The 56,577-nt window shown below is 66.2% G+C and carries 50 protein-coding genes (1 of these 50 cut by a window edge); 28 read left to right on the forward strand and 22 right to left on the reverse strand.

Annotated elements, in window-relative coordinates; genetic code table 11:
• Both QX128_RS19315 and moaB read left to right on the forward strand, forming a co-directional pair.
• On the forward strand, positions 1-226 hold the 3' portion of the coding sequence (locus tag QX128_RS19315; protein ID WP_315802817.1) for a neutral zinc metallopeptidase. Its footprint begins 695 nt before the window's first position; only the last 226 of its 921 coding nucleotides appear in the window; its start codon lies off the left edge, out of view; its stop codon occupies positions 224-226.
• Positions 227-237: 11 nt separating this feature from the next.
• The gene (moaB, locus tag QX128_RS19320; RefSeq protein ID WP_315757051.1) at positions 238-798 is read left to right on the forward strand and encodes a molybdenum cofactor biosynthesis protein B; all 561 of its coding nucleotides are present in this window, start codon (positions 238-240) and stop codon (positions 796-798) included.
• A gap of 29 nt (positions 799-827) precedes the next feature.
• Here moaB and QX128_RS19325 read toward each other — a convergent pair whose 3' ends face one another.
• From QX128_RS19325 to QX128_RS19350, 6 genes are all read right to left on the reverse strand, one after another.
• The gene (locus QX128_RS19325; protein ID WP_316238237.1) at positions 828-1,241 is read right to left on the reverse strand and encodes a hypothetical protein; all 414 of its coding nucleotides are present in this window, start codon (positions 1,239-1,241) and stop codon (positions 828-830) included.
• Between the two features lie 134 nt (positions 1,242-1,375).
• Positions 1,376-2,305 (reverse strand): helix-turn-helix domain-containing GNAT family N-acetyltransferase, encoded by a 930-nt coding sequence (locus tag QX128_RS19330; RefSeq protein WP_316217310.1) that lies wholly within the window; start codon positions 2,303-2,305, stop codon positions 1,376-1,378.
• A 65-nt stretch (positions 2,306-2,370) separates the two neighbouring features.
• Positions 2,371-2,943, reverse strand: coding sequence for a glycosyl transferase (locus tag QX128_RS19335; RefSeq protein ID WP_315802821.1), 573 nt, complete (start codon positions 2,941-2,943; stop codon positions 2,371-2,373).
• A 128-nt stretch (positions 2,944-3,071) separates the two neighbouring features.
• Entirely contained in the window at positions 3,072-4,676 is a 1,605-nt protein-coding gene (locus QX128_RS19340; protein ID WP_316238238.1) for a PEP/pyruvate-binding domain-containing protein, read from the reverse strand.
• Between the two features lie 8 nt (positions 4,677-4,684).
• Positions 4,685-6,610 (reverse strand): hypothetical protein, encoded by a 1,926-nt coding sequence (locus QX128_RS19345; RefSeq protein WP_316238346.1) that lies wholly within the window; start codon positions 6,608-6,610, stop codon positions 4,685-4,687.
• Between the two features lie 106 nt (positions 6,611-6,716).
• Positions 6,717-9,134 (reverse strand): phosphoketolase family protein, encoded by a 2,418-nt coding sequence (locus QX128_RS19350; protein ID WP_316238239.1) that lies wholly within the window; start codon positions 9,132-9,134, stop codon positions 6,717-6,719.
• 191 nt (positions 9,135-9,325) lie between these two features.
• Here QX128_RS19350 and QX128_RS19355 point away from each other — a divergent pair, with 191 nt between their 5' ends.
• From QX128_RS19355 to QX128_RS19370, 4 genes are all read left to right on the forward strand, one after another.
• Entirely contained in the window at positions 9,326-10,504 is a 1,179-nt protein-coding gene (locus QX128_RS19355; RefSeq protein ID WP_316238240.1) for a PA0069 family radical SAM protein, read from the forward strand.
• 18 nt (positions 10,505-10,522) lie between these two features.
• Complete coding sequence (locus QX128_RS19360) at positions 10,523-10,972, forward strand: VOC family protein (protein WP_316178193.1); 450 nt, start codon at positions 10,523-10,525, stop codon at positions 10,970-10,972.
• A gap of 76 nt (positions 10,973-11,048) precedes the next feature.
• Positions 11,049-11,903, forward strand: a complete 855-nt coding sequence (locus tag QX128_RS19365; RefSeq protein WP_315802825.1) for a ribonuclease HII — start codon at positions 11,049-11,051, stop codon at positions 11,901-11,903.
• 208 nt (positions 11,904-12,111) lie between these two features.
• Positions 12,112-13,620: a glycosyltransferase family 39 protein gene (locus QX128_RS19370; RefSeq protein ID WP_316238241.1), complete on the forward strand. Its 1,509-nt coding sequence runs from the start codon at positions 12,112-12,114 to the stop codon at positions 13,618-13,620.
• A 49-nt stretch (positions 13,621-13,669) separates the two neighbouring features.
• Here the strand turns inward: QX128_RS19370 and QX128_RS19375 are convergent, their stop codons facing one another.
• Positions 13,670-14,488 carry a uracil-DNA glycosylase gene (locus QX128_RS19375; RefSeq protein WP_316238347.1) on the reverse strand — a complete coding sequence of 273 codons (819 nt, stop codon included), beginning with the start codon at positions 14,486-14,488 and terminating at the stop codon, positions 13,670-13,672.
• A 304-nt stretch (positions 14,489-14,792) separates the two neighbouring features.
• Between QX128_RS19375 and QX128_RS19380 the strand changes: the two genes are divergently transcribed.
• The 3 genes from QX128_RS19380 to QX128_RS19390 all read left to right on the forward strand — a co-directional run bounded on the left by QX128_RS19380 (position 14,793) and on the right by QX128_RS19390 (position 19,558).
• Positions 14,793-16,451, forward strand: coding sequence for an electron transfer flavoprotein-ubiquinone oxidoreductase (locus QX128_RS19380; protein ID WP_315802827.1), 1,659 nt, complete (start codon positions 14,793-14,795; stop codon positions 16,449-16,451).
• A 240-nt stretch (positions 16,452-16,691) separates the two neighbouring features.
• Positions 16,692-18,488 (forward strand): tetratricopeptide repeat protein, encoded by a 1,797-nt coding sequence (locus tag QX128_RS19385; RefSeq protein ID WP_315802828.1) that lies wholly within the window; start codon positions 16,692-16,694, stop codon positions 18,486-18,488.
• 167 nt (positions 18,489-18,655) lie between these two features.
• A complete protein-coding gene (locus tag QX128_RS19390) occupies positions 18,656-19,558 on the forward strand; it encodes a 4-(cytidine 5'-diphospho)-2-C-methyl-D-erythritol kinase (protein WP_315802829.1) in 903 nt (300 codons plus the stop codon).
• A 127-nt stretch (positions 19,559-19,685) separates the two neighbouring features.
• On the opposite strand, the gene QX128_RS19395 is transcribed toward QX128_RS19390, so the two are convergent.
• On the reverse strand, positions 19,686-20,696 hold the full coding sequence (locus tag QX128_RS19395) for a polyprenyl synthetase family protein (protein ID WP_315717243.1): 1,011 nt from the start codon (positions 20,694-20,696) through the stop codon (positions 19,686-19,688).
• A gap of 155 nt (positions 20,697-20,851) precedes the next feature.
• Here QX128_RS19395 and QX128_RS19400 point away from each other — a divergent pair, with 155 nt between their 5' ends.
• The 7 genes from QX128_RS19400 (at position 20,852) to QX128_RS19430 (ending at position 27,284) form a co-directional block, all read left to right on the forward strand.
• Complete coding sequence (locus QX128_RS19400; protein ID WP_315802830.1) at positions 20,852-21,079, forward strand: DUF2007 domain-containing protein; 228 nt, start codon at positions 20,852-20,854, stop codon at positions 21,077-21,079.
• Positions 21,072-21,836 carry a tRNA1(Val) (adenine(37)-N6)-methyltransferase gene (locus QX128_RS19405; protein ID WP_315802831.1) on the forward strand — a complete coding sequence of 255 codons (765 nt, stop codon included), beginning with the start codon at positions 21,072-21,074 and terminating at the stop codon, positions 21,834-21,836. The genes QX128_RS19400 and QX128_RS19405 overlap by 8 nt, the downstream gene beginning before the upstream one ends.
• 243 nt (positions 21,837-22,079) lie before the next feature.
• The gene (locus QX128_RS19410; RefSeq protein WP_315802832.1) at positions 22,080-22,982 is read left to right on the forward strand and encodes a S49 family peptidase; all 903 of its coding nucleotides are present in this window, start codon (positions 22,080-22,082) and stop codon (positions 22,980-22,982) included.
• Between the two features lie 107 nt (positions 22,983-23,089).
• Positions 23,090-23,281, forward strand: a complete 192-nt coding sequence (locus QX128_RS19415; protein ID WP_315802833.1) for a hypothetical protein — start codon at positions 23,090-23,092, stop codon at positions 23,279-23,281.
• Positions 23,282-23,410: 129 nt separating this feature from the next.
• Complete coding sequence (locus QX128_RS19420; protein WP_315802834.1) at positions 23,411-24,349, forward strand: glycine--tRNA ligase subunit alpha; 939 nt, start codon at positions 23,411-23,413, stop codon at positions 24,347-24,349.
• A gap of 233 nt (positions 24,350-24,582) precedes the next feature.
• The gene (gene glyS / locus QX128_RS19425; RefSeq protein WP_316238242.1) at positions 24,583-26,688 is read left to right on the forward strand and encodes a glycine--tRNA ligase subunit beta; all 2,106 of its coding nucleotides are present in this window, start codon (positions 24,583-24,585) and stop codon (positions 26,686-26,688) included.
• 2 nt (positions 26,689-26,690) lie between these two features.
• The gene (locus QX128_RS19430) at positions 26,691-27,284 is read left to right on the forward strand and encodes a class I SAM-dependent methyltransferase (protein WP_316238243.1); all 594 of its coding nucleotides are present in this window, start codon (positions 26,691-26,693) and stop codon (positions 27,282-27,284) included.
• A 240-nt stretch (positions 27,285-27,524) separates the two neighbouring features.
• On the opposite strand, the gene QX128_RS19435 is transcribed toward QX128_RS19430, so the two are convergent.
• Entirely contained in the window at positions 27,525-27,878 is a 354-nt protein-coding gene (locus QX128_RS19435) for a DUF1236 domain-containing protein (protein WP_316238244.1), read from the reverse strand.
• Positions 27,879-28,127: 249 nt separating this feature from the next.
• Between QX128_RS19435 and QX128_RS19440 the strand changes: the two genes are divergently transcribed.
• The 3 genes from QX128_RS19440 to QX128_RS19450 all read left to right on the forward strand — a co-directional run bounded on the left by QX128_RS19440 (position 28,128) and on the right by QX128_RS19450 (position 33,264).
• Positions 28,128-28,283: a DUF3096 domain-containing protein gene (locus tag QX128_RS19440; protein WP_012042558.1), complete on the forward strand. Its 156-nt coding sequence runs from the start codon at positions 28,128-28,130 to the stop codon at positions 28,281-28,283.
• 93 nt (positions 28,284-28,376) lie between these two features.
• The gene (ppdK, locus tag QX128_RS19445) at positions 28,377-31,340 is read left to right on the forward strand and encodes a pyruvate, phosphate dikinase (RefSeq protein WP_316238245.1); all 2,964 of its coding nucleotides are present in this window, start codon (positions 28,377-28,379) and stop codon (positions 31,338-31,340) included.
• Positions 31,341-31,782: 442 nt separating this feature from the next.
• Positions 31,783-33,264, forward strand: coding sequence for a cell wall hydrolase (locus QX128_RS19450; RefSeq protein WP_316238246.1), 1,482 nt, complete (start codon positions 31,783-31,785; stop codon positions 33,262-33,264).
• Here QX128_RS19450 and QX128_RS19455 read toward each other — a convergent pair.
• Positions 33,261-34,859, reverse strand: coding sequence for an L-aspartate oxidase (locus QX128_RS19455; RefSeq protein ID WP_316238247.1), 1,599 nt, complete (start codon positions 34,857-34,859; stop codon positions 33,261-33,263). The two genes, QX128_RS19450 and QX128_RS19455, sit on opposite strands and share 4 nt — an antisense overlap.
• A 357-nt stretch (positions 34,860-35,216) precedes the next feature.
• Here QX128_RS19455 and QX128_RS19460 point away from each other — a divergent pair, with 357 nt between their 5' ends.
• The 4 genes from QX128_RS19460 to QX128_RS19475 all read left to right on the forward strand — a co-directional run bounded on the left by QX128_RS19460 (position 35,217) and on the right by QX128_RS19475 (position 38,705).
• Positions 35,217-36,464, forward strand: a complete 1,248-nt coding sequence (locus QX128_RS19460; protein WP_316238248.1) for an MFS transporter — start codon at positions 35,217-35,219, stop codon at positions 36,462-36,464.
• A 64-nt stretch (positions 36,465-36,528) separates the two neighbouring features.
• Positions 36,529-37,515, forward strand: coding sequence for an MDR family oxidoreductase (locus tag QX128_RS19465; protein ID WP_316238249.1), 987 nt, complete (start codon positions 36,529-36,531; stop codon positions 37,513-37,515).
• Between the two features lie 114 nt (positions 37,516-37,629).
• Positions 37,630-38,295 (forward strand): hypothetical protein, encoded by a 666-nt coding sequence (locus tag QX128_RS19470; protein WP_315802843.1) that lies wholly within the window; start codon positions 37,630-37,632, stop codon positions 38,293-38,295.
• Positions 38,296-38,471: 176 nt separating this feature from the next.
• On the forward strand, positions 38,472-38,705 hold the full coding sequence (locus QX128_RS19475) for a DUF6894 family protein (RefSeq protein WP_015668557.1): 234 nt from the start codon (positions 38,472-38,474) through the stop codon (positions 38,703-38,705).
• A 170-nt stretch (positions 38,706-38,875) separates the two neighbouring features.
• Here the strand turns inward: QX128_RS19475 and QX128_RS19480 are convergent, their stop codons facing one another.
• A complete protein-coding gene (locus QX128_RS19480) occupies positions 38,876-39,073 on the reverse strand; it encodes a hypothetical protein (RefSeq protein WP_315802844.1) in 198 nt (65 codons plus the stop codon).
• 221 nt (positions 39,074-39,294) lie between these two features.
• Between QX128_RS19480 and QX128_RS19485 the strand changes: the two genes are divergently transcribed.
• Together QX128_RS19485 and QX128_RS19490 are read left to right on the forward strand one after the other, a co-directional pair.
• Complete coding sequence (locus QX128_RS19485; RefSeq protein ID WP_316238250.1) at positions 39,295-40,983, forward strand: methyl-accepting chemotaxis protein; 1,689 nt, start codon at positions 39,295-39,297, stop codon at positions 40,981-40,983.
• Between the two features lie 200 nt (positions 40,984-41,183).
• The gene (locus QX128_RS19490) at positions 41,184-42,869 is read left to right on the forward strand and encodes a methyl-accepting chemotaxis protein (RefSeq protein WP_315802846.1); all 1,686 of its coding nucleotides are present in this window, start codon (positions 41,184-41,186) and stop codon (positions 42,867-42,869) included.
• 3 nt (positions 42,870-42,872) lie between these two features.
• On the opposite strand, the gene QX128_RS19495 is transcribed toward QX128_RS19490, so the two are convergent.
• The 7 genes from QX128_RS19495 to QX128_RS19525 all read right to left on the reverse strand — a co-directional run bounded on the left by QX128_RS19495 (position 42,873) and on the right by QX128_RS19525 (position 48,989).
• Complete coding sequence (locus tag QX128_RS19495) at positions 42,873-45,554, reverse strand: DUF2339 domain-containing protein (RefSeq protein WP_316238251.1); 2,682 nt, start codon at positions 45,552-45,554, stop codon at positions 42,873-42,875.
• Between the two features lie 188 nt (positions 45,555-45,742).
• Positions 45,743-46,249, reverse strand: coding sequence for a protein tyrosine phosphatase (locus tag QX128_RS19500; RefSeq protein WP_316238252.1), 507 nt, complete (start codon positions 46,247-46,249; stop codon positions 45,743-45,745).
• 116 nt (positions 46,250-46,365) lie between these two features.
• On the reverse strand, positions 46,366-46,614 hold the full coding sequence (locus QX128_RS19505) for a hypothetical protein (protein ID WP_315802849.1): 249 nt from the start codon (positions 46,612-46,614) through the stop codon (positions 46,366-46,368).
• Positions 46,611-46,850: a hypothetical protein gene (locus QX128_RS19510; protein WP_315802850.1), complete on the reverse strand. Its 240-nt coding sequence runs from the start codon at positions 46,848-46,850 to the stop codon at positions 46,611-46,613. Before QX128_RS19510 ends, QX128_RS19505 begins: the two co-directional genes overlap by 4 nt.
• A 1-nt stretch (position 46,851) precedes the next feature.
• Complete coding sequence (locus tag QX128_RS19515) at positions 46,852-47,469, reverse strand: HD family hydrolase (protein WP_316178222.1); 618 nt, start codon at positions 47,467-47,469, stop codon at positions 46,852-46,854.
• On the reverse strand, positions 47,466-48,095 hold the full coding sequence (locus tag QX128_RS19520; protein ID WP_316238253.1) for a DNA-3-methyladenine glycosylase I: 630 nt from the start codon (positions 48,093-48,095) through the stop codon (positions 47,466-47,468). Before QX128_RS19520 ends, QX128_RS19515 begins: the two co-directional genes overlap by 4 nt.
• A gap of 9 nt (positions 48,096-48,104) precedes the next feature.
• Positions 48,105-48,989 (reverse strand): folate-binding protein, encoded by an 885-nt coding sequence (locus QX128_RS19525; protein WP_316238254.1) that lies wholly within the window; start codon positions 48,987-48,989, stop codon positions 48,105-48,107.
• 198 nt (positions 48,990-49,187) lie between these two features.
• On the opposite strand from QX128_RS19525, the gene QX128_RS19530 reads away from it, so the two are divergent.
• Entirely contained in the window at positions 49,188-50,522 is a 1,335-nt protein-coding gene (locus QX128_RS19530) for a dihydroorotase (protein ID WP_316238348.1), read from the forward strand.
• A gap of 173 nt (positions 50,523-50,695) precedes the next feature.
• On the opposite strand, the gene QX128_RS19535 is transcribed toward QX128_RS19530, so the two are convergent.
• Positions 50,696-51,217: a protein phosphatase CheZ gene (locus QX128_RS19535; RefSeq protein WP_315802854.1), complete on the reverse strand. Its 522-nt coding sequence runs from the start codon at positions 51,215-51,217 to the stop codon at positions 50,696-50,698.
• 682 nt (positions 51,218-51,899) lie between these two features.
• On the opposite strand from QX128_RS19535, the gene QX128_RS19540 reads away from it, so the two are divergent.
• Together QX128_RS19540 and QX128_RS19545 are read left to right on the forward strand one after the other, a co-directional pair.
• Positions 51,900-52,343 carry a CBS domain-containing protein gene (locus QX128_RS19540; RefSeq protein ID WP_316238255.1) on the forward strand — a complete coding sequence of 148 codons (444 nt, stop codon included), beginning with the start codon at positions 51,900-51,902 and terminating at the stop codon, positions 52,341-52,343.
• A 361-nt stretch (positions 52,344-52,704) separates the two neighbouring features.
• Positions 52,705-54,291, forward strand: coding sequence for an MAC/perforin domain-containing protein (locus QX128_RS19545; RefSeq protein ID WP_316238256.1), 1,587 nt, complete (start codon positions 52,705-52,707; stop codon positions 54,289-54,291).
• Between the two features lie 986 nt (positions 54,292-55,277).
• Here QX128_RS19545 and QX128_RS19550 read toward each other — a convergent pair.
• From QX128_RS19550 to QX128_RS19560, 3 genes are all read right to left on the reverse strand, one after another.
• Complete coding sequence (locus tag QX128_RS19550) at positions 55,278-55,544, reverse strand: hypothetical protein (protein WP_315717207.1); 267 nt, start codon at positions 55,542-55,544, stop codon at positions 55,278-55,280.
• Between the two features lie 149 nt (positions 55,545-55,693).
• Complete coding sequence (locus tag QX128_RS19555) at positions 55,694-56,092, reverse strand: TIGR02301 family protein (RefSeq protein ID WP_315802179.1); 399 nt, start codon at positions 56,090-56,092, stop codon at positions 55,694-55,696.
• Between the two features lie 31 nt (positions 56,093-56,123).
• Positions 56,124-56,543: an NUDIX hydrolase gene (locus QX128_RS19560; RefSeq protein WP_316238257.1), complete on the reverse strand. Its 420-nt coding sequence runs from the start codon at positions 56,541-56,543 to the stop codon at positions 56,124-56,126.
• Positions 56,544-56,577: the final 34 nt, after the last annotated feature.

The raw sequence follows: 56,577 nt of genomic DNA on the forward strand, positions 1-56,577 counted from the left end.
TGAGGCCAAGAAGCGTCCGGGCTTCCTCGAGGATGGCGACATCGACGCCGCGCTGACGACGGCCTCGGCGATCGGCGACGACACCCTGCAGCGGAAGGCGACCGGACGCGTGGTGCCGGATTCGTTCACCCATGGCTCTGCCGCGCAGCGCAAGCGCTGGTTCATGGTCGGCTATCAGCAGGGCACGGTGCAGGCCTGCAATACGTTCAGCGCCGGTTCGCTGTAGGAGACGCGCTCATGGCGATCGACGAGAGCAAGAGCTTCATTCCCCTCAACATCGCCGTGCTGACGGTGTCGGACACGCGTTCGCTCGCCGACGACAAGTCGGGCACCACCTTGAGCGACCGCCTGACCGCCGCCGGCCACAGGCTCGCGGCGCGCGAGATCGTCACCGACGATGTCGAGAAGATTCGCGCGGTGGTGAAGTCGTGGATCGCCGACCCCGGCGTCGACGTCGTCATCACCACCGGCGGCACCGGCTTCACCGGCCGTGACGTCACGCCGGAAGCGATCGAGCCCCTGTTCGAGAAGCGCATGGACGGCTTCTCGATCGCCTTCCACATGCTGAGCCACGCCAAGATCGGGACGTCGACGATCCAGAGCCGGGCCACGGCCGGCGTCGCCGGGGCGACCTACATCTTCTGCCTGCCGGGATCACCGGGCGCCTGCCGTGACGGCTGGGACGGCATCCTCGCCGCCCAGCTCGACTATCGCACGCGACCCTGCAACTTCGTCGAGATCATGCCGCGGCTCGACGAGCATCTGCGCCGGCCCAAGGCGCAGGGCGCGACGGCGTAGGGCCACGGCGCGATGCCGTATCGCGCGTCTCACTTCGTTGGTACGATCTCGAAAGCACCGCCGCCTTCGATCGCCGCGCCGATGAGGCCGCCCATCATGCTGGCCGCGAAATTCTGGCCGCGCGGCCCCACGACCATCCGATAGGTCTTGCCGGGCACGGCGGTGAAACGAATGTTCGACGAGCCCGGCGAGGACCATGTCGATACGGTGATCGTGGTGGCGCCCGGCGCAATCGGGCCGCTATAGCTCTCGCCGCGGCCAAGGCTCGCCACCTTGGCGCCATTGATCTCGATCGCCGCCGGCGCCGCCAGATAGAGGAAGTCCGTCGTGCGCGTAATCGCGACCGTTGCGCGCCCTTTGGGCGCGGCGTGAGCCGCCGTCCCAGTCTCGACCCCAAACGCGCCTGCCAGCGCGACAAGCGCCGCAAGCTTCGAACGCATCATCGATTGCATCACTGCCGATACCCGCCCCAGTTTGGCGCGATACTACCGGCGCGCCGGAACTTCGCAATCGGCATGCGCAGCCTGTTGTGGAGGTGATCCTCGGCCCACCGGCGGTTGTTGTGCTAGCCGCGCGGCTACAGCTCCAGCCGCCATGTCTCGCCGGTCAGCGGGACGCCGAACATGGCGTGCGGCTCCTCGGCGATCTTGCGAAACCCGGCGCGGGCATAGATGTCGCGCGCGGCGGTGAGAATGCTCTGCGTCCACAGCTCGATCGTCCTGTAGTTCTTCTCGCGCGCGAAGCGGATGCATTGTTCGGTCAGAGCCCGGCCGACGCCGAGCCCGCGTGCCTTCTTCTCGACCAGCAGCAGCCGCAGCTTGGCGACCTCGCCGCTGCCCTTGACCAGGAAGATCGAGCCGACCGGCTCGCCCGCGAGCTCGGCGATCCAGCAGTGCTCGCGCGCCGGATCGTAGCTCCTGATGAACTGTGCGCCGATCTCGGCGACCAGCGCCTCGAACGAGACGTCCCAGCCATATTCCTCGGCGTAGACGGCGCCATGCCGTGAAACCACCCAGCCGATGTCGCCCGGACGATGGCTGCGCAGCAGGACCGGGGAGCGGCCTGGCTGCTGCGGCTCCAGGGCGGTCGCGATCGTCGTCATTGCACCGACCAGCCGGTCGCGCACGGAGGGCGCCAGCGGCGCCAGCATGGCCGCGATCTCCTTCTGCGAGCTGCGGTCGAGCTTGGCATAGGCCTGCCGTCCCTTCGCGGTCAGGCCGAGCTGCTGCTGCCTGCGGTCGGTTGGCAAAGGCGTGCGGGTGATCAGCCCCTGCTCGTCGAAGCTCTGGACGATGCGGCTGAGATAGCCGGCATCGAGGCCGAGCGAGAGACCGATCTCCTTGGCCGAGATGGCCTCGTACTGTGCGAGCTCATAGAGCACACGCGCCTCGGCCAGCGAAAACGGACTGTCGAGCAGATGCTGGTCCAGTGCGCCGAGCTTCCTGGTGTAGAAGCGGTTGAACGCGCGGATGGCGGCGACCTGGCCGTCGGCTGGGGTGGAATTCATGGGGGCACCTCCAATATTTGCCATTGTCAATCAATTGGTTGACGTTGGCAAGTATGGTCGTGCCGCTACACCATCACGATCCGGCTGCGCAGCATCGTCCGCGAGGACCGGCCGAGCTGACGCAGCAGCCGCGTCTCGGCGCGCTTGTGGTCGGGCTTGTATCCACCGAGCTGCCGGTAGTGATCCCTGGCGATCAGCAGGCCCTGATCGCCGAGCGGTCCGACCAGGACCCGCGCAACCGCGCGCAGCCGGTCGCGCAGGCTGATGGCGGCATAGGGAGACCGGGCATAGCGGAAGACGCCGGCGCGCGGCCGGCCAGCGGCGGCGACGCTCTGGACGAACTGCATGGTTTCGTCGATCCAGCCGGGATCGAGCATCGCGCCGGCCGGCAGAAACATCAGCCAGGGCGCACGCGCTTTCGCCGCCCCTGCCGCGAGGGCAGCGGCCTGGGAGCCCTCGAACTTCATGAAGTGGCAGCCGGCAACGTCGGCGACACGTTCGATCACGCTGGAATCGGGCGAGCGATCGACCAACAGCACCTCGGTGACGACACCGGCCGCAGCGCCGGGCACCAGCGCCGACAGGGTGGCCACGGCGGTCTGCTCGACACCTTCGGTCGGGATGATCACGCTCAGCATGAACCTGGCATCGTTATCTGTCGCGCCTCCGGCATGATTGTTATCATCTTGTCATAGCCAAATCAGCCCGCTGCGCTGCGGAATTTTGCAGCATGCCGGTTTGGCGGCACGGGGAGGAAAAGGGAGGGTCAGGCGGACAGCCGTTTGTCGGGCTGGGTCGCACCGCTGCGCCAGGCCGCGACCTCGGCCAGCTCGGCGTCGGGTCGAGTCGCCACGATCTCCAGCCGTCCGAGATAGAGGCAGCCTCGATCGCCGTCGATGGTCACCCACTCGCCGCTTCCGACCGGCGTTCCGGCGAGTGTCGCGCAGCCGGCTTCGACACGCACCTCGAGCGCACGACAGCCGACGATGCAGGGCCGCCCGAGTTGGCGCGCGACCAGAGCGGCGTGGGCGGTGCGTGCGCCGACCGACGTCACGATGCCGGCCGCGACAGCGAAGCCCGCGACATCAGCGGTCGAGGTATCCGGGCGCATTAGGATGACCGGCTCGCCGCTGGCGGCCAGCCGCTTGGCGCCGTCCGCGTCGAAGGCGGCGCGCCCTGTGGCGATGCCGCCGGAGGCACCGATGCCTGTTGCGACCGGGGCGCCGGCCGCGACCAGCGACGTCTCGACCAGCCGCTCCAGATCGATGTCGGCCAGCCGCTCCAGGGCCTCATGAGGCGCGATGACCCGCTCGCGAACCAAATCCACCGCAAACCTCAACGCGGCGCGCGGCGTGCGCTTGGCGGCCCGGGTCTGAAGAATCCACAAATGGCCATCTTCAACGGTGAACTCGACGTCCTGAACGTCGCCGAATGCCTGTTCGAGCTGCCGCAGCACCGCACCGAGCTCATCCCGCAGAGCGGGAAGTGCGCGCGTGATCGCATCCTCGCTGTCCGGCATGCGGCGACCGGAGACGACGTCCTCGCCCTGCGCATCGAGCACGAGGTCGATCATGGGCTGCCGCGCCCCGGTGGAGGGATCGCGCGAGAACGCGACACCCGCGCCCGAGCTGAGACCGCCATTGCCGAACACCATCGTCTGCACGGTCACGGCTGTGCCGCGCAGGTGTTCCAGGTTCTGCAGCTTGCGATAGGTCTGCGCACGCTCGCTGCTCCACGAACCATAGACGGCACGCGCCGCGGCCATGAGCTGCGCTGCGGCATCCTCCAGCCAGCCATCGCTGCCGGTCTCGACCAGCGCCTGTTCGTCGGCCGCGAGCCGCGCAATGGCTTCGCTGTCCAGATCCCGGTCGTTGGCAACACCTTCGTGCGCAACCAGCTCGTCGCGCCGCGCCGCGAGCGTCCCGGCATCGAAGCCGAGCACGGTTTCGGAGAAGCTCTCGATGAAGCGCCGGCGACAGTCGAAGGCGAGGCGCGGCCGTCCGGTGCTGCGGATCAGGCCGCGCATGGCAGCCGAGGTGCAGCCGACATTGAGCACGGTGTCGAGCATGCCCGGCATGGATCGCGCAGCGCCGGAGCGGACGGATACAAGCAAGGGCCGGCGATGATCGCCGAAGACCCGGCCGGTCGTCTGTTCGAGAAACCGGATGCCCGCCCGCAGGCCGTCGCGCAGGCGCCGTTCGGCATCGGCCTGGTTCGCAATGATGTCGGCGCAGAGCTCGACGGGAAGCACGAAGGCCGGCGGCACGGGCAGTCCGAGCGTCGCCATGCGCGCCAGATTGGCGGCCTTGGCGCCGACGGTCTCGGCCGAGCATGGCTCGGTGTTCGTGCCGAAAATGCAAATGATGGACATGGCAGTTCCTAACCCGCGAGATCGATCATGATGTACTGGCGCAGCAGATGTCCGAAGCTCGCCAGGCGGTCGGTCGCACGCTCGATGGCGCGCGCCAGCTCCAGCCCGGACAGCGATGTCGCGACGTCGAAGCCCGCTGTGAACACGAGGGCGGTGATCGCGCGTTCCTGCGCATCGGCCGCGTGTTCGCTGTCCATGAGGCGCAGCACGGCGGCGAGCGCATCATCGGAATCCGCCCGCCGTCCTTCGGGCACCTCGGCAGCGGCGGCGAGGCCGCTCGCGGCCGCCTCGATCCCGCCAATGGCGACCTTGCAGAGCTCGGCCAAGGCCGCCGACAGCGTTGGCGGCATCGCAGCCGGCGCGAGCGAGGCGATGAACGCCGCCTGTTCGAGTTCGTCGACGGCCTCTTCGACCCGGTCGACCAGTTGCGCGATCAGCGGCTCGGCCTTGAGCCGCGTGATCTCCTCGCGGGCCTCGATCGCGATCCGGTCGGCCTTCTGTTCGATCCTGCTGGCGCGTGCGGCCAGCAGCTTGCGGTCGCCGGAAACACCGGACTGCAGCGCACTGAGATCGCGGTTCAGCGCGGCGGCGAGGTCGTGGGCCAGGCCGAGCTGGCGCATCACGATCGCGAGCAGCGCACCGTCGGCACGATCGAGATGCCGCACCAGATCGGCTTCGATCTGGTCGCGGACCAGCCGCACCGAGCGGCCGGCCTGCAGGCCCTCGGTCGCAGCACGCAACGCGGCCTTGAGAAATTCGACTGCAGCGGTGCGGCCCAGGGCGCGATCCAGACGTTCGCCGAAGCCGATACGATGGGGCGCAGCGTTTCGGACGGCCGCACCCAACAGTTCGTTGCCGCCGAGCTCGAGGAAGGCGCGGTGGCCGATCCGGTTGCGCGCCGCCCAGTCGAGAAGTCTGATCGCATCATCCTTGGACAGCCAGGTCCGCAGCAGTTTCCGGGCCTTGTTCCAGTCGATCAGGAACACCAGCGCGGCGCCGAGTGCCGTGAGGAAATCGTCGCGCGCTTGCGCGGTGTTGCCCTGGAATTGGCCGGTCACCAGGTAGAACGCGTTCTCGTCCGCGAGGTTCGTCCCGGTGTGACGGTCGAGACCGCTCCAGGTCGCCGCGAAACCATCGAACAGGCGAACGAAGAACTTCGCGCGGGCGAGGTGAACGTCGGTGTAGGTGACCGTGACCGTCAGACCTTGGACCGCGATCACCATGACATGCGCATCGGTGGTGCCGATGTCGTTCTGGATTAGGAGGCGTTCGCTGGCGCGGGTCGCCATCGTGTCCAGGCCGGGATGGTCGAACTTGAGTGCGCGCGTCGCGTTGAGCCCACGCATGAAGGCGACGACAGCGGGCTTGTCGTCAGCGGCGAGCCCGTACACATGAGCTCCGTCGAGCGTGTCCTCGGCGCAGTCGGCGGCGATGCGGTTGAGCGCCTTGTGGAGATCCATCACCAGCCGGTGCAGGCTGTCCGCTTCTTCCTGGGCGCCAGTCAGACGCGCGACGCGCGTGAAATCGATTTCGTCGCCTATCGTCAGCAGGCCCGCGCGTTGCATCGTGCCGAGCCGGCGTTCGGCAGACTGGCCCTCGGAGCTTCGTCCGGCGTTGACCGCGCGGATCATCGCGCGCGTATCGTTTTCGATATCACCGATCAGCGCGGCGAGACCGGGAGCGGCAAGGCGTCCGGTCGCGGTGCGATGCGCGCCGCCGATCAGGCTCGCGAGATCAGCCGGTGCGATGCGCGCGGCGCGGCACTCGGTCGAGAGATCGGTCGGCCGCTGTTCCGGCGCCTGAGCGTGCTGGGCGGCGGCCTGCAGCGCGCTCATGCGCACCTTGACACGGTCGTTGGCAGCGAGACCGTCGGCAATCAGTGACGGCAGCAGGATGTCGGCTTCGCCGAGCTCCTTGATGATCTGGGATTTCATGACGGCGTCGATCAGGTTTCCGATGCCGTCACCGTGCCTCAGCACCGCACGCAAGTCCTTGCGTTGGATCATTCATCGAACCGTCACACAAGGTGTGCGGGCGACGTCAGTCGCCTGCCTGTGTCGGCGTGGTGCCGCCGGTGCTGTTCGGCCAGACCCAGTCGCGGATCTCGGGCATGTCCTCGCCATGCGCCCGGATGTAGCGGGCATGCTCGATCAGTGCGTCGCGGAATTTCTGCTTCACATGGGCCGCCGACACACTGAGGCCGGGCACGCGCTCGATCGCCTCGATGGCGAGGTGGAAACGGTCGAGCTCGTTGAGCACGACCATGTCGAACGGAGTCGTCGTGGTGCCTTCCTCGATGAAGCCGCGCACGTGCATGCCGGCATGGTTGGTGCGGCTGTAGGTGAGACGATGGATGAGATACGGATAGCCGTGATAGGCGAAGATCACCGGCTTGTCGGTCGTGAACAGGCTGTCGAAGTCGCGGTCGCTGAGGCCGTGCGGATGGTCCTGCTTCGGCTGCAGGGTCATGAGGTCAACGACGTTGACGACGCGGATCTTGAGGTCGGGCAATTCCTTGCGCAGCAGATCGACGGCAGCGAGCGTTTCCAAAGTCGGGACGTCTCCGGCGCAGGCCATCACCACGTCGGGCTCCTCGTCGGCGGGCTCGGTGCCGGCCCACGACCAGATGCCGATGCCGGCGTCGCAATGGATGGCCGCATCTTGCATCGACAGCCATTGCGGCGCAGGCTGCTTGCCGGCGACGATGACGTTGATGCGGTCATAGGTGCGCAGGCAGTGGTCGGCGATCCACAGCAGCGTGTTGGCGTCCGGCGGGAAGTAGATGCGGACGATGTCCGCCTTCTTGTTGGCGACGAGGTCGACGAAGCCCGGATCCTGGTGGCTGAAGCCGTTATGGTCCTGCCGCCAGACATGCGAGGTCAGGAGATAGTTCAGCGACGCGACCGGGCGCCGCCACGGCAGCTCGCGTGACACTTTCAGCCATTTGGCGTGCTGGTTGAACATCGAATCGACGATGTGGATGAACGCCTCGTAGCAGGAGAACAGGCCGTGGCGGCCGGTGAGCAGATAGCCTTCCAGCCAGCCCTGGCAGAGGTGCTCGCTCAGCACCTCCATGACGCGGCCGTCATGGGCGAGGTGGACGTCGTAGGGCTCGATGCCCTCCATCCACACCCGCTCGGTGACCTCGAACACGGCATCGAGCCGGTTCGAGGCGGTTTCGTCCGGGCCCATGATGCGGAAGTTGCGTGTCTCTGCATTCAGCGTGATCACGTCGCGCAGGAACTTGCCGAGTTCGCGCGTGGCTTCAGCGATGGTCTGGCCCGGAGAGGACACGTCGACCGCAAAATGCTGGTAGTTTGGGAGCTTGAGCTCACGCTTGAGTAAGCCGCCATTGGCGTGCGGGTTGGCGCCCATGCGCCGCGCGCCCTTCGGCGCCAGCGCCTGCAGCTCCGGCATCAGCCGGCCCTGCGCGTCGAACAATGTGTCCGGCTCGTAGCTCTTCAGCCAGGCTTCGAGCAGCGCGAGATGCTCCGGCTTGCCGCGCGGATTGGCGATCGGCACCTGGTGGGCACGCCAGAAACCTTCGACCTTGAGTCCGTCGACCTCCTTCGGGCCCGTCCAGCCCTTCGGGCTGCGCAGCACGATCATCGGCCAGCGCGGCCGTTGGATCGTTGCATCCGGCTGACGCGCATTCTGCTGGATCGAGCGGATGCTTGCGAGCGCGACATCGAGCGCGTCCGCCATCTGCCGATGCATCGCCCTGGGCTCGGCGCCTTCGACGAACAGCGGCTCATAACCGTAACCTTCGAACAGGCATTTGAGCTCGGCGTCGCCCATGCGGCCGAGCACGGTGGGATTGGCGATCTTGTAGCCGTTGAGATGCAGGATCGGCAGCACCGCGCCGTCATGGGCCGGGTTCAGGAACTTGTTCGAATGCCAGGACGCGGCGAGCGGGCCGGTCTCGGCCTCGCCGTCACCGACCACGCAGGCCACGATCAGATCGGGATTATCGAACGCCGCGCCATAGGCGTGCACCAGCGCGTAGCCGAGCTCGCCGCCTTCATGGATCGAGCCCGGCGTTTCCGGCGCCGCATGGCTCGGAATGCCGCCAGGGAAGGAGAACTGCCGGAACAGCTTGCGCAGGCCATCGGCATCGCCCGTGATATCCGGATAGATCTCGCTGTATGTGCCTTCGAGATAGGTGTTTGCGACCATGCCCGGACCGCCATGGCCGGGACCGCAGATATAGATGACGCTGAGATCCTGGGCCTGGATGGCGCGATTGAGATGGGCGTAGATGAAATTCAGTCCGGGCGTCGTCCCCCAGTGGCCGAGCAGGCGCGGCTTGACGTGCTCCGCTTTCAGCGGCTCGCGCAGCAGCGGGTTGTCGAGCAGATAGATCTGCCCGACCGAGAGATAATTGGCCGCACGCCAGTAGCGGTCGAGCAGGTCGAGATCATCGGCCGGGATGGTCTGGTGGGAAGACGTGATGTTCATGTAACCTCGCTTGCCGTCCGCTTCGCGCCCGCGGGAGAGTGCATTAGAGTAACGCCGCACCGTCCCGTTCCAGTGCGCTGCGAGGATAGAACGGGAATGTGATGGTTGGCCTTGCGCCGCCGGCTCAGAACCACCGCGCAAATGTTCTCTTTTGTTCTTGTAATGTTCGCTTTGTGTGCTATGTCTTGGCCATGAGCCGAGCATTTTCACATGCCCTCAAGCGCCCGCCGGTCCCGGTGCCCTCCGAGCCGGCGGGCGCGCCTTCTTTCGGTCCTGACAAGGACTTCCCGGAACTCGCGGTCGCCATCGAACGGGGCCGGCGCCGCGGCCGGGGTGCACAATCCAATGCGAGCGGCCGCTACGAGGCGGAGGCGCGCGTTGTCTTCGACGACGGCTGGCAGAGCCTCGAAGATCTGCCGCCGTTCAAGACCACGGTCGCGACCGATACCTCGCGCAAGGTCATCACCCGCAACGACTCGCCAGACATCGGTTTCGATCGCTCGATCAATCCGTATCGCGGCTGCGAGCACGGCTGTGTCTACTGCTTCGCGCGGCCGACCCATGCGTTTCTCGGGCTGTCGCCTGGCCTCGACTTCGAATCCAAGCTGTTCGTGAAGCCGGATGCGCCCGCGCTCCTGGAGAAGGAGCTCGCGGCCAGCGGCTACGAGCCGCGGATGATCGCGATCGGGACCAACACCGATCCTTACCAGCCGATCGAGCGCGAGCGGAAGATCATGCGCGGCATCCTCGAGGTGCTGGAAAAGGTTGGCCATCCCGTCGGGATCGTCACGAAGTCGGCGCTGGTGATGCGTGATGCCGACATCCTGGCGCGGATGGCCAAGAAGAACCTGGCGAAGGTCGCGATATCAGTGACCACGCTGGATCCGAAGCTGGCGCGCACTATGGAGCCGCGGGCCTCGACGCCATCGAAGCGGCTGGAGGCGTTGCAGGCGCTGTCCAAGGCCGGCATCCCGACGACGGTGATGGTGGCGCCGGTGATCCCCGCGCTCAATGACAGCGAGATCGAGCGCATCCTCGATGCCGCCGCCCATGCCGGGGTCAAGGAAGCCTCCTATGTGTTGCTGCGGCTGCCGCTGGAGGTGCGCGACCTGTTCCGCGAATGGCTGCTCGAGCATTATCCCGACCGCTACCGCCACGTCTTCACCCTGATCCGCGACATGCGCGGCGGCCGCGATTACGACTCGCAATGGGGCACGCGGATGAAGGGCACGGGTCCGATGGCCTGGATGATCGGCCGCCGCTTCGAGATCGCCTGCGAAAAGCTTGGGCTGAACAAGCGCCGGACCAAGCTGACGACCGATCATTTCGTCCGGCCGAAGGGCGGCGGGCAGCAGCTCAGCCTGTTCTGACTGTGTGGAGGTGGCGCGATGAGTGCAGGTGCGGTTATCCCGCGGTTCACCGTCATCACACTCGGTGTATCCGAGATGCGGCGGAGCATCGCCTTCTATGCATCGCTCGGCTTCGTCAGAAAATTCCGCGCGACCGGCGAGGAAGTGGCATTCTTCGACACTGGCGGGACGGTGCTGGCGCTGTACCCGTGGAGCGCGCTCGCCCACGACGCGGGTGTGCCGGACACGCCGCGGCCGCAGGCATTCCGCGGCGTGACACTGGCATGGAACTGCCGTTCGGAGGCTGAGGTCGATGCGGCGCTCGCGTCGGCAGTGGAGAAGGGCGCGCTGCTGCTGAAGCTCGCGCAACGGACCGACTATGGCGGTTACAGCGGCTATTTTGCCGATCCGGACGGTCATGTCTGGGAAGTGGTGGTGGCGCCGGGAATCGATGTCGGCGACGATGATCGGGTGCATCTGCCGGCGTAGCCGGTTGCTGGAGAGGGTGCGAATAGCGGGGAATTGAGGTCCGTTCGGGTTGCACCGCCGCGGGCCGTTCCGCACCATGCCGGCCATGATTCGCGATCAGTCAAAGAAACCGGGCAGGGCGAAGGCCGCCAGCGGTGCCGTGGCGAAGAGCGCCGCTGCAAAGGCCGGGACCAAGCCTGCGCCGCAGAGCGCCAAGGGCAAGACCGCCGCCAAGCTCGGCAAGGGCGTCATCGCGGTGGCGCCGCCGAGCTTCCGGCGGGAGCGTGCGCTGCTGAAGCAGGGGATCTGGCCGGTCGCGGGCTGCGACGAGGCGGGACGGGGGCCGCTGGCTGGTCCGGTGGTCGCTGCTGCCGTGATTCTCGATCCCGCGCGCATTCCGAAGGGGCTCGATGATTCCAAGCGGCTGAGCGCGGAGCAGCGCGAGGCGCTGTTCGACAAGATCTGCAAGACGTCTGCGTTTGCGGTGGCCGTCGCCTCGCCGGCCCGAATCGACCGCGACAACATCCTGCGTGCCTCGCTGTGGGCGCTGTCTCGCGCCGTGAGGGCGCTGCCCGAGGCGCCGAAGCACGTGTTCGTCGACGGTCGCGACCGCATCGACGTCGATTGCGCGTGCGAGGCGGTGATCGGCGGCGATGGTCTGGTGATGTCGATCGCGGCCGCCTCGATCGTCGCCAAGGTCACGCGCGACCGGCTGATGTGCGCACTGGCGCAGGACTGCCCTGGTTACGGATTCGAGCAGCACAAGGGCTATGCTGTGCCCGAACACCTCGCCGCATTGGACCGGCTCGGCCCCTCGGTACATCATCGCAGCCTGTTTGCGCCGGTCGTCGCCGCCCGGCGCAAGCATCAGCCCTGGACCGAGGTGCCGGAGCCCGACCTTTTCGCAGAGGTGACCGTGGTCACGTCCACCGAAATCTCGCTCGGGGCCTGATGCTGGTTGCCTCGATCGCGCCGCGGTCTTAAAGCTTGAGATAGCGAACCGGCACGAAGTGTCACTCCTCGCAGCGGGGGCGGTCTTGTGCGCCCCGATCATGCGGTATCGATTGCGGGCGTCGGACAGCGAGGCTGCTGCGGATGAGCGACGGTCCTGCCGGCCTCCTCGACGTCGTCAGCGATTCAGCCAAGCGATCCAGCCGTTCATGCGTTTCACGTCCCTGGTTGTCGAACTGATCCGCGCAAGGCCGCGGCTGGTCGTCGTCATCGTGGTGCTGTGCCAGGCCCTGATGTGGCTCGGCGTGGCCATGCTGTTCTATCGCAGCCCGCCCGGCCAGCTTGCCACCACCATTGCATTCGGACGCGAGTACCAGGTTGGCACCGATCTCGGCCCGCCGCTGTCGTTCTGGCTGTCGGACATCGCCTATCGCGTCGCCGGCGATCATCTGCTCGGCGTCTATGTGCTGGCCGTGCTGTGCTCGGCGCTCAGCCTGTGGGTGATGTATCTCCTGGCGGCGGCGATCGTCGGCGGCCAGCAGGCGGTGCTCGCCGTGCTGCTGACCATGACCATCACCGCGTTCGGTGCGCCCACGCTGGAATTCGGTCCGGAGGTGCTGGCGCGTCCGCTCTGGGCGCTGCTGCTGCTCCATAGCTGGCGGATTCTCGGCGAGGGCCGGCGCAACGCCTGGTTTGCCTGGTCGATCGAGGCTGGCCTGCTGCTGCTGACCACGCCGGCCGCCGCCGGCCTGCTGCTGCTGATCGCGGGCTTCGTGGTCTCGACCGCGCAGGGCCGCCGCGTGCTGCGCTCGTTCGATCCGCTGTTCGCGCTGCTTGTGGTGGTGGCGCTGGCACTGCCTTATCTCATTTTCGTGCTGCGTTCCGACAGCGTCGGGCTGCCGGCGCTGCCCGTTCTCGCCGAGCTCTCGGTGCGCGCCTGGCATTGGCTCGCGCTGGCGGGGGCACTGCTACTGGCGATCTCGGCCGCGCTGCTGCTGGTGCTGCTCGACGCCGGCTGGATCGATCGCGGCGAGACCGATGCGCCGATCATCTATCGGCGCTCGGTGCCGCCGCTCGCGCGCGACTTCGTCTATTGCTTTGCGATTGCACCGGCGCTGGCGGGCAGTCTGATCTCCGCTCTGTTCGGCCTCTCGGTCGTGTTCGGCGGCACTGCCGTGACCCTGACCATGGTCGGCCTTGCCCTGGTGGTCGCGTCGGGCGATCTGATCCATCTGCGGCGGCAGCGGCTGCTGCGCCTGGTCTGGGCGGTCGCGGTCGCCGCGCCTGCCATCCTCGTGGCGGGCAGCGCCGTGGTGCTGCCGTTGCTCGGCGACCGCGAGGTCGCGACGGCGATGCCGGCCCGCGACATCTCCCGTTTCTTCGTCGAGAGTTTTGAGCGCCGTACCAACCAGCCGCTGCAGGTGGTCGCGGGCGATCCGCAGCTCGCCAGCCTGGTCGCGCTCGGCCGCCGCCGCGCGCATCTGTTCCTCGATGCCACCCCGCAGCGGACGCCCTGGGTCACGTCGGCCAAATTCGCCGAGAGCGGCGGCGTCGTCGTGTGGCGCGCCTCCGACACGGTCGGCACCCCGCCGCCGGAGATCGCCCAGCGCTTTCCCGGGCTGGTGCCGGAGGTGCCGCGCAGCTTCGACTGGCTGATCAACGGCCGCCAGCCGGTGCTGCGCATCGGCTGGGCGATCGTGCGGCCAAAAGGACCGTAACGTCCCGCCGCGCTTCGCTTCGCTCGCAATGACGCCGAGAGACTGGCGCTCAGACCGCCAGCATCGTCGCGATCGCGCGCAGGTCCTGCCAGGACAGCCGCTTGTAGGACGGCGAGCGCAACAGATAGGCCGGGTGGAAGGTGGCGATCGCGCGGATGGTGCGCTTGCCGGTGTCGTAGTCGCGCCATTTGCCGCGGGTGCGCATGATGCCCTCGGTGGTGCCGAGCAGCGCCTGGGTCGAGGGGTTGCCGAGCGTCACCAGAAGATCGGGATCGACCAGCTCGATCTGGCGGCGGATGAACGGCAGGCAGATCTGCGTCTCCTGCGGCGTCGGCGTACGGTTGCCGGGCGGCCGCCATGGAATGACGTTGGCGATGTAGACCTTGCTGCGGTCGAGCCCGATCGCGCCGATCATGCGGTCGAGCAGCTTGCCGGAGCGGCCGACGAATGGCAGGCCCTCGATGTCCTCGTCACGGCCCGGCGCCTCGCCGACCAGCATGATGCGCGCCTGCGGATTGCCGTCGGCGAACACCAGCCGCGATGCCGTCTGCTTCAGCGCGCAGCCGTCGAAACTCTCCAGCAGCGCGCGCAGCGCCTCCAGGGTCGGTGCTGTCCGCGCCGCTTCGCGGGCCGAGGCGACGGCCGCTTCCGGCGGAGGCGGCGGTTCGCCGCGCGGCGGAATGATCGCCGGCGCCGACAGCCGGCCGGCCTGCGGCGCCGCCGCCTGACGGGCGGCAGGTCCGGCAGCAGGCGCGGCCTCGGGCTCCACCAGCCGGTTGATCGGCTCGTCGGCGAGCGCGCAATCGACCCCGGCCTCCAGATAGAAGGCGAGCAGTTGCCGGACGTCGGGGAGGGGCTCGGGGGTCATCATGATCGATCGCGGCGACAGTGTACGCCGCCTCGGCGCATGGCGGAATGCATTTCGGTGGTTGTCCTGCCCCGAAAAATCGGAAACAAGAGCTTGGAATAACCCAAAAAAGGGACGGAACGCCCTAGTGTTCCGGCGCCAGCCTTCGCTCCCCTCGGGACCAGCCCATCAGCGAACCGCCGGCGCCTCCAGGAACCCTAGTTAAGTCATTGTTGCTGTTGTAGCTCCGGGTTTGACCTTTGCACGCGCCAGGGGGATGCAAAGGCCAGATCCACTGCACCGGCCGGGCCTGAGATTGAGAGACATGAGCACCGAAGAGTTACCTCCGCGCGAATCCATGGAGTTCGACGTCGTCATCGTCGGCGCCGGCCCGTCGGGCCTGACTGCCGCGATCCGGCTGAAGCAGCTCAATGCCGACCTCAACATCGTCGTGGTCGAGAAGGGCTCCGAGGTCGGCGCGCACATCCTGTCCGGTGCGGTGATCGATCCGGCTGCGCTCGACAAGCTCATTCCCGATTGGCGCTCGGACGATGATTGCCCGCTGAAGACCCAGGTCAAGGTCGACAAGTTCTTCTGGATGACCGAAAGCAGCGCGATCCCGCTGCCGGGCTTCGCGATGCCGCCCTTGATGGACAACCATCATTGCTACGTCGGCTCGCTCGGCAATGTCTGCCGCTGGCTGTCGCGCAAGGCCGAGGCGCTCGGCGTCGAGATCTATCCGGGCTTCGCGGCCACCGAGGTGCTGTATGACGAGCAGGGCGCGGTGCGCGGCATCGCCACCGGCGACATGGGCATCGGCAAGGACGGCAAGCCGAAAGCCTCGTTCACCCGCGGCATGGAGCTGCTCGGCAAGTACACGCTGTTCGCCGAGGGCGCGCGCGGCAGCCTGTCCAAGCAGCTGATCGCCAAGTTCGCGCTGGACGCCAAGAGCGAGCCGGCGAAATTCGGCATCGGTCTCAAGGAAGTCTGGCAGATCGATCCGGCCAAGCATCAGAAGGGCCTGATCCAGCATTCGTTCGGCTGGCCGCTCGACATGAAGACCGGCGGCGGCTCGTTCCTGTATCACTATGACGACAACCTCGTCGCGGTCGGCTTCGTCGTCCACCTGAACTACGACGATCCCTATCTGTCGCCGTTCGAGGAATTCCAGCGCTTCAAGACCCACCCCTCGATCCGCGGCGTGTTCGAGGGCGGCAAGCGGCTTGCCTACGGGGCGCGCGCGATCACCGAGGGCGGCTATCAGTCGGTGCCGCGGCTGTCGTTCGCCGGCGGCGCGCTGATCGGCTGCGCGGCGGGCTTCGTCAACGTGCCGCGCATCAAGGGCGTGCACAATGCGATGGGCAGCGCGATGCTCGCGGCCGAGCACGTCAATGCCGCGCTCGCATCCGGCCGCGCCAATGACGAGCTGGTGAGTTACGAGAACGCCTGGCGCGGCTCGCCGGTGGGCGAGGACCTGTTCAAGGTGCGCAACGTCAAGCCGCTGTGGTCGAAGTTCGGGACCGTGCTCGGCGTCGTCCTCGGCGGCTTCGACATGTGGTGCAACACCCTTGGCTTCTCGCTGTTCGGCACCCAGTCGCACGCCAAGCCCGATCGCGCCACGCTCGATCCCGCCAAGGCGCATCAGCCGAAGCCTGCGATGAAGCCGGACGGCAAGCTGACCTTCGACCGGCTGTCCTCGGTGTTCCTGTCGAACACCAATCACGAGGAAGACCAGCCGGTGCATCTGAAGGTCGCCGACATGGCGCTGCAGAAGAGCTCCGAGCACGACGTCTATGCCGGGCCGTCCAACCGCTATTGCCCGGCGGGCGTGTACGAATGGGTCGAGGAGGGCACGAGCCCGCGCTTCGTGATCAACGCGCAGAACTGCGTCCACTGCAAGACCTGCGACGTCAAGGATCCCAACGGCAACATCACCTGGGTTCCTCCGGAAGGCGGCGGCGGGCCGAACTACGAGGCGATGTAGCCTCGCATACGCACGATTGCGTGAGTCGGCTGCCCCGGGGAGGGCAGCCGGCCACGATACGGCCATACTGGCGCGGTTTGACGCAGGTCACCTTCGCCAAAGGGGCTCCCGGCTGACCCGAATATCCTGCAAATCCTTGCGGTTGGCCGCCAAACGCGGCATTGTCGGCGCCTTGAAGAGCTGCCGATCGGGTTCGTGTCCGTACCGATCCGTCATTTCCAACAACCAGAGCGCACCGTGATGTTGTCAATTCGCAATCGCTGGACCGCAATTGCCGTTTCTGCCTTGCTGCTCCCCGGTGCCGTCCTGGCCCAGACGCCGGATCATCCTGCGGATAACGCCGCAAAATTTCCAACCAGCGTCGATCTGAAGTCGCTCACCACATCGGGCAGCTATCTGGCGGCCCGCCACGCCAGCGTCGAGCGCGACGCAGCCTCGGCGGCGGCGTTCTACCGCTCGGCGCTACGCAGCGACCCGAAGAACAACGAGCTGCTCGACCGCGCCTTCATCTCCTCGGTTGCCGATGGCGACATCGACGAGGCCGTGAAGCTCGCCGAGCGCGTGCTCACGATCGACAAGTCGAACCGCATCGCGCGGCTCGTGGTCGGCGTGCAGGACATCAAGCAGAAGAAATACGCGGCTGCCCAGACCAACATCAACCAGTCGGTGCGCGGGCCGATCACCGATCTCGTCGCCACCTTGCTGTCGGCGTGGGCCGCGGCGGGCGCGGGCGATTCGAAGACCGCCGTCGCCAATATCGACAAGCTGACCGGTCCCGAATGGTATCCGCTGTTCAAGGACCTTCATGCCGGCATGATCCTGGAGCTGGCCGGCAAGGAGAAGGACGCCGGCACCCGGTTCGAGCGCGCCTACAAGCTCGACGATTCGATGCTGCGCATCACCGAGGCCTATGCGCATTGGCTGTCGCGCAACAAGGATGCGGCGGCGGCGACCGCGATCTATGAAGCCTTCGACAAGAAGCTCGCGCGCCATCCGCTGGTGCAGGAGGGCCTGCGCGAGACCAAGGCCGGCAAGAAGCTGCCGCCGCTGGTCGACTCGCCGCAGGCCGGCGCCGCCGAGGCGCTGTACGGCATCGGCGCCACCTTGAGCCGCCGCGGCGGCGAGGATCTGGCGCTGGTCTATCTGCAGCTCGCGCTGCACCTGCAGCCGAATCATCCGCTGGCGCTGCTGTCGCTCGCCGATCTCTACGAGACGGTGAAGAAGCCGCAGATGGCGATCAAGGTCTATGAGCGCGTGCCGGCGAGCTCGCCACTGAAGCGCAACGCCCAGATCCAGCTCGCCACCGATCTCGACAGCGCCGACCGCAGCGACGAGGCGATCAAGATCCTCAAGGACGTGATTGCCCAGGATCCGAAGGATCTCGAGGCGATCATGGCGCTCGGCAACATCGAGCGCGGCCGCAAGAAGTTCGCCGATTGCGCCAAGACCTATTCGCTCGGCGTCGATTCGCTGCCCGCCAACAACGACAAGGCCAACAGCGTCTATTACTACTATCGCGGCATCTGCCTGGAGCGCTCCAAGCAGTGGCCGAAGGCCGAGGCCGACATGCGCAAGGCGCTCGAGCTGCAGCCCGACCAGCCGCACGTGCTGAACTATCTCGGCTATTCCTGGATCGACCAGGGCATCAATCTCGACGAAGGCATGAAGATGATCAAGCGCGCCGTCGAGCAGCGGCCCGACGACGGCTACATCGTCGACTCGCTCGGCTGGGCCTATTACCGCATCGGCAATTACGAGGAGGCGGTCAAGAACCTCGAGCGCGCGATCGACCTCAAGCCCGAGGATCCGACCATCAACGACCATCTCGGCGACGCCTATTGGCGCGTCGGCCGCAAGCTGGAAGCCAAGTTCCAGTGGGCCCATGCCCGCGACCTGAAGCCGGAGGCCGAGGAGCTGCCGAAGATCGAGGCCAAGATCCAGAATGGCCTGCCGGATGATCCGGCGCCCGCTGCGGCCAGCAACGACACCAAGGACACGCCGTCCGACGCCAAGAAGGACGATGGCAAGGGCGGCTAGTTCGTCCTGATCGCGATATGAGAGCCATCACGGGCTCCTCGGCTTGCCGGGGAGCCCGGATGATTTTGATGAAGGGGTGGCGGTTGTCGGCCACGTCCGTTTCGGCCTGGGCCGCAGCGCGTTGGCAACCGACCTCCACCACCGAACATGCTGGGGGCATTGCGCCGATGTTGGCGTCCACGGTCACCGGCGCGCTGCAGGAGCAGGGGCGCGCCAAGGTCAATCTGACCCTGCGGGTCGTCGGCCGCAGGGTCGACGGCTATCATGATCTCGAAAGCGTCGTTGCTTTTGCCGACTGCGCGGACCAGCTGACGCTGGTGCCGGGCCCGGAGCTGACGCTGACGACGACCGGTCCTCTGGCGGACGCCTGCGGCGAGACCACGGACAATCTGGTGCTGAAGGCGGCGCGGCTGCTGGCGGAGGCCGTTCCCGGCCTGAAGCTCGGCGCCTTCACCCTCGAGAAGGTGCTGCCGGTCGCGGCGGGCATTGGGGGCGGCTCCGCCGATGCGGCGGCGGCGCTGCGGTTGCTGGCGAAACTGAATGGCCTGTCCCTGGACGACCCGCGCCTCGCGGCGGTGGCCTTGAAGACCGGCGCCGACGTGCCGGTTTGCGTGCCCTCGCGCGCCTGCACCATGACGGGCGTCGGCGAGAACCTGCAGCCGCTCGCGCTTCCCGTCCTGCCCTGCGTGATGATCAATCCGCGCGTGCCGGTGGCGACCAAGGACGTGTTCCAGGCGCTTGGTCTCAAGCCGGGCGATCTGCTGATCGGGGTGACGGATGTTCTCACCGCGCCGTCCTGGCCGAAGGCCGGAGCCTCGGTCGGCGGCTGGGTCGATGCACTCGATCAGGTGCGCAACGACCTCGAGCCGCCGGCGCTGAAGGTGCAGCCGATCATCGGCACCGTGCTCGAGGCGCTGCGCACGAGCGCGGGCGTGCTGCTGGCGCGGATGTCGGGCTCCGGCGCGACGTGCTTTGCGATCTATGGCAGCAAGGCCGACGCGAAGGCCGCCGGCGCCGCGATCGCCGCCGCGCATCCCGAATGGTGGGTGCATGCGGGGACGCTGAGCTAACTCATCAGCATCTGCGAAACGACTGCCCAATACTGCGCCCTCGCCCCCAAGGCGAAGCTTCGCTTCGCCTTGGGGGCGAGGGCCCTTTCACGAGCGCCGTAGTCGCAGCGACAGTCGCTTGAAGCAACTAATGCGACCGCGCCAGACAGAACGCCACCACCTGCTCCAGCGCGGTCTTCATCGGTGAGGCCGGGAACAGCGCCAGCGCATCGACGGCCATCGCGCCATAGTGATGCGCGCGGCTGATCGTGTCCTCCAGGGCGCGGTGCTTGTTCATCAGCCCGATCGCATGGTCGAGATCGTGATCGCTGATCTCGCCGCGCTCCAGCGCCTTGATCCAGAAGGCACGCTCGCTGTCGCTACCGCGGCGGAACGCGAGCACCACCGGCAGCGTGATCTTGCCCTCGCGGAAATCGTCGCCGACATTCTTTCCGAGCTTGGCGGCCTTGCCGCCATAGTCGAGCACGTCGTCGACGAGCTGGAAGGCGATGCCGAGATTCATGCCGAAGGACCGCGAGGCGGTCTGCTCGGCCTTGGGCCGATCGGCGAGCACCGGCCCGACCTCGCAGGCGGCGGCGAACAGCTCGGCGGTCTTGCCGCGGATCACGGCGAGATATTCGTCCTCGGTGGTGGCGGTGTTCTTGGCGGCGGCGAGCTGCATCACCTCGCCCTCGGCGATGGTGGCGGCAGCGGCGGAGAGAATGTCGAGCGCGCGCAGCGAGCCGACCTCGACCATCATGCGGAACGCCTGGCCGAGCAGGAAGTCGCCGACCAGCACGCTGGCCTCGTTGCCCCACAGCATGCGCGCGGACAATTTGCCGCGGCGCATTTCGCTCTCGTCAACCACGTCGTCATGCAGCAGCGTCGCCGTGTGCATGAACTCGACGGCCGCGGCGAGCTTGACGTGACCGTCGCCGGTGTAGTCGGTGAGATGAGCCATCGCCAGCGTCAGCATCGGCCGCAGCCGCTTGCCGCCGGAGGAGATCAGGTGGTTTGCGACCTCCGGGATCATCGTGACGTCCGACCCGGTGCGCGACAAAATCGTAGCGTTGACCCGTTCCATGTCGGCTGCGACCAGCGCGACCAGCCCATCGATGGAGGCTCCCGATGGACTCTCGAAAGGTACGATAACCGCCACTCTGGTCTCCGATTTTGCTATGCTCGAAACGACAATAGAAACTGCGGCCGCAGGCGGCAAGGGCAGACACGGAACCTTGACCCAGGCCTTGTTGACCCAAGCCTTCTTCTTGACCCAAGCCCTTCTTGACCCAGGCCCGCATGGAGACATAACGATTGAAGGAATTGGTTCGGACCAATGATATCGTGCTGGTTTCGGCGATAGGGGCGCTGCTCGACGGCGCCGACATCCATCACCTCGTGCTCGATCAGAACATGAGCATCATCGAGGGCTCGCTCGGCATCCTGCCGCGGCGGATCCTCGTGCATGAGGACGACATTCTCCAGGCCCGGCGTCTTCTCACCGACGCCGGTCTGGCGCATGAACTGCGCCCTGATGAGTGACGCTGTCGACATTTCGGAGGACGCCGTGCTCGGCGGCCAATTGCGCCTGCGGCAGCCCACGACGGGCCATCGCGCCGGCCACGACGCAATCCTGCTGGCGGCGGCGACGGCCGCGCGTTCGGGCGATCGCGTGGTCGATCTCGGTGCCGGCGTGGGGACGGCCGGGCTGGCCTTGGCCCGGCGCGTGGGCGGTCTCAGCTTGACGCTGGTCGAGCGCGAGCCGGATCTGGCGCGGCTCGCGCGCGACAACGCACGCGCCAATGCGTTGCCGGCGGAGGTCGTGGCGCTGGACGTCGCCGCGGACGCGGCTGCTTTCGCTGCCGCAGGGCTCGGGCCCGATAGTGTCGACGTCGTGCTGATGAATCCGCCGTTCCACGATGTTGCCCGTCACCGTGCCTCGCCCGACGCCGCGCGCGCGACCGCGCACATGGCAACGGCGACGACGTTGGAGATCTGGACGCATGCCGCGCGGCGGATGCTGAAATCCGGCGGCGTGCTGACCTTGATCTGGCGGGCCGATGGTTTGAGCGAGGTGGTCGCGGCGCTGGCGCGCGGCTTCGGCAGTCTTGCCGTTCAACCGGTTCATGGCCAGGCGGGCAAGCCGGCGATCCGTATCCTGGTCCGGGCCGTTAAGGGAGGGCGGGCGCCGACCCAGATTCTCGCCGGAGTGGTGCTGAATGAGGTGGCAGGTGTGCCGAATGACGAGGCCGTGCGCGTGCTGTCGGGGCAGGGGGCGCTGGCCTTGAGCACCCCCTGAACGGTTGATCGTGGTCGGGCGTTATTGCGTCTGAGCTTCCGACTGGCGTTCGGTTACCGTCGTGAAACGGATCGCAGTCAATAGAGTACCGATCAGCAGCATCAACAGGTAGACCTTCATGTATTCCTCCGCCGCACTCTGCACCTTGTGCTCGCCGTGCAATTGCCCAGGGCATTGCAAGGCTCGTTCCAGCCCTTTGGATGGCAGCGGCGCGATAAAAAATGGTAAATCCGAGGTAACTGAATGGTGGACAATTTGACACAACCCAGCGATGCAGCCGGGCTATTCGATCGGCTGAAGGCGCTGCTTCCGGCGCGGCTGCGCGGCGTCCCGGTGGTGCCGGTCGTCCGTCTGTCCGGCGTGATCGGCGCGGTGACGCCGTTGCGGCCGGGGCTGACGCTCGCGGGCGTCGCCAAGGTGCTGGAGCGGGCGTTCTCGATGCGCAACGCCAAGGCCGTGGCGCTGGTGATCAATTCGCCGGGCGGCTCGCCGGTGCAGTCGCGCCAGATCTACTTGCGCATCCGCCAGCTCGCGGCGGAGAAGAAGCTGCCGGTGCTGGTGTTCGTCGAGGACGTCGCGGCGTCCGGCGGCTACATGATTGCGTGCGCCGGCGACGAGATCTTCTGCGATCCGTCCTCGATCCTCGGCTCGATCGGCGTGGTCGGCGGCTCGTTCGGGCTGCAGGACCTGATCAAGAAGATCGGCATCGAGCGCAGGCTCTATACCGCCGGCGAGCACAAGGCGATGCTCGATCCGTTCCTGCCGGAGAATCCCGACGACGTGGCGCGGCTGAAGAAGATCCAGCGCGAGATCCACGCGCTGTTCATCTCGCTGGTCAAGGAGAGCCGCACCACCCGGCTGAAGGGCGCCGACGATGTGCTGTTCACCGGCGAGTACTGGGCCGGCGACAGCGCCGTCACGCTGGGGCTGGCGGACGCCATCGGCGACCTCCGCGCGGTGCTGCGCGCCCGCTTCGGCGACAAGGTCGCTATGCCCGTGGTGGCGCCCGCCGGCGGCCTGCTGTCCGGGCTGCTCGGACGGCGGGCGGCAGGCGCCGGGAGCCTGGGGATCGGTTGGACCGGGCTAGCGGAGGAGCTGATCTCCGCGGTCGAAACCCGGGCGATCTGGGCTCGTTTCGGGTTCTAGAACCCGGGGGGCGCGCCATTTCGCTCCTCGCAATCCGATTGCGGGGGGAACCGGGATCGGCGACAATGGGAATCGGGGTGGCTCTGTTCATGAACGAGGATCGACCAATGCCGCCGTTCGTTGCTTTCGCGGGTATGCTGGGCGGGCTAGCCGTGGTTCGCTGGGCCTACAAGGCCGCGCAGAAGATCAACCGCGAGCTCGAAGAGGCGCGGCTGTCACGCGTCGCCGAGGCCGCGCGGGCCGCCGAGATCAAGACTCTGCGCCGCGATCCCGTCACCGGCGCCTACCGGCCGGGCTGACACGCTCCGCCGACCTTCGAACGACGGGACGTCGCCGTCGTTTCGAGGGCCCTATTGCCTTGATTCCTGATGGCCCCGCCGATACGGTCCGCGCGCTTTTCCGACGCCTGCGAAAGACCGATACCGACGATGGACTCGCTGCCTCTGCACATGCGCCCCGAACGTTCGTTCCAGGGCTTCATCCTGGCCCTGCAACGGTTCTGGGCCGAGCAGGGCTGCGTGATCCTGCAGCCCTACGACATGGAGATGGGCGCCGGCACCTTCCACCCGGCGACGACCTTGCGCGCGCTCGGGCCGAAGCCGTGGAATGCCGCCTACGTGCAGCCGTCGCGGCGGCCGAAGGACGGCCGCTACGGCGAGAATCCGAACCGGATGCAGCACTACTACCAGTTTCAGGTGATCATGAAGCCGTCGCCACCGAACCTTCAGGAATTGTACCTGAAGTCGCTCGGCGCCATCGGCATCGACGCCGCCGTGCACGACATCCGCTTCGTCGAGGACGATTGGGAGAGCCCGACGCTCGGCGCCTGGGGTCTTGGCTGGGAGTGCTGGTGCGACGGCATGGAAGTGTCGCAGTTCACCTATTTCCAGCAGGTCGCGGGCTTCGAATGCGCGCCGGTCGCGGGCGAGCTCACCTACGGCCTCGAGCGCCTGGCGATGTACGTCCAGGGCGTCGACCGCGTCTATGACCTCAACTTCAACGGCCGCGACGGCGACGCCAAGGTCACCTATGGCGACGTCTTCCTGCAGGCCGAGCGCGAATATTCGCGGCACAATTTCGAGCATGCCGACACCGACATGCTGTTCGAGCAGTTCAAGATGGCCGAGGGCGCCTGCCGCAAATATCTCGACGCCGGTTGGCGTGACGGCAATCGCCGGGAGCACCAGATGGCGCTGCCGGCCTACGACCAGTGCATCAAGGCCAGCCACGTCTTCAACCTGCTCGACGCCCGCGGCGTCATCTCCGTCACCGAACGCCAGAGCTACATCCTGCGCGTCCGCGAGCTCGCCAAGGCCTGCGGCGAGGCCTGGCTGCATACGGAAGCGGGCGGGGCGGGCGCTGGTTAGAACGAACGCGGCTGCATCCGGGGCCTCATGGTTCGAGACGCGCCGCCGGCGGCGCTCCTCACCATGAGGGTCTTTCGGATCTCGCCGCAAAATCAGACCTCGTCCTGAGGAGCCCGCCTTCGCCGGGCGTCTCGAAGGACGGTGGGAGGCAAGCTGCTTTCCACGAGTTTAGCAATTCGCGATGGCCTGTCCCTCCAGGGGAAGGTGGTTCTTCGTGCAGAGAGACTTGAGACATGCCCGACCTTCTCCTCGAACTGTTCTCCGAAGAAATCCCCGCGCGCATGCAGGCCAAGGCGGCCGACGATCTGCGCCGCATGGTCACCGACAAGCTGGTCGCCGAAGGGCTTGTCTATGAAGGCGCCAAGGCGTTCGCGACGCCGCGGCGGCTGGCACTGACCGTGCACGGCATTCCCGCGCGGCAGGCTGACTTGAAAGAGGAGCGCAAGGGTCCGCGCGTCGGCGGCGCTGACGCGGCGATCCAGGGATTTCTGAAAGCAACCGGCCTGTCCTCGATCGAGGAAGCCACGATCCAGCGCGATCTGAAGAAGGGCGATTTCTACGTCGCGCTGATCGAGAAGCCCGGCCGCGCCACGCTCGACGTGCTCGCCGAGATGCTGCCGGTGATCGTGCGCACATTCCCGTGGCCGAAATCGATGCGCTGGGGCAAGCGCTCGGAAAAGCCTGGTGCGCTGAACTGGGTGCGTCCGCTGCACGCGATCACCGCGACCTTCGGCCTGGAGACCGAGGAGCCCGACGTGATCAGCTTCGCCGTCGACGGCATCGAGGCGGGACAGACCACGTTCGGCCACCGCTTCATGGCGCCCGCGCCGATCTCGGTGCGCCGCTTCGAGGATTACGAGGCGAAGCTGCTCGACGCCAAGGTCGTGCTCGATCCCGACCGGCGGAAAGACACCATCGTCACCGACGCCAAGCAGCTCGCGTTTGCGCAAGGCTATGAGCTGGTCGAGGACCCCGTGCTGCTCGATGAGGTCGCGGGCCTGGTCGAATGGCCGGTGGTGCTGATGGGCTCCTTCGATCCGGAGTATCTGAAGGTCCCTGGCGAGGTGATCCGCGCCACCATTCGCAACAACCAGAAATGCTTCGTGGTCCGCGATCCCAAGACCGGAGGTCTCGCGCCAAAATTCATCCTGACCGCCAACATCGAGGCGACCGACGGCGGCAAGACCATCATCGCCGGCAACGAGCGCGTCATCCGCGCCCGCCTGTCGGATGCGAAGTTCTTCTATGAGACCGACCTCAAGACGAAGCTCGAGGACCGGCTGCCGAAGTTCGAGCAGATCGTGTTCCACGAGAAGCTCGGCACCCAGGCCGCGCGCATCGCGCGGATCGAGAAGCTCGCCGCAGAAATCGCGCCGCTGGTGGGGGCCGATGCCGCAAAGACCGCGCGTGCGGCGAAGCTTGCCAAGGCGGACCTGCTGACCGAAGTGGTCGGTGAGTTTCCGGAAGTGCAGGGCCTGATGGGCAAGTACTACGCGCTGGCGCAGGGCGAGGACGCCTCCGTCGCGGCGGCGTGCGAGGAGCACTACAAACCGCAAGGACCCGGCGATCGCGTGCCGACGGATAAGGTCGCGGTGGCCGTGGCGCTTGCCGACAAGCTCGATACGCTGGTCGGCTTCTGGGCCATCGATGAGAAGCCAACGGGCTCGAAGGACCCCTATGCGCTGCGTCGCGCGGCGCTGGGCGTGATCAGACTGATCACCGAGAACGCCTTGCGCGCGTCACTGCTGAAGGTGGCGGCGTCGGCGCTGGCCGGTTTGCACGTGAAGAGCGCGCATGAGCCGGACAAGCTTACCGCCGATCTGCTCTCCTTCTTCGCCGACCGCCTCAAGGTCCAACTGCGCGAGCAGGGCGCACGTCACGATCTCGTCGACGCGGTGTTCGCGCTCGGCGGCCAGGATGACCTGCTGATGGTCGTCCGCCGCGTCGAGGCGCTGGGCAAATTCCTCGACAGCGACGACGGCAAGAACCTGCTTGCCGGCACCAAGCGCGCGTCAAACATCCTCGCCATCGAGGAGAAGAAGGACAAGCGCAAGTTCGAGGGGGCGCCGGATGTTGCGCTCTATAAGCTCGACGAGGAGAAGGCGCTGGCCAAGGCGATCGGCGAGGTCGCGGCGGAAGCGGGGGCTGCCGTCGCCAAGGAGGACTTTGCCGCCGCGATGCGCGCGATGGCGAAGCTGCGCCCGGCGGTGGATGCCTTCTTCGACAAGGTGAAGGTCAACGACGACGACGCAGCGATCCGCGAGAATCGACTCAGGCTGCTGAACGAAATCCGCAGCGCCACGCGCGCGGTTGCGGACTTCTCCAAGATCGAGGGCTGAGGATGGACCGGCTGACGCTCGCCGCCTATGACCGTGAGGCGGCGGCGTTCGCGGCCGACTGGCATGCGCAGCCGGCGTCGGCCGATCTCCACGCCATCGTCAGGCGCTTCTTCGTGTCCGGTGGCCGCACCGCGGACATCGGCTGCGGCAGCGGCCGCGAGGTCGGCTGGCTGAATGCCAACGGGTATCCTGCGGAAGGTTTCGACGCGTCGGAGGGACTGCTGGCTGAAGCCCGCACGCGCTATCCGAACGCGTCGTTCACGCATGCCGAACTGCCTGCCCTCGCCAGCATCGCGGATGCAAGCTTCGACAATTTGCTGTGCGAGACCGTGCTGATGCATCTCGATCGCAGCGACGTGGTGCCGTCGGTGCGGCGGATGCGCGCGATCACGAAGCCCGGTGGCGTCCTGTATTTGAGCTGGCGGGTGACGGAGCAGGCCGATCAGCGCGATGGGCACGGCCGGCTCTATGCGGTGGTCGACCTCGCAACCATCCGCGCGGTCTTTGCAGGAGATACGACGCTGCTCGACGAGCAGGTCGTCAGTAAGTCCTCAGGCAAGATCATTCACCGCATGGTGGTGAAGAAGGCCGGTTGAGTGCAGGCGCGCCGCGCTGCATCCTCTGGCTCGTTATTGCGAGGCGCTCTTGCGCCGAAGCAATCCAGGGGCTTCCGACGGCAGACTGTCTGTGTGGCCCCTGGATCGCGTCGCTGCGCTCGCGATGACGACCAGAAGCGGTATCCCACAAAAGTAAGCCCCGCCCGGCGGGGGGAACCGGGCAGGGCCTTTACATCTGGCCGCTTGCGGGGGCGTTGGCGACCAAATGCAGCTCTATAACTACTCAACCACCTGAATGATCCGCCGGGATCGCGGTTCGACCAGAACAGTTTCGCCGTTGACCACGGTGTAACGGTACGGCGTCGCACCGAAGCGCTGCGGAACGTCGTAATATGTAACACCGGACTCCGGCAGCACGGCGCCAACAACTACGCGATCGGGGATCACATAGTTGGGAACGCGCTCGCGGACGACATATTCGCGAAACTCCGGCCGGCGCTCGACCGTGATCACTGGAGCGTCCTCCTCGACCACGACGCTGCGGCCGACGCCCGTCGTGTAGGATTGCGCCTGTGCGGTCGCCGGAATCACGACTGCGGCCACGAGGGCAGCAAGGGTGAGATGGGTTCGCATGGACGGGACTCCTGAGCTGTTGATCGCTGAGAGAGACCGGCGCGTGCCGGCACCTGCTTCCCAATGCCCGCAACAGATCATCGTTCCGCGCGGCGGACGGTGGAACCGGCGGCGTTTTTGCGGCAGATCCAGCGGTAGGGGAACCGGAACTCGCGCCGTGCGTCTCCTATTCCGCCACGATGGGCCAGGATAAAGTCCGGCCCGATCGAATCGCCCCAGCCTCGTCCTTCAATCATTCAGAGCTCGTCGATGACCCTGACCGTTGCCCATATCTCGCCGATCATGTCCGTGATCGCCGGCGTCCTGATCCTGATCATGCCGCGCCTGCTGAACCTGATCGTTGCGATCTTCCTCATCCTGAACGGCCTGATCGGCATGGGCCTGCTGAAGTGGCTGCACTTCTAGTCCCAAGGTCGGGAACCCCCGAGCTTGCGCCGCAGCGCCCAAAGTGGTGTAAGGCGCGCGATTTCTCCTCCCATTTGCGGATCGAAGCACCTCATGGCCAAAGCGGTAGCGAAGTCTAAGAAAGTTACAGCGAAATCAAAGCCTTCCAAGCCGGGCAAGGCCAAGACCGCAGCACTCGCTCCGCCGCGCAAGGCGCTCAAGACGGCGTCGAAGCCCGTGGCCAAGGCCCCGGCCAAGGTCGCGCCCAGGTCTGCACCGAAAGCGCCAGTGAAAACCGCTCCGAAGAAGCCGGCCAAAACGGCTGCCAGGCCGGTCGCCAAGGCCGCGAAGGCATCGGCGGCGAAGGCCCCGGCCAAGAGCGCGGTCACCGCGATCAAGCCGAACAAGTGGGTCTACACCTTCGGCGACGGCAAGGCCGAAGGTAAGGCCGGCCTGCGCGATCTGCTCGGCGGCAAGGGCGCCAATCTGGCCGAGATGGCCAATCTCGGCCTGCCGGTACCTCCGGGCTTCACCATTCCGACATCGGTCTGCACCTACTTCTACGCCAACGACAAGACCTACCCGAAGGAGCTGCAGTCGCAGGTCGACAAGGCGCTCGACTACATCGGCAAATTGACCGGCAAGAAATTCGGCGATCCGGAGAACCCGCTGCTGGTCTCGGTGCGCTCCGGCGCCCGCGCCTCGATGCCGGGCATGATGGACACCGTGCTCAATCTCGGTCTCAACGACCAGACGGTGGAGGCGCTGGCGTCGCTGTCGGGCGATCGCCGCTTCGCCTTCGACAGCTATCGCCGTTTCATCACGATGTATTCGGATGTCGTGCTCGGCTTCGAGCACCATCATTTCGAGGACATCCTCGACAGCTTCAAGGACGCCCAGGGCTATCAGCTCGACACCGACCTCTCGTCCGAGGATTGGGAGATGCTGGTCGGCAAGTACAAGGACGCCGTCGCCACCGAGACCGGCAAGGACTTCCCGCAGGACCCGCATGACCAGTTGTGGGGCGCCATCGGCGCGGTGTTCTCATCCTGGATGAACGCGCGCGCGGTGACCTATCGCAAGCTGCACGACATCCCGGAATCCTGGGGCACCGCCGTCAACGTCCAGGCCATGGTGTTCGGCAACATGGGCGACACCTCGGCCACCGGCGTCGCCTTCACCCGCAATCCCTCGACTGGCGAGAGCAAGCTCTACGGCGAGTTCCTGATCAATGCGCAGGGCGAGGACGTCGTCGCCGGCATCCGCACCCCGCAGGACATCACCGAGGATGCCCGCGTCGAATCCGGCTCCGACAAGGCGTCGATGGAAGTCGCGATGCCCGACGCGTTCAAGGAGCTGACCCGCATCTACACGCTGCTCGAGCAGCACTACCGTGACATGCAGGACATGGAGTTCACGGTCGAGCGCGGCAAGCTGTGGATGCTGCAGACCCGCAGCGGCAAGCGCACCGCCAAGGCGGCGCTGCGCATCGCCGTCGAGCTCGCCAATGAGGGCCTGATCTCGGAGAACGATGCCGTGCTCCGCGTCGACCCGGCCTCGCTCGATCAGCTCCTGCACCCGACCATCGATCCCGCCGCCAAGCGCGATGTGGTCGCGACCGGCCTGCCGGCCTCGCCGGGCGCGGCCTCGGGCGAGATCGTGTTCTCCTCGGACGAGGCCACCAAGCTGCAGGCCGACGGTCGCAAGGTGATCCTGGTCCGCATCGAGACCTCGCCGGAGGATATCCACGGCATGCATGCCGCCGAGGGCATCCTGACCACGCGCGGCGGCATGACCTCGCACGCCGCCGTCGTCGCGCGCGGCATGGGCAAGCCCTGCGTCTCCGGCTGCGGCACCATCCGCGTCGACTACGGCCGGGGCACGATGAGCATCGGCTCGCGCACCTTCAAGACCGGCGACGTCATCACCATTGACGGCTCCGTCGGCCAGGTGCTGGCCGGCCGCATGCCGATGATCGAGCCGGAGTTGTCCGGCGAGTTCGGCACCCTGATGGGCTGGGCGGACGCCGTGCGCGAGACCGGCGTGCGCGTCAATGCCGACACCCCGGAGGATGCGCGCACCGCCATCAAGTTCGGCGCCGAGGGCATCGGCCTGTGCCGCACCGAGCACATGTTCTTCGAGGAGACGCGCATCCGCACGGTGCGCGAGATGATCCTCTCCGAGGAAGAGCAGGAGCGCCGCGCCGCGCTCGCCAAGCTGCTGCCGATGCAGCGCGCCGACTTCGTCGAGCTGTTCGAGATCATGAAGGGGCTTCCCGTCACGATCCGTCTGCTCGATCCGCCGCTGCACGAGTTCCTGCCGCACACCCAGGCCGAGGTCGAGGAAGTCGCGCGCGCGATGAACACCGATCCGCGTCGCCTGGCCGACCGCGCCCGCGAGCTCTCCGAGTTCAACCCGATGCTCGGCTTCCGCGGCTGCCGCCTGGCGATCGCCTATCCGGAGATCGCGGAGATGCAGGCGCGCGCGATCTTCGAGGCGGCGGTCGAGGCCGAGAAGCGCACCGGCGAGGCCGTCGGCCTCGAGGTGATGGTGCCGCTGATCGCGACCAAGGCCGAGTTCGATCTGGTCAAGGCGCGCATCGACGCGATGGCGCAGGCGGTGATCCGCGAGACCGGCGCCAAGCTGGAGTACCAGGTCGGCACCATGATCGAGCTGCCGCGTGCCGCGCTGATGGCCGGCCAGATCGCGGAAGCCGCCGAGTTCTTCTCGTTCGGCACCAACGATCTGACGCAGACCACCTACGGCATCAGCCGCGACGACGCCGGCAGCTTCCTCGGCGCCTACGTCGCCAAGGGCATCCTCGAGATCGATCCGTTCATCTCGATCGACCGCGAGGGTGTCGGCGAGCTGGTCAAGATCGGCGTCGAGCGCGGCCGCGCCACGCGGCCCACGCTCAAGGTCGGCATCTGCGGCGAGCATGGCGGCGATCCGGCCTCGGTGGCGTTCTGCCACAAGGTCGGCATGAACTACGTCTCGTGCTCGCCCTACCGCGTGCCGATCGCGCGCCTCGCCGCCGCGCAATCCGCGCTCGGCAAGGAGATCGCGAGCCAGGCCTGATCTTGCTGCGATCGATCTGATCTGATGAAGGCCGGCACATGTTGCCGGCCTTTTTCATTGCTGAGGGCTCGTCACCATGGGGCGCACACGTGACGCAAGCTGCACTCCTTCTCCAACACTGCCGTCATTCTGGGGGCGCTCCGGAATGACGAGTGGAGAGAGCAACGGCGCAGGTCCGATGGAACACTCCGCCGCCGTCAATCATGCGCAGATGATTTTCATTCACCGCGTTGGTTGACCGAATGTTCACCGTTCTCGTCGGCGCGCTGTTTACCACACATATCGATCGCAAAACGCTCTGCAACTTCCCCGCTTGCCTGTCTCACGATTGCAACGCGGATTAACTCCTCGGCAACCTAAACCCGATACGAAGAGAGAAGATCGAATTGCACGGAAGCACTGTTGTTCGGTCGATCCAGTAAGCGTTGCGTTGAGCGTACCGATGTTAGTTCTGCGTCCCGGTCCGAAGGGCGCGCGATATGCGTCCTTCGGACTCGGTCTCTGCGTCTTCGCTCTGATGCCGACAGAGACCGGGTATCAAGACATCGCTTCCCTGCTCGCCCGCCAGCCGGGCGTCGCCGAGCGTTGGCAGAAGCGCGTGTTCTCGGCTGCGGCCTCCATTCAGCTCGCCACCTACAGTTTCGGCCGTCCGATCGGAACCTCGGCGCCGCAGGCGGGGAGCATCCGCCTTGCGAGCCTCGATGGGCGCGACCTCGACATCACCGGGTCGACGCCGCGCAATCCGGCGCTGCAGGTTCCGCCGCGCTACCAGGCCTCCGATTTTCCCAAGGTCGATCGCACGCTGAAGGGCGATCGTCTCGTCGTCCGGCCGCCGACGCCGCCGGCGCAGCCGACCGAATCGGCCGCGCCCGTCGAGCCCGCACCCTCCGAGCCCGCACCCACGCCATCGACTCAACCCGATTCGAATTCCTCCGTGTTCGGCGCCAAGACGACGGAAGCGCCGGCGCAGGCGCCGCTCCCGCAGCGCGCTGCACTCGATCCCGAATTGCAGGAGGCGCTGAGCGCGCCGCCGCTCGCGCAATACGACGCGACGAAGTCCGAGATCCAGCCCTCGGGCGAGCTGAAGCCTGCAACCGATCAGATCCTGGTGGACGGCGCCGTCAGCTATGACGGCCTCAACGTCAAGACGTCCAATCTCTATTTCGGCACGTCGTCGCTGGGCGGTGCTGCCGGCACCATGGAGACATGGCTGCCGGGCGAGGCGCCGCTGATCGTGATGCCGGATCCGGACCTCAAGCCGATGGCGGTGCTGTCACAGCCGGCCGACGATGCTGCCAAGGCCGGTGATGGCGGCGAGAGCATCGCGCCGAAAGGCGAGGTCAACGCCGACAATCAGCGCGACAGGACTCCGGCTGAACGCCTGGGGCTCACCGACGAGAAGGCGCGCTTCAAGTCCGAGAAGTGCCTCGCTGAAGCGGTCTATTTCGAATCCCGCGGCGAGGCGGTGCGCGGCCAGATGGCCGTGGCGCAGGTCGTGCTGAACCGGGCGTTCTCCGGCTACTATCCCACCACGGTGTGCGGCGTCGTCTACCAGAACAAATACCGCCACTTCGCCTGCCAGTTCACCTTCGCCTGCGACAACAATCCGGAGGTCATTCGCGAGCCCGAGATGTGGGACCGCGCCAGGAAGATCGCGAAGGCCATGCTCGACGGCCAGATCTGGCTGCCGGAGGTTGGCAAGTCGACCCACTATCATGCCTATTGGGTGCGGCCATCCTGGGTCGCCGAGATGAAGCGGATGTACAAATTCGGCGTCCACACCTTCTACCGGCCGAAGAAGTGGGGCGACGGCAGCGACGCGCCGAGCTGGGGCACGCCACAGCAGACGGCGGCCATTTCGGCCGAGTTGACCGAGGCCGCCAAGAGCGAGGCCGAGATCAATCCGAACTGGACGCGGCGCTAGGCGCTGAGCGAGCGTGGCAGACGCACCGTCGGCCGCGCGCTGAGCTCGTCGGCGATTTCGCGCGCCGCCGTGAGCGTCGTCATCGTCCGCTGCGCAAAGCTCGGATTCTCGGCCGGGCAATCGGCGCGGCAATGCGCGCCGCGGCTCTCGCGCCGGCTCCAGGCCGCGGTGGCGATCAGCAGCGCGGCGCTCGCCATGTTGCGCAGCCTCGGGCTGCCGGCGTCGCGCTCCATCCTGGCAATCGCGGCGATGGCCTCGGCCAGCCGCTCCTCGTCGCGGATGACGCCGAGCTGGCTCGTCATCATCTCGCGCAGCGACACCTCGGCAGCGCCCGCACAGGATCCGGCCGGATCGGCGAACGCAACGTGCTGCAGGGTGGAGGAGGCGGTGAACGTCCGGCCGGAGATGTCGTCGGCAATCCGCTGGGCGAACACCAGCGCGCCGAGCAGCGCGTTGCCGGCGATGTGATTGGCGCCATCCGTTGCCGTCGCGGCGACTTCACCTGCCGCCCAGAGCCCCTCGATCGTGCTGCGGCCCCGCGCGTCGACCGCGATCCCGCCCATGTGGAAATGCGCCGCCGGCGCCACTGGAATCGGCTGGCGGGTCGGATCGAGCCCCGCGGCGGCGCAGGCCCGATGCAGCATCGGATAGCGCTCGGCGACGTCGTCATCGAGCACGTCGCGCGCATCGAGAAAAGCGCCGCGTCCGGCGATGATCTCGGCCATGACGCCGCGGGCCACCGTGTCGCGCGGGGCAAGATCGACCAGCGGATGGCGCGGCAGCATGAAGCGCTGGCCGCGCCGGTTGACCAGGATCGCGCCGGCGCCGCGCAGACTCTCGCTTACAACCGGCGCCGGATCGCGGCCGGTCATCATCGCGGTCGGATGAAACTGCACGAACTCCGGATCGGCAATCACCGCACCGGCGCGCGCGGCGATGGCGAGACCGATGCCGGTGGCGTGCGGCGGATTCGTGGTCGCCGCGAACAGCCGGCCGATGCCGCCGGTGGCCAGCACGATTGCCGGCGCCGCGATCAGCATCGGCGCGGCCGCGTCGTCATCGGTCGGCCGGAGTTGCAGGCCACGCACCGCGCCGTCTTCCGTCAGCAGCGCGTCGGCGACGTGGCCCTCGATGATGCGGATCGATGGCGTCGCGCGCACGGCTTGCGACAGCGCGGTGATGATCGCCTGTCCGGTGAAGTCGCCGCGAACGCTGAGAATCCGTCGCGCGGCGTGCGCAGCCGCACGAGACGTCGCCAGCCTGCCGCCGTGATCACGATCGAATGTCACGCCGAGGCGGACCAGGTCCTCGATCGCGGCCGAAGCATCGCGCGCGAGCGCCAGCGCAGCCGTCGCGTCGACCAGGCCGCCACCCGCAGCGATCATGTCGGCGGCGTGGGTATCGGGGCTGTCGCCGGATGACACCGCTGCCGCGATGTCGGCCTGCATCGTCGTGCCGAACGAGGCCTCGCCCAATGAGGTGGCGGAGATCAGCGTGACCGGCTGCGGGGCGAGCTTCAGCGCGCAGAACAGTCCGGCAACTCCGGCGCCGACGATCACGACGTGGCCGGATGTCTCGATCTGATCGTGGTCCATGTGCTGTCCAAATTCCACATTCCGTGCGCATGTGTACCGCGGTACCTGTTAGTTCTTCTTCAGAGACTTCCTTCGCTCTTTATTGGTGTTTGGCGACAAATAGCCGCCGTTCTGAAGGTCGCTCCCGCGCAGGATGAATCATCGTTTGCGACTCGCGCATCAGGACGCTTCGCGCCGGGACAAACACGCATTAGCGAGTTCCGCCGCCGGAACTGGCTTCGGATGACACCTGCTCATGGCTCGCCGCCGCATCGAAATTTTTCATGGCTGGGTTCCGCTTTTGAGCTTGGGAGTTCAATGCAAATGCATTAACCGGAGAGGCGCGGCAGACAGCGACCGCGGCAGGGGAGGACACTGATGTCGGTACAGGCAGGCGATCTCGGCACGGTGTCCCGCAGCCAGGGCTGGCGCACGCCGGTGGTCATCATCGTGTGCGGCTGCGCGATTGCGCTGCTGAGCTTCGGTCCGCGCTCCAGCCTCGGCTTCTTCGTGCAGCCGATGAGCCGTGAGTTCGCCTGGGGCCGCGACGTGTTCGCCCTTGCAGTGGCGGTGCAGAATTTGTTGTGGGGGCTCGGTCAGCCGCTCGCCGGCGCGATCGCCGATCGTTTCGGCGTGATGCGCGTGATCTGTGTCGGCGCGCTGCTCTATGCCGGCGGTCTGCTGATGATGCGCTATTCCAGCTCGCCGCTGTCGCTGAACATCGGCGCCGGCGTGCTGGTCGGCTTCGGCCTGTCGGGCTGCTCGTTCAACCTCATCCTGTCTGCGTTCAGCAAGCTGCTGCCGCCGGAGCGGCGTGGCATCGCGCTCGGCGCCGGCACCGCGGCCGGCTCGCTCGGCCAGTTCCTGTTCGCTCCCTTTGGCGTCGCGCTGATCGACCAGTTCGGCTGGCAGAGCGCACTGATGGTGTTCGCTTGCCTGATGCTGTTCATCGTGCCGCTGTCGCTTGCCGTGGCGACGCCGCCGGCGGCCGAGGCCAAGCCGTCGGAGGCCGAGCAGCAGTCGTTCACGACCGCGCTGATGGAGGCGTTCGGCCACCGCTCCTACGTGCTGCTGGTGCTCGGCTTCTTCACCTGCGGCTTCCAGCTCGCCTTCATCACCGTGCATTTGCCGGCATTCCTGGTCGATCGAGGCCTGTCGGCGCAGACCGGCGGCTGGGTGATCGCGGCGATCGGGCTGTTCAACATCATCGGCTCGCTCAGCGTCGGCTGGCTGCAGAGCCGGCTGCCGAAGCGCTACATCCTGTCCTTCATCTATTTCGCCCGCGCGCTGGCGACGCTCGCCTTCATCTCGTTCCCTGTGACGCCGTCGACGGCGATCGCGTTCGGCGCGGTGTCGGGGCTCGCCTGGCTGTCCACGGTGCCGCCGACCTCGTCGCTGGTCGCGATCATGTTCGGCACCCGCTGGCTCGCCACGCTCTATGGCTTCGCCTTCGTCAGCCACCAGGTCGGCGGCTTCCTCGGCGTCTGGCTCGGCGGCATCGTGTTCGAGCGCTACGGCTCGTATACGCCGATCTGGTGGCTCTCGATCCTGTTCGGCGTGCTGTCGGCGCTGATCAACCTGCCGATCGTCGAGAAGCCGGTCGCGCGTGCCGTTCCCGCGACCTGAGTTGCGCTGCCGACCCGATCGGCTAAACATGGCGTGAGACGAAGAAAGCGCAGGGAGTGCGGCTGTGGGAACGTTCAAGGCGATCCGGATCGAAAAGGCGGACAAGGGAACGACCGCGGCGCTGACGCAGTTCGATGAAGCTGAATTGATGGACGGTGACGTCACCGTGAAGGTCGAGTGGTCGGCGCTGAACTACAAGGATGGGCTGGCGCTGACCGGCAAGGCGCCGGTGGTGCGCCGCTTCCCGATGATCGCGGGGATCGATTTCGCCGGCACGGTCGAGCAGTCCAGCCATCCGGCCTGGAAGCCGGGCGATGCCGTGATCTGCACCGGCTGGGGCATGGGCGAGACCCATCTCGGCGCCTATGCCGAGAAGGCGCGGGTCAAGGGCGACTGGCTGGTCGGCCTGCCGCAGGGGCTGTCGGCCCGCGACGCGATGGCGATCGGCACCGCCGGCTTCACCGCGATGCTCGCGGTGCTGGCGCTGGAGAAGCACGGGCTGACGCCGGCGAGCGGGCCGGTGGTGGTGACCGGCGCGGCCGGCGGCGTCGGCTCGGTGGCGACGGCGGTGCTCGCCAGGCTCGGCTACCACGTGATCGCCTCGACCGGCCGCCTGGCCGAGGCCGACTATCTCAAGTCGCTCGGCGCCGCCGAGATCATCGACCGCAATGAGCTGTCCGGGCCGGCCAAGCCGCTGGCGAAGGAGCGCTGGGCGGGTGGCATCGACAGCGTCGGCTCCAATACGCTCGCCAACCTGCTGGCGATGACTCAATATGGCGGCGCCATCGCCGCCTGCGGCCTCGCTGCCGGCATGGATTTGCCATCGTCGGTGGCGCCGTTCATTTTGCGCGGCGTGTGCCTCCTCGGCATCGATTCGGTGATGTGCCCGCTGCCGGCGCGCAAGGCGGCCTGGCAGCGCCTCGCGACCGATCTGGATCGCACAAAACTAGCTGAAATCACTCACGAAATTGCCCTGGATCAGGTCGCGTCGCTGGGTCCGCAGATCCTCGCGGGCCAGGTCCGCGGCCGTACGGTGGTAAGAATATCCTGAGGACGTTCAGACTTTTCAAACCATGCTGCTCCATTGTTGCCATGGTTGGTATGGTAAGCATGGGGTAAAGATACCGCCTTACCCGCTGCGTGGGGTTAAGTGGGAGTTTGATGCATGCTCGCGCGTATATTGCTGGGGACCGTGACTGCCGGTGCCGTGATTGCTCCCGCGATCGCGGGTTCGATGACCGCCGACGAGGCCCGCAAATTCGTCGCCGGGAAGGTGTTCGCCTTCACCTGTGTCGACGGCACCCGGGGCGCGGGCCGCATCCTCGACGACATGGGCGCCGCCGGCGCGGTGCAGTTCTCCGGCTCTGGCCCGGTGCGTCACATCCGTCTGCCCGGCAATACCCTGCAGATTCGCGGCCAGAATGTCTGCGCTGCCATCAAGGGCATGCCGTTCGAGCCGTGCTTCAACCTCGACAAGAAGGACGACCGCAGCTTCCGCGGCTCGGTCTCCGGGCTGGGCGCCTTCGCCTATTGCGATTTCCAGCACCAGGGCGGAGCCACCATGCTGATGGCGCGCGCCGTGGCGCGGCCGCGCGCACGCGCTGCTGCGCCCGCGGCTGACGGCTCGCACACCGAAGTCGCGGCGCGGGTCGAGACCCCGCGGGTGGAACGCAGCAAGGTTGAACCCTTGAAGGCAGATGCTGCGAAGGCCGCCAAGGCGGACAGTTCCAAGACTGAGAACATCAAGGCCGAAAACGCGAAGGCTGAGATGACCAAATCCGATAACGCGAAGTCGGATGCGGCGCCGGAGCTGCGTCGCTCGACCGATTAGTTGTTAGTTCACCGATCATTGAAAAACCAGCTCCCTATTAACATAGAGCAATATTTTAAGCTGACCGCACGTTAGTGGTCATTGCGCCGTAGTCGTACGGAATCTTAAATTCATGCCTCGGTAGCGACTCGTGTGCAGTTTGCGACCAGGGGGGTGGCCCATGAGAAAGGGTCGTTATGTCGCTTTATTTCTTCCGGATCAGCCAGGGCCGCTATTCTGGCGCTGCTGACCAGCCTTATGAATTCGCCAACCGGGAAACCGCCTGGAACGAGCTGACGGCTGTCTGCTCCGACCTGATCGGTGGGATCTCGAAGTCGTTGCAGCAGGGGGCCGAGTGGCAGATGGAACTGCTCGACGAAGCCAAGCAACCGGTGTTCCGGATTCGCCTCGTGTCCGAAGCGGTCGGCTGAGGTCCGGCTGTCCGGGTGATTGGGTTGTGGGCCGTCGGAGCCCGGCCCGGTTTGCCGTGGCGCCGATCGCTCGTGCGGGGCATCTTTCGATGAAGTCTGCGTCCACTCCGGGCGGGTCGGCCGCAACCCGGTAGAGTTCGGCCCTGGCTCCGCGTCGTGCCGCGGCCACCTCATCTCCGATAGATACGCACGATGATCAGCGTCGTCGGTAGCTGCGGCGCCTGCCAGTGCGGGTGGCGGCAGTGATCGCCCTTTGCCCGGCGCACCGTTTGAAGCTCCTGCTTCGACGCAATCCTGCAACGGTATCGGGAGACTTGGTCCAGCGCGGGCCGGTTTCGGAGCACCGCGTCGTTGCGCACGATGATCATTTTATGCGGTTTGTCCGTAATCTTACGGTTCCCGCATTAACCTCCGATAAGCCTGTTTCGCGCCCAATGAGTTCCGTCAGCGACGACGTGCGGGTCCGGAATTTTCGGAGTCTGCCGATCTCCTGACCTTCGACCGCGCAGCGCAGCGCAGACCTGAATGTTCGGGCCGTCCTTGGCGCTGGCAGAACGCGGCCGAACCACGCAGTCAGCTGGGGTCCTCCGTGTCAACAATGTCCATCCGTACGAAGATCATATCGGTCATCGCCTTCATGCTCGTCACCATCTGCGGGCTCGGCGCGCTCGCCGTCACCAGCATGCAGTCGATCAATGCCAACACGGTCGACATCGCCCACAACTGGCTGCCGAGCGTGCGCGCGATCGGCGAGCTGCGCGCTAACATCAACCTGCTGCGCATCGCCTTGCGCGCGCATGTGATGTCGGAAACGGCCGAGACCAAGCAGTCCGCGGAGAAGCGCGTCAACGGAATCCTCGAGACGATCAACAAGGACCGCAAGACCTACGAGCCGATGATCACCTCGGCCGAGGAACGTGCGATCTACAACAACTGGGTGCAGTCCTGGGAGAAGTACGTCGTCGCGGTCAAGCAGGTGATGGACGAATCCAACAAGAGCGTCGGCAAGATCCCGCACGAAGCCACCGAAATGCTGGAAAAATCGGCCGCCGCGATCGCGCGCGACGCCGACAAGTATTTCATCCAGGACATCGACTTCAACAACAAGGGCGCCGACAACGCGACGCGGCAGGCGGCCGAGAGCTTCTCGCGGGCGATCTGGCTGGTGGTCTCGATCATTGCCGCGGCCGTCATCGCCGGCATCGCCGTCGGATTCTATCTCGTGCAGAACGTCTCGTCCGGCATCGCCTCGATCATCAAGCCGATGCAGGAGCTCGCCAGGGGCGATCTCGGCGCGGAGGTGACGCATCGCGGCGAACCGACCGAGATCGGCGCCATGGCCGATACGCTGCAGGTGTTCAAGGAGGCGCTGATCGCCAAGAAGGAGGCCGACGAGCTCGCGGCTCACGATGCCGAGGCCAAGATCGAACGCGGCCGCCGCGTCGACAACATCACCCGCCAGTTCGAGGCGACGATCGGCGAGATCGTGCAGACGGTGTCGTCGGCCTCGACCGAGCTCGAGCATTCCGCCGGCGCGCTGTCATCCACCGCGACGCGCTCGCAGGAGATCTCCACGATGGTCGCGGCGGCCTCCGAGGAGGCCTCTACCAACGTGCAGTCGGTTGCCTCCGCCACCGAGGAGCTGTCGTCCTCGATCACCGAGATCAGCCGCCAGGTGCAGGAATCGGCCCGCATGGCCAACGAGGCGGTCGAGCAGGCGCGTACGACCAATGATCGCGTCGGCGAGCTGAGCAAGGCGGCCGCGCGCATCGGCGACGTGGTCGAGCTGATCAACACGATCGCAGGCCAGACCAACCTGCTGGCGCTAAATGCGACCATCGAGGCGGCGCGCGCCGGCGAAGCCGGCCGCGGCTTCGCGGTCGTCGCCTCCGAGGTCAAGGCGCTGGCCGAGCAAACCGCCAAGGCGACCGACGAGATCGGCCAGCAGGTGTCCGGCATCCAGGCGGCGACGCAGGAATCGGTCGGCGCCATCCGGGCGATCTCCACGACCATCGAGCGGCTGTCGGAAATCTCGTCGGCGATCGCGGCGGCCGTGGAAGAGCAGGGTGCCGCCACGCAGGAGATCTCGCGCAACGTCCAGCAGGCATCGGAGGGCACGCAGCAGGTTTCCGTGAATGTCGTCGACGTGCAGCGCGGCGCCACCGAGACTGGTACGGCTTCCACGCACGTGCTGGCCGCGGCGCAATCGCTGGCCTCGGACAGCGACCGGCTGAAGCGTGAGGTGGCGACGTTCCTGGAGTCGGTGCGCGCGGCCTGATCTGTCCGACGAGCGGGATTAGATCGCGTCCCGTAGTCATACGACGTTCAGCATTAACGGAACTTTGCGGTAATCGGCGGCACCCTGCTCCCCAGCAGGTGCCGCTTTTTCGTCTCCACCGCGGCGCGGTCGGTCACCGCGGAAGCCGGCCTCCCTCCAGGCGGCCGACAGCGAGATGCTTTCTCTCGGAGGATCAGGACGTGTCCAGGCTTTCCATTCGTCTGAAGATCATCGCTGTCATCGCCTTCATGCTGGTGGCGATGTCAGGGCTTGGCCTGCTCGCGGTGCGCAGCATGCAGTCGATCAACGTCCGCACCGTCGACATCGCCACAAACTGGCTTCCCAGCGTGCGGGTGCTCGGGGCGCTGCGTGCCGACATCAACGTCTACCGGCTCACACTTCGCGCCCACGTGATGGCGCTGTCGGCGGAGGCCAAGGCGAACGTCGACAAGCGAATGGCGGCCATGCTCGACAACGTCAGGAAGGACATCCGGACCTATGAGCCGCTGATCTCGGACCCCGAGGAGCACAGGCTGTACGAGGCCTGGAAGAAGGCTTGGGAAAAATACACGGTTGAGGCCGACAAGGTCCTCGATGTCTCCCGCAACAGCGTCGGCCGCCTGCCTGATGACATCGAGGGGCTGTTCAGGGGCACCGGCGTTGCGTCGGCCGAGTCCGAGAATCTTCTGATCAAGGCGATCGAGTTGAACGACAAGGGCGCAGCAACGGCAACTCAGGAGGCTGTCGATGGCTACAACAGCGCCTTCTGGATCATGGCAACCATCCTGATCGCGACGATCGCTGCGGGCATCGGCGTCGGCTTCTACCTCGTGCAGGACGTCTCGGCCGGCATCGCCTCGATCATCAGGCCGATGCAGGCGCTCGGGCAGGGCGATCTTTCGGCCGAGGTGCCACACCGCGGCGAGCCGACCGAAATGGGTGCGATGGCCGACACCTTGCAGGTGTTCAAGGAGGCCCTGATCGCCAAGAAGGAGGCCGACGAGCGCGCCGCCGCCGACGCCGAGGCCAAGATCGAGCGCGGCCGCCGCGTCGACAACATCACCCGCCAGTTCGAGACGACGATCGGCGAGATCGTGCAGACGGTGTCGTCGGCCTCGACTGAGCTCGAGCATTCCGCCGGCGCGCTGTCCTCGACGGCGACGCGCTCGCAGGAAATCTCGACCCAGGTCGCGGCGGCCTCGGAAGAAGCCTCGACCAACGTGCAGTCGGTGGCCTCGGCCACCGAGGAGCTGTCGTCGTCGATCACCGAGATCAGCCGCCAGGTGCAGGAATCGGCGCGGATGGCGCAGGAGGCCGTCTCGCAGGCCCGCCAGACCAATGATCGCGTAGGCGAGCTGTCGAAGGCAGCGGCACGCATCGGCGACGTCGTCGAGCTGATCAACTCAATCGCCGGCCAGACCAACCTGCTCGCCTTGAACGCCACCATCGAGGCGGCCCGCGCCGGCGACGCCGGCCGCGGCTTCGCGGTGGTCGCCTCCGAGGTCAAGGCCCTGGCCGAGCAGACCGCCAAGGCGACCGGCGAGATCGGCCAGCAGATCGGCAGCATCCAGGCGGCAACGCAGGAATCGGTCGGCGCCATCCGCGACATCTCCGGCACCATCGAGAAGCTGTCGGAAATCTCCTCGGCGATCGCGGCGGCCGTCGAAGAGCAGGGCGCGGCGACGCAGGAGATCTCGCGCAACGTCCAGCAGGCCGCGCATGGCACGCAGCAGGTGTCGTCCAACGTCGTCGACGTGCAGCGCGGCGCCACCGAGACCGGCTCGGCGTCCTCGCACGTGCTGAGCGCCGCCAAGTCGCTCGCGACCGACAGCGACCGCTTGAAGCGCGAGGTCGCCTCGTTCCTGCAGTCGGTCAGGGCCGCCTGATCGTCACTGCGCCGGCTGAGCCGGCGGCACCTGCTGCTGCCGCCGGAACAGCACTTTCTGGTACAGCCAGCCGATCGCGACCAGCACCAGGCCGAGTCCGATGAACGACAGTGCGCGCCACACGCCCGTCAGAGCCGACATGTCGACCAGGAAGGCCTTCAGGATCGTCAGCGCGATCACGATGGCGGACGCCAGACGCGCGCGCTGCGACTGCTCGACGAGTCCGATCCCGAGCAGCACCACGCCGAAGGCGAGCCAGGCGATCGAATAGGTGTACTGCTCGGCCGCGCTGGTCGGCCCTGCCGTCAGATCGGGGCCGTGATAGATCCGACGGATCTCGAGGCTCACATAGGACAGCGCCAGGATCAGCGCGCCCGCGGCCAGCGTGTTGCCGTAGCCGGGCGGACGGCGGCCTGCGACCGCGTAGGACAGCAGCAGCATCAGCACCGCCGGGAAGGCATAGGCCAGGATCAGGATGTTGAGCAGGCCGCCCTTGATCGCGACATCCGAGATCATCGGATTCTCGAACATCAGCAGACCGAGCACGGTGGCGCCGCCGGCGAATCCGGTGAGGATCACGGCGCCGATGTTGTGCACGATGCTGCCGCTGCGCTCCCGCAGCCGCTCCAGGCCGATCGCCAGCGCCAGCGCGACGCAGACGTCGAGGCCGATCTCGTCGAGCGACGGCACCGCCAGCATGTCGCCGTCATTGACGGCGTGGCGGATCTCCAGGAAGGCGAGCAGGGTCGTGAACAGGATCGCGGCGGCCTCCACCGCCCGTAAGGGGGCGTCGTCGCCGTGGCGGCGCATCAGATAGCTCGCGCCCCAGAACGACGCCGCCGGAACGCCATAGCCCCACAGCAGCCAGTTGACGATCGGCGTGGTGCCGACATCGGCGCCGACGATGCGCGGATCATGGCCGATGCGCAGCACCACGAGACCGGCAAAGACGGCCGCGAGCGTGCGCAGGAACGGGATCGGCCGGCTCTCGTAGATCCAGGCGGTGCCGAGCGACATCAGCGCCAGCGCGATCGTCAGCCAGCCTTTTTCCAGCGCGAAGGTCAGCGCCAGCGCCAGCGCGGCCAGCGTGCCGGTCGCGAACAGCGCGATCGAGACACTGAGGCCGGGACGCTCCTCGCGCCGCGTCAGCGCCTCGGTTGCGACGGCAAACGCGGCGGCGAGCACGACGGCGACGATCGCGAACGGGATCGAGCGGTCGAGATGGGCGATGCGCGCGTAGAGCGCGACCAGCAGCGCCAGCGGCGTGAACACGCCGGCCGCCGACCACACCACCGGCACGGCGGCGTTGTGCGAGCGCCCCTGCGCCAGGAAGCCGGAGCCGCCGAAGCCGAGCGCGAAGATCGCCGCCGTGACCAGATGCGAGGTGACCGATGCGCCGAGCGGGTTCGGTCCCATTCCCGGCAGCGCGCCGCCGGGCAGCACCAGCAGGTCCGGATTGTCGCGCAGCGCCCATTCGGCGAACACGAGGAACACGGTCGCAGCGGCGGCGGCCACCGCGCCGGCTGCGCTCGGCGCGCGCCAGGCGACCGCCAGCGTGGCCGCGACCAGCAGCGTGAAGCCGATCAGCGCCAGGCCGTCATGGAAGCTCGCGAGCACAACCAGCATGGCGCCGAGCAGATAGACGGCGAGCCCCACCGACGAGATCGGCTCGACCTCGTCATTGTCGGCTGCGGGCCCGAACATGAAGCCGCAGACCACGATCAGCGCGGCCAGTGCAAAGCCGGTGACGACATGGAAGACGTGCGGTGCCACCGTCTCGATGCCCGCGTCGAGTCCGGGCAGGGTCCACAGGAACGACAGCCCGATCGTGGTCATCGCGAGCCAGCGCCACAGCCGCACGCGCGCCAGCGCGAACGCGGCTGCGGTGACGATGGCAAGGTAGATGTAGAGCGCCCAGTAGTTCGGCTCGCCGGTCGACACCAGCACCGGCGTCGTGAATGCCGCGACGAGGCCGAGCCCGGCCAGCGCCGGGCCGTGCAGCAGCGCCGCCGCCAGCGTGCCCAGCGCGACCACGCCGAGCAGCACGAAGGCGATCGCGGGCGGCAGGAAGTCGTAGAGTGCGTAGGCCGCGTAGATGGTGGCGAAGGCGACCGCCGTGCCGGCCGCGGTGAGGATCGCCGGGATGTTGGCGATCGGCAGCGCCGCGATCTGCGAGATGCTCTCCCTGCGCCGCGTCCATTCGCCGGCCCCGAGCAGCGCGGCCGCAAACAGCGCGCCGAGCGCGACGCGCACCTCGGGGCCGACCAGGCCGGCCTCGATCGAGTAGCGCACCATGAAGAAGCCGCCGAGCGCCAGGGTCAGCCCACCGATCCACACCACCCAGCGGGTGCCGATGCGCTCCTCGAAGCCGGCCGCGGGCTGCGGCACGGGTGGTGGGGACGCGAGCGGCGGCTGACCGGCCGCTGCGTCGCTCGCCAGCGCCGCGGGCTGGAGAGCAGGCTCGGTCAGCTCCGGCAATGGAGGCGGCATTGGCGGGGCTTCAGCGGGCTCCTGAAGCGGGCTGAGCGGCGGCGCGACCACCGGCGCGGCCGCGATCGGGGGGGCGGCCTCGAGCTTGGCCAGCCGTGCCTGCACCTCGGCCAATCGGTCGGACGTCCGTCGCGCGAAGGCGAGCGCCGCGAACGCCACCAGCAGGGCGATCCAATCCAGGGGCCAATCGAACATCACGCGGGAATCCTGAAATCGATGCCGCCGGGAGGCGTCACGGGTGGAGGGAAGCTGCGAGCCTTTGCGGTCCCCCGCGAATCGGCCAACCGCTCCGCCGGGCCGCACGATGGCCGTCGTTCCCTCTGTGTCAAACCGTGGAACATAAGTTCAAAGCGCACCGGTATGCGGCTACGCAGCGCCGCAACTCAGTCCAGATCGATCCGGAACGGCGCGCTGTCGATCATCATGGCGCCGGGCCCGATCGCGTCCAGCGCGCGCACCATGCGGCCGTTGCGACCCAGCGCCCTGTCGGCCAGGCTGACGATCAGCCGGTTCGGCGAGGCGATCGGCGAGGCCTGGCGGATCGCCCAGGCGATATCGAGCTCATCGCGATTGGGGTTGAGCGCGCAGGCCGCGGCGAAGGCGCTCGCGGTGGAGCGGCTGATGCCGGCATAGCAGTGGATCACCAGCGGCGCCGCACGATCCCAGCCGCGCACGAACTCCAGCACCTGGGCGACGTGGTCCTCGCTCGGCGCCATGAAGCCCGGCAGCTGCTCGGTAATGTCGTCGACCGAGACCCGCAGATGGTTCTCGGGGCGGATCGTCTCCGGCCGCCGCACCTGCTCGACATTGGCCATGATGGTCAGCACGTGGCTGGCGCCGGTCAGGCGCACGGTCTCGGGCAGGGCGGCGAGTGAGCAGACGTGGATCATGGCGAGCCTTTGAACGCCCGATTATACGAATGGGGGCACAAGGGCAAAAGCGCGTTTTGCAAAAGCGCGTTTTGGATGTCTGCCGTCGGGCTGGCGCATGTATGCGCCGACGGCCTTCAGCGCGTGTTCTTGAGCTGCCGCAGCTCCTGGCGAACCAGATGGGCCTTGCCTTCGATCTCGGCGTTCAGCCGCTCGATGTGGTCCACGAGACCGTCGCGCAGACCCTCACGCCGTGCCTGTGATGAATGGACCGGCTGTCGAGCGCCCGTCTCTGCCCACGGACGCCGCAGGATGAGAGCGTACAGCGCCACCATCGCGGCCACCGCGAGCGGCATGCTCAACGCATAGATCTGGCCCATCGTCATCGGAGCCCTCCAAGGACCCATTGCCCCACCAAATGTAGGATCAAACCGGCCATGAAGCAAACCGGGGCCGACACATAGATCAGCGTCGGGTCGGTATTTTGCGGCAGGAAGCCATAGATTTCCTGTCCAATCGGCACGAAAACGCCGACCGAAACGATCGCGGTCGCCAGCGTGTTGGCCCAATTGGCCAGCAGCTTCAGGCGCTCGTTCTGGCGCTCTTCGGGCGTCAGCGGCATCTCAGCACGCCCCCAGCACCGTATTGAAGCGGGTCAGGAACTGCTTCTCGGCCTTGGCCGCGCTCCAGGGCGTCAGATAGTCGGTCACGGTGGCGTCCGGCAGGCCGGGATCGCGGCCGAACAGCTTCTTCGCCTCGCTGTCCGAGAAACCGGCGAGGCGCGTCGCCTCCAGAAAAGCGGCGCCGCGGTCGGCCGCCTTGATCTGGCGCTCGATCTCGGGGGCAATCTCGGCCGGCAGGCCGAAGCGGATGTGGATCGCCCCGAGCAGCCGCTTCTCGACTGATTTGTAGCTGCCGCCGAGCACCGCCTTGAACGGCGAGATCATGTCGCCGATGACGTATTCCGGCGCGTCGTGCAGCAGCGCGGCGAGCCGCAGCTTCGCATCGATGTTGGGCTTGCGCGCGCGCATCACCGTCTCGACCAGCAGCGTGTGCTGCGCGACCGAGAAGATGTGCGCGCCGGTGGTCTGGCCGTTCCAGCGCGCGACGCGCGCGAGCCCATGGGCGATGTCGGCGATCTCGACATCGAGCGGCGAGGGATCGATCAGGTTGAGCCGCCGGCCGGACAGCATGCGCTGCCAGACGCGGTCGTGCCCGCTCGGGGCCTTGTCAGTCGTCATTTGGGAGGCTTGAGGCGCGGGGCGCGGCGCTTGCCGCTGCAGGTCTCGTGGCAGAAGCAGGTGACGAGATGGTCGTTGACCATGCCGGTCGCCTGCATGAAGGCGTAGACGATCGTCGGCCCGACGAACTTGAAGCCGCGCGAGGCGAGCTCCTTGGAGATCTTGATCGACAGCGGTGTCGAGGCCGGTACGCTTGCGGTGGTCTTGAACTGGTTGACCTTGGGCGCGCCGTCCATGAAGCCCCACAGCAGCTTGGAGAAGCCGGGACCCTTGTCCTGGATGTCGAGCCAGGATTTCGCGCTGAGAATCGTGCCTTCGATCTTGGCGCGGTTGCGGACGATGCCGGCATCGCTCATCAGCGCGTGGATCTTCTTGTCGCCGTAGCGCGCGATCTTCTCCGGCTGGAAATCATCGAAGGCGCGGCGGAAATTGTCGCGCTTGCGCAGGATCGTGATCCACGACAGCCCGGCCTGGAAGCCGTCGAGGATCAGCTTCTCATACAGCGCGCGGTCGTCATATTCCGGCACGCCCCATTCGGTGTCGTGATAGGCGACATAGAGCGGATCGCTGCCCGGCCACGGGCAGCGCGTCAGGCCATCGGGATGGACGACAGCAGCGCGACCCATGAGACCGGCTCAGGCGACCGTCTGCTTGGGCGCGCCCTGCAGCGCGTCGGGATCGGCGATGCGCAGAACGAGGCCGCCCGCGGTGAGCGGCGTTCCCGCCTCCAATGCCTCGGCGGCGCGGTCGATGCGCAGCAACGCCATGCCCTTCTGCGCGGCGGCCGAGCCCATCGTGCCGACGGTCTTGTCGCCGGCCAGAATCGGCGTGCCGGGCTCCGGACCCGGCCCGTCGAGCAGCACCTTCGCCGCGCGTGTGCGCGTGGTGCCGCGATGATGCATGCGGCTCACGACCTCCTGGCCGACATAGCAGCCCTTGCCGACGTCGACGCCGTGCAGCCGGTCCATGTTGGTCTCGTGCGGGAAGGCGTCGCCATACATGAAGTCGAGCCCGCCGCGCGGCACGCTGCAGTCGATGCGATGCGCTTCATAGGCGGCGGAATCGACGAGCTCGGCGCCGAGCCGTGCGGCGATCTCCGCCAGCGCCTCCTGCGGCGCAATGACGCGTGCGCCGAGGCTCTCATGACGCGGATCGGCGACGCTCGGCTCCGGCGTGGCGCCGATGGCGCCATCCCAGACCGCGATCACGCCGACCTGGTCGGACAGATTGCTGACCGCAACCTTGGCCCTGAGCTTGTAGAGATTCAGCTTGTCGGTGAGCGCCTGGGCGAGCGCGCGCGGACAGTCGAGCAGGAAGCGCTCGCCGGCGTCGGCCGCCGCCACCTGCGCCACCAGGAAATCGACGATGATCTTGCCCTGCGGCGTCAGCAGCGCGCCGAACCGGGCCTCGCCGGGCGTGAGCTTGGTGACGTCGGTGGTGAAGAGACCGTTGAGGAACTTGCGTGCATCCTCGCCGCTGACCTGGACCACGCCCCGGTCGTCGAGAAACGTCGCCTTCATTCGAAAAACCTCTTGCGACAGGCCGCACTGAAACGTAAGCCGCCCAGGCATAAACCACAAGGCTGAAACGCCGCCGCGCGGTGGCTTCATTCTAAAGATCGAGACTCGCGTGCCGCCGGAGGCCAGCAAATGGGCAGGCGCGCAGCATGATCGAGCTGTCTTGGGGTTGTCAGGAGAATGAAATCCTATGAGGGCTTCATGAGCGCGCGGTTCGACGTCATTCTGAAATCCGGCACCGTGGTCAATCAGGACGGCGAGGGTGTCCGCGACGTCGGTATCTCCGCCGGGCGCATCGTCGAGATCGGCAATCTCGGCGCCGCCTCAGCCGCCGAGATCATCGACTGTACCGGCCTGCACGTGCTGCCCGGCGTGATCGACACCCAGGTGCATTTCCGCGAGCCTGGCCTCACTCACAAGGAGGACCTCGAAACCGGCTCGCGCAGCGCCGTGATGGGCGGCGTCACCGCCGTGTTCGAGATGCCCAACACCAATCCGCTGACGGTGACCGAGGAGGCCTTCACCGCCAAGGTCGAAGCCGGCCGTCATCGCATGCATTGCGACTTCGCCTTCTTCATCGGCGGCACCCGCGAGAACGTCGAGCAATTGCCGGTGCTGGAGCGCGCCGAGGGCTGCGCCGGCGTGAAAGTGTTCGTCGGCTCCTCCACCGGCTCGCTGCTGGTCGAGGACGACGACAGCCTGCGCCGCATCTTCCAGGTGATCCGCCGCCGTGCCGCGTTCCACGCCGAGGACGAGTACCGCCTCAACGAGCGCAAGGACCTGCGCGTCGAGAACGATCCGCGCTCGCACCCCGTCTGGCGCGACGAGGAGGCGGCGCTGCGCGCCACGCAGCGTCTCGTCAATCTCGCGCACGAGACCGGCAAGCGCATTCACGTGCTGCACATCTCCACCAAGGAGGAGATCGTGTACCTGCGCGACCACAAGGACGTCGCCACCGTCGAGGCGACGCCGCACCATCTCACCCTGGCCGCGCCCGAGTGCTACGAGCGGCTCGGCACCTATGCGCAGATGAATCCGCCGGTGCGCTCGGCCGATCATCGCGACGTGATCTGGTGGGGCGTCCATCAGGGCATCGTCGACATCCTCGGCTCCGACCACGCGCCGCACACCGCCGAGGAGAAGTCCAAGACCTATCCGGCCTCGCCCTCCGGCATGACCGGCGTGCAGACCCTGGTGCCCATCATGCTCGACCACGTCAATGCCGGCCGGCTGTCGCTGCAGCGTTTCGTCGACCTCACCAGCGCCGGCCCCGCCCGCATCTACAACATCGCGCGCAAGGGCCGCATCGCCGCCGGCTACGACGCCGATCTCACGATCGTGAACCTCAAGCGCAGCGAGACCATCACCAACGAGTGGGTGGCGTCGAAAGCCGGCTGGACGCCCTATGATGGCCTGCGCGTCACCGGCTGGCCGGTCGGCACCTTCGTCCGCGGCCAACGCGTGATGTGGCAGGGCGAGCTGCTGACGCCGGCCACGGGCGAGCCTGTCAGCTTCATGGAGACGCTGCGGCCGTAACGGCGCTGCGTGCTAGTTTGCTCCGCTATGACGGGCTGCCAGACGCCAGATGCAGCGCCCGCTCCCCTTAAGGGGAGAGGGCGCATAGCCCGGTCGCTGCGTTCGTCCGGGCTGCGAGATTGGCTGAGCTGCGCCGCCCGATCTGATCGTTGGCCCGCGACATCCGAGGCCGTTCAAGCAAACAGCTTGTCGATATCGTCTTGCGAAATCGCCACGCCCACCCGCTTCGGGCCCTCCAGCAAGTCCGGCTCGGTGCTTGGGGCGGCGACCTCGGCGGCGAGCCGGGCCAGTTCCTCTTTTCCCCACATCCGGACCAGCCTGTTGATGTGGTCCTCCATGAACTTCAACGACTTGACTACGCGCGTGATCCGCTGCCCGGTGAGGTCCTGAAACGCGCACGCCTCGAACACCTTGTTCGAGCTGTCGAGGATCTCGTCGCAAACCGCTGCGGCCGTCGGGTCCTTGACCTTCTGCAACTTCGTGACGCTGGTGCCGATCGTCTCCATGCTTTCGAGGATCGCGTTCCCGGCCACCTCCGTATTCTCGACGATCGCGTCGAGGGTGTCCGCCATCGTCGCGAAGTTGTTCTTGCTGTCGCCTTGAAGAGCTGCGAATTCCCGCCGCATGCTGTTGATGTGGGCGAACATCTCGACCAGGAGCGTTTTCAGCATCCTCTCTTCTTCTGGCGCAATCATCCGAAATCCCCGACTCTTCCTTAACGTTTCCTTACTAATTCTTCACGCGACAGCTACGAGCCCCGGTCTGCCCTTCAGGCAAGGGATTTCGGTTCTGCGGGACCAGCTCGCGACACGGCTATCGAGAGTCCCCTTGAGCTCGAAAAGGTACCGCGGTCAGCGAGGTGAAGACTAGCTCCCCATCTTTCCCTGATTTCGTTAAGGGCGCATTTTCATTGACGTCAGAAGCCTTCAAATGGTGAAGGGTTTCGGACGCGACATGGCTGCCAAGGGCTGCCGTTGGGCAGTTCCTCGTCCGCTGTCGGATCCCAGCGCTACGACTGCCTTCGAGCCTGAATGAGCGCGTGGGGCTCGGCCAATGAAGGCGAATGTCCGCCGCCAGGGGCGATGCGGACGTGGGGGAGGAGCTGCGGTACGCCACCGCTGTCCACCTGACCGCCAGGGTCGATCGACATACGCTTGCCGAGCAGCATTTTGGGCGGCACCCGACGGTTCCACCCTCCTGGCAGGCCCCGGCGTCTGCAATCCCCAGGGATCAAGAGGCCGCCCCTTACCCAGACGTCGTTCGGTTCACGGGCCGGCGCACGGCCTCGGCAGCGGTGCTGACGCGGCCAGGCAATTCGACTATCCTTCGAGGCGGACCATCAAGGCGGGACAGAACCGGGTCCAGGGGAGGAGATCGATGAGCACGGTAAGAAGCGCTCTGGCCCAGAAGAGTGGCGCCCTGATCCATGTTCGCTCCGGCGACATGGTCGTCGAAGCCTTGCGCCAGATGCGCGACAACCGGGTGCGCTCGGTGCTGGTCATCGACGACGACGTGCTGGTCGGTATCGTGACCCAGGGTGACTGCGCCATCAAGGTGCTGCTGCCCGGGCTCGATGCGAAGCAGACGCTGGTCGGCCAAGTGATGACGCCCAACCCGGTGACGGTCAGGCCGGACCACCCGCTGGACGGTTGCATGGCCATGATGTCGCAGCGCAGTTTTCGCCATCTGCCAGTGCTGGACGCGGGCAAGGTCGTGGGCGTGATCTCGATCGGAGACGTCGTCAAGAACATCATCCGCGATCTGGAGCACGACGTGGACGACCTGATGGGCTACATCATGAAAGACGGCCCCGGAGGCTGACAGACGAACCACGGTGCCGTCGCGCTCCATGTAGGTGTGTTCGTGGCGCGTTACGGACCTAGTCGCTGGCTCGCGTGCAGGTCTGCTTTTGATGTTCAACCGGAAGTAGGCGTTCGGGACGTCGATCGGCCGCTTGTGACCCAGGCCGGACATGCATGTCGCATGCTCGTGATGCGTAACGCTTCCTTCGAGTATCAATCCACCGCGGACTTTGCAGTTATTATGTCCTGCGGAACTTTGCTTTAATGCCAATTACGAAGTCTTGGCTGCCCAAATAAAGGAAGCGCCGTTTGATACATGTCAATCTTCAGTGCAATTTCTAGTACTATATAAAAAAATAAACATCTTTGGGAGGCATCCGATGTTCAGGGAAAAAATCCATATCGAGCAGCCCGATGTAAACCGTCCGTTTCGCGCTGGAGTGGTTGCCGCTCGTAAACCGCTCGTGCCGTCCAGCCCCCGAGCGCCCGGTGTCGCCAAACATCCAGCAAGCGGAGCTGCGACTCGTCTACCAGCCTCTACCGAAATGCTCCTGTTCCATACGGCCGCCCATGCCGGCCTAAAAACAATGATTATCAATGATGCAAGGGGCTTTGATGACTATCGGCAGTTTTCATCCAAGTTCTTAGCTCAATTCGGCGTCCATGCACCGCCTGGTCTCGAAGTGATCGGCTGTGGCTACAACGTGTTTGGCCCCTACGCCGAGGCATCCTCACTGAAGCGTCGTTTGTTTGACATTGGAAAAATGTCTCCATTGGCGCAGACCCGCATTGGAAACACGACATACAGCCATTGGCCAATTGTTACAATTCACGAGTTATCACAATCGAAAAGAGACACGATCGTTGCCAAGACTAAGGTCGAATACGCACAAAAACTTTCTGAAAAGGCAGGCCTGGAAGCTGGGCTGCTTGGCTTTCATGCGCAGGCTGAAGAGGACTACGAGATATCGACAACGCGAGATATGTATTCAGCGTTCACAAACGTGATCGACACCACACAAGTATTCTCTATACATCTCGATGATCGAAATGATCTACGTAACTATCTGACCGTCGAGGCATTAAACGCGATCGATAACGCAGATGGCCAATGGCCACCTGATCGACTTTTCGAGGAATTCGGCCTTTCGTTCGTGACGGGCGTCATTATGGGTGGGCGTCTGAACCACATGTCTTCCGTGGACACATTCTTCCTTGACTCCCACACCGACCTTGAAGTCACGGCCGAAGCCGACTTTTTAGATCTGGTTGGGGCAGGCGTCAGCGTACAGTCCAGCAAATCATTGTCAATGTATCAAGAACATTCAAGATCTCTGACCGAGACGATCGGCGGCGACGAAACGAAGGGCGGTGGTTCTATTGTCGACGAAGCCTCGTATCAACGCTGGAAAGATTCTATAGCTATCAAGCCCGCCTTCATCGATTTCACATTGATGACAACTAAGAAGCCGCTCACGGCCATCTCTGATCTGGCAGTTGGTGCTCGGCGCGCTGAACTCGAGTCAAATAGGAGGGTGTTTGCAGATAAGGTCTCGAGCCCATTCAAAGAAGGCGGTCTAATGGATGGAGCCGCTAGAGCAGTCAATTACATAGTAACGACTTACACCGGTTCTGGCACGGGCGCGGGCACAGACGCAGGGATTTCGATTATATTGCATGGAATCGACCCGCTCGAAAAATCTCACGAATCACCCAAGATGCTCCATGACGACGGGCGTGATAATCACAACAAGGGTGCCGTCGATTCTATCCAATTCGGACCACTGCCTGATTTAGGTGAACTAACCAAAATTGATGTGATTCACGATGGAAAGGGCAAGAGGGGCGGCTGGTCACTTGAGAAAGTAGAGGTCCTTTGCCGAGAGAACGGAAAGATATACGGGGCTTTCTGCAATAATGCTTGGCTTGAAGGCAACTCTGCCACATTTGACTTGCGTCTAACTTAGTTATTGCGCGCCGCTGAAGACAACTGTTCGATGTCTGCTATTGGCCCTTTTCGGACATTTGTCGTGGGCTGGATAATGTCCGCCTTCGAAGGCCGAGCGGTCTGATTGGGGCGCTGGATTGATCGACCGGTTGTTATGCGCCGTCGTGACTGTGGAGCGCTGAAAGGATTACAAGCTCTGCGCATGGCTATTTTTGTTGTGATTTTCCGATCTGCTCACGCGAGGGGGGAGAGGCGCATTCATGAGTAGGGCGGTCGGGCTATGTTTATTCTTCACGTCGATAGGATGGGGTTGACGGTCGCTGTGCCGGGCCGCCCGTCGGGCGAATCAGTTGCGCGATTTTGTTTGTAACGCCCTCGTTCCTGCTCACCGCAACTATACGAGACGCATGCGACGAAACGGCAATTTTGCGCATCGTCTCAACGTGATCGCGTTCGCAGCACCTTCCGGACGAAAGATTTCACTTTCGTTTTTCCAGAATCCGTGTCACTCCTTCGCCATCCCGCCTCAACGAGAGGGGCGTACGCGCGGTCGTCACGAGACGCGAGGCGGGGAGGCGGTGGACGTGTCGGGTTGCAGCGCGGCTTTGGCTAGCGCGGACGAACAACATCGATGCGGACGACGAAGCCGTGTGGTCCTGGCCTCCCGATGCTGAGGTCAAGCCTGCTGTTCGATGCGAGAGCGTCGGCGCAGGTGATGGGGGCAAGACAGCCGGTCCCCAGGGAGAGCGCGGAGTAAGCGTTAAAACCATCGCGCAGGGAAGGCTGGGCTCATCCGGCTGCACCTGTGGTTCCTGCCCCGTGCATTCTTGTTCGCACGGGGGCCATGGGCGTCAGCCGACGCCCAGCCTTCCCTGCGCCCTCGATTGAACGAGGGACGAACGCCGGTCATCGCTCGGACGCATCGCGCCGCGAGGACGACGAGGCGTGTCTCGAGCTGTTTGAGATGTGAAGACGGATCTCGGCCCGTCCGTGGAGCGGGAGAACCTACTGCGTCGCGCGCGACAGCGAGAACTCGCCGTTGCGGACGCGCTCCGGCAGGCCCTCGACGAAGGTCGCGACCGCGTCCTCGCCATAGGTCGTCACGAGCTCGGCCAGCGCCGCGAACAGGCTGGCCTGCGCCAGGCAGTCGCCGTCGACGCCGTCATGGCGCGCTTCCGCCCAGGCTTCGTTGAGGTAGCTGAGCGCGGCCTGCTTCTGCTCGTGGTCGGGCAGGACGGCGGGGAGGGCGCTGAAGGTGACGGGAAAGCTCATTGAATTCAGTCTGGCGGGGCCGCGAGGCATGTTGATTCCGAACGCGGGCGCGCCGGACCCGTGTGGTTTACCACGCAGGCGGCGGACGCCTAGGCCAGTTCTTTAGGAAAGGTTAACAAGGTTAACGCAATCGGGGATATCCCCGGCCGTCAGTTGGCGTAGCGCGCCGTGAGGTCGCGCGAGATCTTGGACCCCTCGTCGATGTAGCGGCGGATTGCCACCATCGCGGCCGGCGTGCAGGTCCGGTAGGTCTGCTGGAAGCCGTTATAGCCGCGGTTGAAGCCGGCGATCATGCGGGCGCGGCGCTCGCCCGACGGGGTCTCGGCATCGATCAGGGCCTGCATCTGGTTGCGCCATTTGGCGCCTTCATTGCTGCCGCAGATGCCGCGGAGGTAATGCAGGGTTCCGAGGATCTCGGCCAGCCGCTGCAGATCGCCATCGAACGGCGCGGCCGCATCCTGCGCGCGCGCCGGCACGACGGCGCAGGCGGCAACGAGCATGAGGATGGCCAGGAGGCGCTTGGGGATCATGGGGAACACCGACGTCATATGCCTTTGCCCCGTCGCGGACGCAAGGCGCCTACACCAGGGTCCGTGCGGCGGCGATGATCTCCGGCAGCCCGTCGGTCAGCGTCAGGCCCTCCAGCGCATCGGGGCGGCGCCACTGAAAATCGTCCAGTTCCGGGTCGAGCCGGGGCTCTCCGGCCCGCCAGCGCGCCGCAAAGGGAAGGATCACGTAGTGGCCGCCGCCGCCCTGGGCCGGCAGCACCTCGCGCCAGCCGGCCAGCCCGACGATCGCGATCGAGAGGGCGGTTTCCTCCATCACCTCGCGCGCGACGGCCTCGTGCAGGGTCTCGCCGAACTCCACCCGGCCGCCGGGCAGCGTGTAGACGCCCTGGGCGGGGGAACGCGCCCGACGCACCAGCAGGAGCCTGCCGTCGCGGAAGATGGCGGCGCTGACGGCGAGCTGGGGGTGGCGGGGCGGCGTCGGGGCGGTCATGCCAATGGCTCCAGGCGGGGTCTGCACCGTAGCG

Origin of the sequence: Bradyrhizobium sp. SZCCHNR1015 (genome assembly GCF_032489875.1) — a bacterium.
GTDB lineage: Bacteria > Pseudomonadota > Alphaproteobacteria > Rhizobiales > Xanthobacteraceae > Bradyrhizobium.

What these genes read in the sequence shown, in the direction of transcription:
- QX128_RS19350 (WP_316238239.1), bottom strand. Translation starts at nt 9,134, where the DNA reads ATGAACATCACGTCTTCCCACCAGACCATCCCGGCCGATGATCTCGAC.
- ppdK (WP_316238245.1), top strand. Translation starts at nt 28,377, where the DNA reads ATGGCCAAAGCGGTAGCGAAGTCTAAGAAAGTTACAGCGAAATCAAAG.
- QX128_RS19545 (WP_316238256.1), top strand. Translation starts at nt 52,705, where the DNA reads ATGTTCAGGGAAAAAATCCATATCGAGCAGCCCGATGTAAACCGTCCG.
- QX128_RS19385 (WP_315802828.1), top strand. Translation starts at nt 16,692, where the DNA reads ATGTTGTCAATTCGCAATCGCTGGACCGCAATTGCCGTTTCTGCCTTG.
- QX128_RS19555 (WP_315802179.1), bottom strand. Translation starts at nt 56,092, where the DNA reads ATGACGTCGGTGTTCCCCATGATCCCCAAGCGCCTCCTGGCCATCCTC.
- QX128_RS19535 (WP_315802854.1), bottom strand. Translation starts at nt 51,217, where the DNA reads ATGATTGCGCCAGAAGAAGAGAGGATGCTGAAAACGCTCCTGGTCGAG.
- QX128_RS19475 (WP_015668557.1), top strand. Translation starts at nt 38,472, where the DNA reads ATGTCGCTTTATTTCTTCCGGATCAGCCAGGGCCGCTATTCTGGCGCT.
- QX128_RS19495 (WP_316238251.1), bottom strand. Translation starts at nt 45,554, where the DNA reads ATGTTCGATTGGCCCCTGGATTGGATCGCCCTGCTGGTGGCGTTCGCG.
- QX128_RS19455 (WP_316238247.1), bottom strand. Translation starts at nt 34,859, where the DNA reads ATGGACCACGATCAGATCGAGACATCCGGCCACGTCGTGATCGTCGGC.
- QX128_RS19370 (WP_316238241.1), top strand. Translation starts at nt 12,112, where the DNA reads ATGCGTTTCACGTCCCTGGTTGTCGAACTGATCCGCGCAAGGCCGCGG.
- QX128_RS19440 (WP_012042558.1), top strand. Translation starts at nt 28,128, where the DNA reads ATGACCCTGACCGTTGCCCATATCTCGCCGATCATGTCCGTGATCGCC.
- QX128_RS19520 (WP_316238253.1), bottom strand. Translation starts at nt 48,095, where the DNA reads ATGGGTCGCGCTGCTGTCGTCCATCCCGATGGCCTGACGCGCTGCCCG.
- QX128_RS19550 (WP_315717207.1), bottom strand. Translation starts at nt 55,544, where the DNA reads ATGAGCTTTCCCGTCACCTTCAGCGCCCTCCCCGCCGTCCTGCCCGAC.
- QX128_RS19480 (WP_315802844.1), bottom strand. Translation starts at nt 39,073, where the DNA reads ATGATCATCGTGCGCAACGACGCGGTGCTCCGAAACCGGCCCGCGCTG.
- QX128_RS19515 (WP_316178222.1), bottom strand. Translation starts at nt 47,469, where the DNA reads ATGACGACTGACAAGGCCCCGAGCGGGCACGACCGCGTCTGGCAGCGC.
- QX128_RS19510 (WP_315802850.1), bottom strand. Translation starts at nt 46,850, where the DNA reads ATGCCGCTGACGCCCGAAGAGCGCCAGAACGAGCGCCTGAAGCTGCTG.
- QX128_RS19365 (WP_315802825.1), top strand. Translation starts at nt 11,049, where the DNA reads ATGCCGGCCATGATTCGCGATCAGTCAAAGAAACCGGGCAGGGCGAAG.
- QX128_RS19340 (WP_316238238.1), bottom strand. Translation starts at nt 4,676, where the DNA reads ATGTCCATCATTTGCATTTTCGGCACGAACACCGAGCCATGCTCGGCC.
- QX128_RS19380 (WP_315802827.1), top strand. Translation starts at nt 14,793, where the DNA reads ATGAGCACCGAAGAGTTACCTCCGCGCGAATCCATGGAGTTCGACGTC.
- QX128_RS19345 (WP_316238346.1), bottom strand. Translation starts at nt 6,610, where the DNA reads ATGAAATCCCAGATCATCAAGGAGCTCGGCGAAGCCGACATCCTGCTG.
- QX128_RS19435 (WP_316238244.1), bottom strand. Translation starts at nt 27,878, where the DNA reads ATGCGAACCCATCTCACCCTTGCTGCCCTCGTGGCCGCAGTCGTGATT.
- glyS (WP_316238242.1), top strand. Translation starts at nt 24,583, where the DNA reads ATGCCCGACCTTCTCCTCGAACTGTTCTCCGAAGAAATCCCCGCGCGC.
- QX128_RS19325 (WP_316238237.1), bottom strand. Translation starts at nt 1,241, where the DNA reads ATGATGCGTTCGAAGCTTGCGGCGCTTGTCGCGCTGGCAGGCGCGTTT.
- QX128_RS19430 (WP_316238243.1), top strand. Translation starts at nt 26,691, where the DNA reads ATGGACCGGCTGACGCTCGCCGCCTATGACCGTGAGGCGGCGGCGTTC.
- QX128_RS19360 (WP_316178193.1), top strand. Translation starts at nt 10,523, where the DNA reads ATGAGTGCAGGTGCGGTTATCCCGCGGTTCACCGTCATCACACTCGGT.
- QX128_RS19410 (WP_315802832.1), top strand. Translation starts at nt 22,080, where the DNA reads ATGGTGGACAATTTGACACAACCCAGCGATGCAGCCGGGCTATTCGAT.
- QX128_RS19330 (WP_316217310.1), bottom strand. Translation starts at nt 2,305, where the DNA reads ATGAATTCCACCCCAGCCGACGGCCAGGTCGCCGCCATCCGCGCGTTC.
- moaB (WP_315757051.1), top strand. Translation starts at nt 238, where the DNA reads ATGGCGATCGACGAGAGCAAGAGCTTCATTCCCCTCAACATCGCCGTG.
- QX128_RS19335 (WP_315802821.1), bottom strand. Translation starts at nt 2,943, where the DNA reads ATGCTGAGCGTGATCATCCCGACCGAAGGTGTCGAGCAGACCGCCGTG.
- QX128_RS19470 (WP_315802843.1), top strand. Translation starts at nt 37,630, where the DNA reads ATGCTCGCGCGTATATTGCTGGGGACCGTGACTGCCGGTGCCGTGATT.
- QX128_RS19390 (WP_315802829.1), top strand. Translation starts at nt 18,656, where the DNA reads ATGTTGGCGTCCACGGTCACCGGCGCGCTGCAGGAGCAGGGGCGCGCC.
- QX128_RS19460 (WP_316238248.1), top strand. Translation starts at nt 35,217, where the DNA reads ATGTCGGTACAGGCAGGCGATCTCGGCACGGTGTCCCGCAGCCAGGGC.
- QX128_RS19540 (WP_316238255.1), top strand. Translation starts at nt 51,900, where the DNA reads ATGAGCACGGTAAGAAGCGCTCTGGCCCAGAAGAGTGGCGCCCTGATC.
- QX128_RS19355 (WP_316238240.1), top strand. Translation starts at nt 9,326, where the DNA reads ATGAGCCGAGCATTTTCACATGCCCTCAAGCGCCCGCCGGTCCCGGTG.
- QX128_RS19375 (WP_316238347.1), bottom strand. Translation starts at nt 14,488, where the DNA reads ATGACCCCCGAGCCCCTCCCCGACGTCCGGCAACTGCTCGCCTTCTAT.
- QX128_RS19505 (WP_315802849.1), bottom strand. Translation starts at nt 46,614, where the DNA reads ATGACGATGGGCCAGATCTATGCGTTGAGCATGCCGCTCGCGGTGGCC.
- QX128_RS19405 (WP_315802831.1), top strand. Translation starts at nt 21,072, where the DNA reads ATGAGTGACGCTGTCGACATTTCGGAGGACGCCGTGCTCGGCGGCCAA.
- QX128_RS19530 (WP_316238348.1), top strand. Translation starts at nt 49,188, where the DNA reads ATGAGCGCGCGGTTCGACGTCATTCTGAAATCCGGCACCGTGGTCAAT.
- QX128_RS19420 (WP_315802834.1), top strand. Translation starts at nt 23,411, where the DNA reads ATGGACTCGCTGCCTCTGCACATGCGCCCCGAACGTTCGTTCCAGGGC.
- QX128_RS19525 (WP_316238254.1), bottom strand. Translation starts at nt 48,989, where the DNA reads ATGAAGGCGACGTTTCTCGACGACCGGGGCGTGGTCCAGGTCAGCGGC.
- QX128_RS19500 (WP_316238252.1), bottom strand. Translation starts at nt 46,249, where the DNA reads ATGATCCACGTCTGCTCACTCGCCGCCCTGCCCGAGACCGTGCGCCTG.
- QX128_RS19450 (WP_316238246.1), top strand. Translation starts at nt 31,783, where the DNA reads ATGTTAGTTCTGCGTCCCGGTCCGAAGGGCGCGCGATATGCGTCCTTC.
- QX128_RS19415 (WP_315802833.1), top strand. Translation starts at nt 23,090, where the DNA reads ATGCCGCCGTTCGTTGCTTTCGCGGGTATGCTGGGCGGGCTAGCCGTG.
- QX128_RS19560 (WP_316238257.1), bottom strand. Translation starts at nt 56,543, where the DNA reads ATGACCGCCCCGACGCCGCCCCGCCACCCCCAGCTCGCCGTCAGCGCC.